Raw genomic sequence first — 57,671 nt, forward strand, 5'->3', positions numbered from 1 at the left:
TCAGGCCGATGCTTGTCTTGTTCGATTCCTGCTGGGACCCTTACCCCAAACTTGGCAAGCAGCATGAGCCAACTCCCGGAATTCATAATTCGGGCTGGGTACAAAGTCCCGGAGCCGATGCCTTGACAGACGTATCGCAATACCCGCGTCTGGAAGCCTACGTAAAGGGCGTGGTAGGTGCCTTCAAGAAGGACAAGCGCATTCTGGCCTGGGACGTCTGGAATGAGCCGGACAACACCAACGACAACAGCTACGGACAAAACCACACCATAAAAACGGAGGTACCCAAGAGCCGAAAGATCGCTATCGTTACCAGCCTGTTACCCCACGTTTTTGACTGGGCGCGGGCAGCCGGTGCTACGCAACCGTTAACCTCAGGCATCTGGGTATACCGAACACCGGAAGACTGGCAAAACCCGGCCAAATGGACGCCTATGGAGAAAGTACAAATGGAGAACTCCGACATCATTACCTTTCACCAGTATTCCAACCCGGAGACGTTCGAAAAAACGATTCCGGCCATGCTTTCCTTCGGTCGGCCGGTGATTTGTACAGAATACATGGCGCGTGGTGTAGCCAGCAAATTTCAGACGCACCTGCCCCTGGCTAAGAAAGCGAAAATCGGCATGATCAACTGGGGCTTTGTAGCCGGAAAAACGCAGACATTCATGCCCTGGGATAGCTGGCAGAAACCTTACGTGAATGGCCGGGAACCATCCGTGTGGTTCCATGAGGTATTTAAGCAGGACGGAACACCTTACGATCCGGACGAAATCAGCGCTATAAAGGCTAATACGGGCAAATAAACTCGGGAAGTAAAAAATATTTAAAAAAATTCCCGCTACAAACCAACTGATTCCCAACGTATAGGCATGGAATGGCTGTTCGGTCACGATTTTTTTTCAGCACACCCCTTGCACTGAATACCATAAACGCCTACTTTTGTGCCACGATAAAGGAAGACGGCAACGTCAACCGAAAGTCGAAAAGTTGGTTCGGTAGTTCAGTTGGTTAGAATACCTGCCTGTCACGCAGGGGGTCGCGGGTTCGAGCCCCGTCCGGACCGCCAACAAACAAAAAAGCACTTATCATTTCTGATAAGTGCTTTTTTGTTTAAAGACGTTACTCGGCTAGGACGGTACAACTTCGCTGTAGGCGATTAATAAGTTATGCTCTAACGGTACTGCCGATACATCGAACAGACTGGTACAGGGTTGGCTCTGTCGTACACCGCTGGTTTTAAAACGAACCGATTTCTTCGTCCCAATTACCTGCCAGTATGCGTCCATAGCCTCTTTGCCGGCCAATTGAGGGAAGCATGCTTGCAGCGATTGGCCAAGCACTTCGTCGGCCGGGCGGGCGAGATCTTCCCGAGCAACTGAATTAACCTCTGTCAAAAACAAATCAAGTTCAGTTCCTCCTACACCGAAAATTGGCTGGAGTACGACAACACCATTAGGCGAGGCCATTAATACACTCTGTACTAATCGGGAAGCCTCAACAATTGAGTTATTCATTCGTGATAACTGATTTTCTCGCCATTTAAAGTGGCTCTTGGGTTCAAATCCTTCTACCGATTGTTGAGTAAGTTGAACCTCATTTGTAAAAAGCAGCTCGATTGACCTGACAGGCCATCGTTTCCACGCACTGTTTTGGTTCAGAACAGTGCAATATGTTGACGTATTAACTTTATGGCAACTTATTACTCCTTATGACAGAGCCATGCAGATAGTTAATGTAAATCAGACAAGAAATAAGGTCGCAAAAGCGAACTATTAGTTAATCTTTTTACAGTAACGAATTTGTAACGCTGAGGAAGTGCCTACTTAAAATGATAACGAATATACGTATTTTAATAAAATTAATAAATTATTTATATTCTTAAAATTTATAATGAACATTAGCCTGCATTGTACAGGCTAACGTTCAACGATATACTCCCCGGTAGCCGGGAGAACAATGATTATATTTTCGGGAAGCTAAGTGAAGTTAGGGATGACTCACTAACGGCGTTTACAAACTGTTTTCCCCAAAAGACACTTCAATCAGGGTACCCTTGGCCGGACTACTATCTACGCGTAGTTTAGCATTTAACAGGTTGCTGAGCTGCTTCACAATGGACAGGCCAATGCCCTCTCCCGACTCCACATCTTTGAAATTCGGTTCTGTTTTGGCCTCTTTAAACAAGCCGGAAGCAGGTAGATCGATGAGTTGTCGAATAGCGTCTTCCGGTAGGCCCGGTCCGGTGTCTTTCACACTAAACTGCCAGCCGGTATTGCCTTCTACCGGCCCCCACGAAATAGTAGCGCCCCCTTCTTTGGTATATTTAAGGGCGTTCAGAACAAGATTCTGGGCAATACGCTGCACTTTTACCATATCGCCGGTAACGGATAGCGTGTCCGGTCCATCCACCTTCAGCCAAAGCCCCCGCTCTTTAGCTAACGTCTGCATCCCTATACTTAACTCGTTGAGCAGATGAGATGCATCGAAAGCCTGGTTGAAGACCCGCTCCTGACCAGATTCCAGCCGGGAGTAGTCCAGAAGCTGGGTAAGCAGTGAGGTTACCTGGCCCAAATTCCGGTTAAGCATACTCAGCATTTGTTCCCGCTCCTCTTTAGTGTCCATCAGGTTGAGGAGGGCGGCTGCCCCCTGAATAACGCCAAAACTTCCCCTCAGGTCGTGCGAGGTAGTCCGCAGAAACTCGCCCCGTTCCCGAACATAGCGACGCATCTGCTCCAAATCCTGCATCGTTTGCTGCGAGCGCTCCAGTTCCTGAATCCAGCGATTCTGTTGCAGTTCGGCCTGTTTTAATGCGGTAATATCGAGCCCCGTCAGTATGACACCATCATCGTATTTGTCGATCGAAATACCCACCCATTGATCCTGCCGGTCATTTTGTTTGTGCTGTTCGCGATAGGCCGACCTGCCAGTGCTATGAACCTGGCGCAGCTGATCCAGCGTTTCCTGCTGCCACAGCACCGGCGCCAGTTCGGTTGCTGATGTACCCGGCAGGTTAGGCAGGGGTACATTCGCCATTTGAGCGAATCTTCGATTACCGACAATTACCTGGAAATCAAAAACCTGCCCATCTTCCGTCTGTATAGGTTTCAGCATAACAATGGCCGCTGGTGATGTATTAATTACGGCCTGTAGATTCTCGGCAGTTTTGGCGAGTTCGTTATTGGATTTTAAAAGCTTCTTGTTGGCATTCGTCAACTCTTTGGTACGAACCTGCACCCGGTTCTCCAATTCCTGATTAAGGCTTTTCTGCACATGCACTTCCGCACAGGTGCCAATGTAGCCGCTAAAATTACCGTCAGTATCGAAGGTTGGGTGCGCATTTTCCATCATCCACCGGTATTCGCCATCGTTCCGTTTCAATCGGTATTCGGTCTGGTAGGGCTGGCGGGCAGTAAAGTGACCACTAAACGTATTTATATACTCGGTACGGTCTTCAGGATGAATATCAATCATCCACCCCTGATCCGCTTCCTGCTCCGATGCCCGACCCGTGTACTCGAGCCAGGCCTTATTGAAAAAGCTGTACCGACCATCTTCATTGGCCACCCAGATCAATACCGGCGCATTATTGATAAGGGCATGAAACCAAGCCTGTCGTTCTTCCAGCAGTTGCTGAACCTGCCGCTGCTCGGTAATGTCTTCGATAGCCAGCAGAATAGCCTCCTGCCGCTGCTGTTCGATAACCCGACGGGCATGAATGAGCATCACCTTTTCGCCCACCCCCGGAAAATGGTGCTTTACTTCAAACGCCTGAATCAGCACGTTTTTCTGGATAACCTCCTCCAGTAGTTCCCGCAGACGGGGAATATCCCAATGCCGGTTGCCGAGTTCATAAATCATCCGCCCAACTGTTGCATCTTGAGGTATTTTGAAGATCTGGCAGAAGGCTTTATTGGCACTTTTCACTCGCAGATGCTTATCGAGTACGATGGTAGCTTCACTAATGGTCGAAAAAATAGCTTCGGCATACATGTACGCTTCGGCCAGCTGGTCGTTGCGAATCTGTAATTCCTGATTGATAGTCTGGAGTTCTTCGTTGGTCGATTCTATCTCTTCCTTACTCGTTTCCAGCTCTTCATTGATGCTCTGCAGTTCTTCATTACTGCTCACGATCTCTTCATTAACAGACTGGAGTTCTTCGCTGGCAATTTCATGCTCTTCGATAATGCTCCGCATGTCTTCCCGCATCGTGGCAAGTTCTTCTTCAAGCTGTTTGACCCGGCTATTCCGGCCGGCCCCCAGGTTAGGATCATGCACCAGAATACCCTGCTCCTCCCGAAACAGGATTAAAAACAACCGTCCTTCAGCCGCATCATTTAACGGGACAACATCAATGGAAACCAGGTACTTTTTACCAGCTACGGTTATTTCGATGCCCGCTTTCTTCTCCGGCTGGCCGGATTTCTGGGCTTTTCGCACCGCATTTCGAATTTCGAAGGCTAAGGCAGGCCGGGCCATTTTGGACAGATTCAGACTGGCCCGCCCCGACACGTGCTCCAGAAAAAGGCTGGTCTCCCCCCGAAACTGAAGAATATCCAGTTCCTGATCAACCACCACGCTGGCAGGTGTAAATTGCCTGAGCAGTACCTGGTCTACAATACTATCTAGTTCATTCACAGCTTGACGCGCTTTAACTGGTTGATTTTTAGGGCTTCCTTTATCGTTCATTCCGAGGCTTAAACGACGGGGTTGTTGCTGCCCATCTTTCCGATCAATAACCACCTGACTTACTACTACCCCGGCAGATCGCTCGTTTTTACGGATAAATATCTTATAATTTTTGTCAATAGGCCTAAATAAAGCTGAGGTAGCCGACACCGTTTCTGATTTCCCCAGCAATAAATACCCATCGTGATTCAAGGCGTAGTGAAACGTAATGAGCGCTTTTCGCTGTAATACGGAATTCAGATAAATGAGCAGGTTCCGGCAGCTGATCAGATCAATTCGGGAAAAAGGCGGATCCTTTAAGACATTATGCGGGGCAAATACGCACATATCCCGAATCGTCTTGTTGATCTGATACATGGACTGGTGCTTCGCAAAAAACTGCTGTAACCGTTTGGGCGATACGTTGGCTACCTCACTAACGGAATAAAGTCCCTGTCGGGCACGACTAATCGCATTTTCACTCAGGTCGGTAGCAAAAATCTGAATGGTCGTTACCGGTGCTTCTTTTTCGAACTTTTCCAGCAGCAGCATAGCCAGCGAGTAAGCCTCCTGCCCTGTAGAGCAACCGGGTATCCAGATACGTAAGGGTACCTGCCCGCTTTTCTGCCGTATAAGTTCGGGAAAAATGCTATCCTTCAGATACTCCATCGTATCCTCGTCCCGAAAAAAGCTGGTTACATTGATCAGCAAATCGTTGTAAAGCAGGCCCGGTTCGGCGGTATGTTCGCGCAGGTACTGTAAATACTCTTTGAGGGAATCGAGTTTATACAATAACATCCGACGGATAATGCGTCGGCGAATGGTCGTCATCTTGTAGTTACTGAAATCGACACCAATGGCTCTCCGCAGAAACTGAATAATGGGTTGCAGGTCTTCGGTCGAGACAGTCGTTAACTCCTCAATTTCATTTTCGATAGTCGTTTCAGAATCGACCGTTTGCTGAAAGATCATAACCTGCTGACTAAGGTGTTCCAGTTCTTTTGCTATTTCGGCCGGTGACAGAACCTTATCGGCAACCCCTTCGGCAATGGCCGATTGGGGCATACTCTGGAATTTTGCAGACGAATCCTGGGCGAATGTGATGCCTCCGGCCACTTTAATGGCTCTTAGGCCCAGTGTTCCATCATGCGCCATTCCGGACAGGACAATGCCAATGCCCCCCCCTTTTTGGCGTTGGGCCAGGGAGATAAAGAACTGGTCGATGGGCATGTCCGGAACCTCATTTTCCAGATAGGTTTCCCCTTTTTCGGCTTTCTTACGACGTGGCATGAGTGTCAGCACCCCATCCACGATTTCCATATTCTTATCAGGCGGAATTATGTAAACCGTATTGGCCTCGATCCTGATCAGGTGCTCCGCTTCTTTAACGGTCATTTTCGTTACCCGGCTCAGAATAGACGACAGTTGGCTTTCTACCAATGCGTTAAGGTGTTGTATATAAACATAAGCCAGACCGGTTGTTGACGAAAGATTTTTTAACAGTTCAGAGAAAGCTTCTAATCCACCCGCCGATGCGCCGATAGCCACCACTGGAATTGAAGATATCGTGAGTGAGTTTTTTTCGTTAGAGGAACGTTGACTAGGCATAGGTTTTTTTGTGTAAACCAACCGGCAGTTCAATTGTTGACATATTGATTTGAGTGGTTAATTATACTGCTTAAACTAATTCATGCGGACCAACGCGAAAAAGTTCTTAGTCTGCCGTCTATCAGATTTACTCATCAAAAATACCACTCCTAAACCTATTAATGTAACCCATGGCGAAACGGGATATTGTCGTAATTGGCGCTTCGGCAGGCGGGGTTGTCGCTCTTAAAGAGTTAGTAGGTTCGTTGCCATCTGATTTTAACGCAACCATTTTTATTGTCCAGCATGTCGCGGCTTACGCAACGAGTATGCTGCCCGAAATACTGAACCATGCTGGTCCGCTCGAAGCGGTTCACCCGGCCGATGGCGATACCATCAGGTCGGGAATGATCTACATTGCCCCACCCGATCATCATCTTCTGGTTGAGCATAACCGGGTGTTAGTCAAGAAGGGCCCTAAGGAAAATCGCTTCCGGCCGTCAATCGACGCCTTATTCCGATCAGCTGCCTATAACTTCGGTGAACGGACCATTGGCATTGTCTTAACCGGTTTACTCGACGATGGTACGTCTGGAATGTGGTCAATAAAACGGCTGGGGGGAATCGGCATTGTCCAGAAGCCGGAAGATGCCGAATACTCCAGCATGCCAGCCAGTGTACTTGAATATGTAGATATAGATTATGCTGTACCATTAGCCAACATAGGTGCGCTGTTGTGTCAGCTCACCACCGAAGAGTACCCCCAGTCTGAACTGAACATTTCTCCTAAAGAAGAGGAGATTTTGAAAAAAGAAGTTCTAATAGCCTCTCAAAAAAACGCGTTCGAGATGGGAATCCTTGACATGGGCGATCTTTCCCCCTTCACCTGTCCGGAGTGTGCCGGTGTACTGGTCCGTTTCCGGGAAGGTAAATTAATTAGGTACCGGTGTCATACCGGACATGCTTACACGGCGGGGGCACTGTTGGCAGAAGTCGATAAATCCATATAAGATAACCTCTGGAAAGCCGTCCGGGTCATGGAGGAAGCCATTATGCTGCTGGAAGAGTCGGGGAAAGCGTCAGCACAGGGGGGCGACGAGCTGGGAGCCGAACGCTTCTTCAGCAAAGCCCGCGAAAACCGGGAACGGACGAACATGCTCCACAAATTCCTTTTTCAGCAGGACCCACTCCTTCAGCAACCTAACGGAACGCCTAAATAAACCCGATAACGGCCACCAAAAACCAATGTTGATCAGGACGGACATTACCCGTCCTGATCAACATTGCTACACGCCAGGTCAGCAATTTACCTCACAACTACAATTAGCAGTGGGCGGGCAATTCCGCAACTTTCAACCAGAACTGGCAGATGCGATCGATTACCTGAGAGAATGACATGTCGCCCTCCTTCATGGTAATGACCGAGTTAGCCTGCCGTTCGTACCCCTCAATAACCGACTTATCAGTCGGTAAGGCGAGCAACACCACCGGAACCCGGCAAAGGCGCGGATCATTTTTTAACCGCTGGAGGGTATGCAGCCGTTCCAGGGTGTCGGAACGGGCATCCAGAAATACCAGCGCCGGCAACTCCGACTCCAGTAGTTCATCGAGCAATTCCGGTAGATGGATACTCTTCGCCAGTGTCTCAACGCGATACTCAGGCCAGTTTTTGCCAATGATTTGCCGGGCCAGGAAGGCATTTTGCTCGTCGCTGGTCACCAGAAACAGCGAAGTTGCCTGATACGGCAAGCGGCCCGATTCATTCGCAGGAAAGGCTTCATCAAGATGTACGGATGCCCGCACCTCCTCAGTACTCGATGTAGCCAGGTGGTCGCCCAGAGACTGAACCACCTGATTCCATCGCCGACGGCTGACGGGAAAGGTTTCTCCGCTCTGAAGCTGTATTTTACCCGCCATTTTCTGACGTAGCGGCCGTTGTAAATTCTGTACGTAATCTGGATTGATCAGGGCTGTTTTGTGCACCCGAATAAAGCCGGGGAGCCGTCCTTCCAGATAACTGATTGGCTTGGACAGCAGCTTTTTTTCTCCATTTCTAAAATGAAGCCAGCTGTAGTTGTTCGCTCCTAAAAAATAGGCGATTAATTCCGGGCGCTCAAGGGCTGGGTTTATGATGCTCATGAAAGTAGAGGAAGTTCAGAAGTGACGTGTTGTATTTTCTATTCGCTGATGAGTAGCCGACCAACAGGCAAAACAACTCTCTCGTAATCAATAGGCTGTCTCGTTGAGGGAAACTGCTTTTGGCGAACCGTTGAGGACTTCCATAAACACGGAGTTCCAGTCATTAATGAAACGCGGCAGCCCAAAATCACGCATGGCCAGTTCCCGGGCATTATCGCCCATGCGCCGGGCTTCGGTTGGGTTATCCAGCAGAAACTGCATACCCGCCAGCAGTTCGACCGGGTCGGCGGATACAAATCCGTGTACGCCGTTTTGAATCACCGTTGGTAACTCGGTAGTAGCCACGGCCACAATGGGCATGCCAATAGTCATGGCTTCAATAACCGCCAGCGGAAGGCTGCTGTACCGCATGGGGCTAAACAGGAACCGATACTGGGCAACGGTCTGGTGCAGGCGAGTGTAATGAATTTCCCCAATACCGCCAATTTCTGCCGATTTCATACCCGCTACCGTAAGCGGCAACTGCTGCCGAAACTGATCAAATAGATCGAAGCCTGCCATGCGGCCCCGGCGCTGAAGCTCATTGACGACCACGAGCCCCTCCCGGCGCTGGCCCGTATACCGTATTGTTGGATCGATAGCTACGCTGTGTTTGACAACGCGGGTGAGCGTCTGGCCGTTGTCCCACATCAGACGGTTATAATTTGTTACATGCACGAGCGTAACGCCCGGATCGTCGGCGGCCGGGTGCTTCGAATCGGTTGGATGCGGTTCGGGGGTATTGTGTTCCAGATAAATGGTAGGCAATTGCCGCTGTTCGGGCGACAGGATTTCGAACCGGTCGGACTGATAATTCTGCGGTGTCTGGCAAATGACCAGGTCAAGGTCCATGTTTCGGATATCCTCTGCCGGTACTTCCCGAACGTAATCGGGCATGGACGAATCCTGCCCACGGCCGCAGTACCCCTCGGGCGCACCGGGTTTAACCGGCAAATACCAGTTGTGTTCTGCCTGCGTGATCGCGGTTAAATAGGCCCCGTGAATGTGCCAAATCAAAATATTCAATCGTCGCATTGGTTCTAAAATCAAGCTGTTGGCGAGCAAAGTCTGCTCCCTGAGATTGAGTTGACTAACGCCCCCGGCTTACCAACTGTTTACCAGCCTTCCCTATTCCGGCTCTTTTTTAGGGGTGGGTTCCGTTACCTCACTATTTGAACATAAACGCTTCGTCATACGGGCACTCACTAACCTTCCCCAACAAGGTGAAGTTAATCCGATGAGTACAGAACCATTTTCTAATTACCTCAACATAAACTGAACGGGCTATGGACAAAAGGCTAGCGCTTATCTCCGAACATGCGTCGCCGATGGCAGCCATTGGTGGTGTCGACGCAGGCGGTCAGAATATTGCCGTCGCTGAGTTGGCAAAGGAGCTGGCAAACCTGGGATTTAGCGTAGACGTATTTACCCGGTGCTGCTCGCCAACGGAGGCCGAAATCGTACAGTGGCAACCTCGCGTCCGCGTCATTCATCTGGTAGCCGGAGCCCGGCAGTACCTTCCCAAAGAAGCCCTGCTGCCTCACATGGACGAGTTTGCGCAGAATATGAGCCGATTTATTCATACGCACGCGCTCAACTACGCCGTTATCCACGCACACTTTTTTATGTCGGGACTGGTTGCTCTAAAAATCAAGCAGTTACACCGAATCCCGTTTGTAGTCACCTTTCATGCACTGGGGCTGGTTCGTCGGCAATGCCAGGGTAGCTCAGACGGTTTTCCGATCGAACGCATCCTGATTGAAAAGCGGATCATGCAGGAAGCCGACGGTATTGTAGCCCTCTGCCCACAGGATAGCGACGACCTGATAAAACTTTACGGCGCCGATGCGTCGAAAATTTCGATCATTCCGAACGGGTATAATCCACAGGACTTCTTCCCCATTCGGCAGGAGCTGGCCCGCCAGACGCTGGGCCTCGATACGCAGGAACCGATGTTGCTGCAACTGGGCCGGATGGTTCCCCGCAAAGGGGTCGACAATGTTATACGGGCTCTGGCCATCCTCCGGCAAACGCATGGCCTTGCCGCAAGACTCCTGATTGTGGGGGGCGACTCCCGGCAGCCCGACCCCGAACTCACGCCCGAAATTGGCCGACTTCAAAAACTGGCGCTGGCGCTGGGTGTAACAGATCTGGTCACGTTTACCGGAAGCCGTACCCGCGATGAACTCCGCCATTATTACAGTGCCGCCGATGTATTCGTGACAACCCCCTGGTACGAGCCCTTTGGCATTACCCCACTGGAGGCTATGGCCTGTGGCACACCCGTTATCGGAGCGGCCGTTGGAGGCATCAAACACACGGTGCTGCTAAACAAAACGGGGTTTCTGGTGCAGCCCAATGACCCCTCGGCTCTGGCCGAGAAGCTGGCGGTACTAATTACTAACAAACCCCTTCGGCAGCGTTACAGCCAGCAGGCTATCCAGCACGTAAAGACCGGGTATACCTGGACGCGGGTAGCCCAGCAAACCGCCGATTTATATGACCTGATCACTAACGGACGCGTTCAGACGGGTTTCTGGCTGCGGGCCACTGGCCATCAGACATCATCTTTACCAATTCCGGACCGATCGTGAACAAGGCTATTTTTTGGGATAAAGACGGAACCCTCATTCCCGACATTCCGTATAACGTCGATCCAGCCAAAATCACACTTTATACCGATGCCGGAAGCAGTTTATGCCGCCTGCGGGCCGCCGGGTTCAAGCTGATCATCGTTTCCAACCAGTCGGGTGTTGCACACGGGTACTTCAACGAAAGCAGACTCCCCGGTGTCTGGAACCGCCTTACGGAACTGCTCAGCCCCTACGATGCTGAACCGGATGGGTTCTATTACTGCCCGCATTTTCCGGGAGCGACCGTAAAGCGGTACGACTGGGTCTGTACCTGTCGGAAGCCAAGACCGGGCCTTTTACTAAGAGCCGCCAGAGAACACCAGATTGACCTGAGTCAGTCGTGGATGGTAGGCGACATCCTTAATGATATAGAAGCCGGAAATCGGGCCGGTTGTCGAACCGTACTGATCGACCGGGGCAACGAAACGGAATGGCTTATCAACAGCCACCGGCTGCCAACCACGCGAGCTAATACACTCAGCGAAGCCACGGACTATATTCTGGCCACTACCCGCCGGTGGGTACGGCCGGACAGCTCCGATGCCTACCCGAGTTAACCACCCGCTGGCTGATCACTCAGCCATAAATTACCGGAACATGTACCTCAACGCACGACACAACGTATGAATTTCTGGAAAGACGAGCTGCGTCTTCTGTGCGTCAGGCTGGATAATATGGGCGATGTCCTGATGACGACACCGGCCTTTCGCGCCCTGAAAACAACCTGGCCGGCCACCCATCTGACGTTGCTGACCTCGTCGGCAGGAGCGGCCATTGGCGAGTTTATCCCGGAAGTTGATCAGGTAATTTCCTTCGATGTGCCGTGGGTAGCGGGACAGCAACAGCAGCCAGACCAGGTCGTTGCCCTCGCCGACCGCTTACGAAGCTGCCATTTCGATGCAGCCATTCTGTTCACGGTTCAGAGTCAGAATCCGCTGCCAACAGCCATGCTCTGCTACCTGGCTGGTATTCCCCGCGTATTGGGCTACTGCCGGGAGAATCCGTACCACCTTATAACCGACTGGGTGCCTGATCCCGAAATCCTGGTGGCTACCCGGCACGAAGTTGTTCGACAGTTGGATCTGGTACGGGAAGTTGGTTGCCACACAGCTAACCATCGCCTTTCCCTGACGCCACCCCTGGCCGATCAGCAACGGATACGCCAACCTTTGATTACCGCCGGGCTCGATTTTCAACGGCCGTGGCTAGTACTGCATCCGGGCGTGAGTGAAGAGAAACGACGGTACCCGGCCGAGAAATTCGTGCTGGCGCTTCTACCACTTATTCAGGATTCCGGCTACCAGGTAGTGCTGACGGGCAGCAAAAGCGAGCAACCGCTGACCAGCCAGATCCAGAAACAATTGGCCGGACAGTCCGTGGATCTAGCCGGTCGGCTTAGCCTGGGTGAGTTGGCGGCTCTTCTGGCCGAGGCCCCATTGCTCATTGCCAATAACACAGGGCCGGTTCATATGGCGGCTGCGCTGGGAACGCCTGTTGTGGTGCTATACGCTAAAACGAATCCGCAGCACACGCCCTGGCAAGTACCCAGCCGGGTGTTGTATTTCGACGTTCCTGACTCTCTGCGTTCAAAAAATAAACTCTTACAACAGTTTCCGGAGCCAGCGGAACCGGTTGCCTCTCCGGAAGCCATTATCCGGGCGGTACACGACCTTATGGCTCAATGGCAACCAATCGCTTAACCAATCAACGTATGTATACTTTAGGAATCAACGCGGCTTTCCATGACCAGGCGGCTGCCCTTGTCAAAGACGGTGTGGTACTGGCCGCTGCCGAAGAAGAACGCTTCACCCACATCAAACACGGCAAGCGCCCAATCCCCTTTTCCACCTACGAGCTGCCGTATAACGCCATTGATTTCTGCTTGAAAACGGCAGGCATTAACCTGACCGACATCGACCATATTGCGTACTCCTTCGACCCGAACCTGGTCATTGGCGACCATCAGGCTAAAAATACCGTTGAAATTCCGCTGCGTCCGGGCGTTAACTCGCTCAATGGCTGGCAAAATCCCTACGACGGACTGTTCCTTTCCTCGATCCTGAACGCGCCCGGCCATCTGGTCGATGGTGTTCCGCTGCACCTCTCCGACCGGTTTCGGGGAGCTACGGCACAGGGTCCTTACCAGTGGCACTTTGTGAATCATCACCTGGCGCACGCAGCGAGTGCCTTCCAGCCGAGCCCCTATGAGCGGGCTGCGGTGCTCGTGATCGATGGTCGCGGGGAAGTGGCAACAACCAGCTATTGGCTGGGCGACGGCAACGACATGACCCTGCTCGACGAGGTCAAACTGCCGCATTCGCTCGGGCTACTGTACGAAGAACTGACAACCTACCTTGGTTTTCTGCACTCGTCGGACGAATACAAAGTGATGGCGGTGGCTTCTTATGGGCAACCTACGTTTGTCGATTATTTCCGGCAGGTCATTCAATTGGGCGAGGGTGGGCAATACACCATTGCCCCGCTGAAGCTGGAAGAAACCTTCGGTCCGGCTCGTCGGCGCGGTGGTCCGCTGGAGCAGTTTCACTTCGATCTGGCGCACTCCGTTCAGGCCGTTCTGGAGGAAACCGTCCTTCACCTGCTCAACTGGCTTCACGAAAAAACCCAGGCCGACTCGCTTTGCATGGCCGGTGGTGTTGCGCTCAACTGCGTGATGAATGCCCGTCTGCGCGATAGAGGTCCGTTCAAGAACATCTGGGTTCAACCGGCTGCCGGTGATGCCGGTACCGCGCTCGGAGCCGCTATGTGGATCGACGCCCAACAACGGCCTTTGTCAGAGCGTGCCGAACGACGTTACGAAATGCACCACGCCTACCTCGGCCCAAGCTTCAACGACGACGACATTGAATCGTTTCTTCGCTGGTCAAAGCTTCATTATCGGCGGCTTACAAATCGTTCGCAGGAAGTTGCGGCCTACCTGGCATCGGGTCATATCATTGGCTGGTTCCAGCAGGGAATGGAATTTGGCCCGCGTGCGCTGGGTGCCCGCTCCATTCTGGCGCCCCCCTTTCCAGCCGAAATGCAGGCGAAACTGAACGATCTGAAAGACCGCGAGGACTTCCGTCCGGTAGCCCCAGCCGTGTTGGAGGAAGCCGCCGACGCGTATTTCCTGAACGCCCGCCAATCACCGTTCATGCTGTTCGTGAACGACGTACGTCCGGAGATGGTCGATGCCATTCCGGCCGTTACCCACACCGATGGAACCGCCCGTATCCAGACGGTAAACGAACAGCAGAATAAGCCCTATTACGATTTGATTAAAGCCTTTGCCGAGCAAACGGGCGTACCGGTGCTGGTCAATACATCGTTCAACACCCGTGGCGAACCGGTTGTTTGTACCCCTCGCGACGCCGTGGAATCGTTCTGGACATCACCCCTCGATGCGCTGGTGATCGGTTCGTTTATGCTGGAAAAAAACCGGGACGGTCTGGGCGATACCTATCAGGAGCTAACCCAAACCGAAACCATCACTGCAGACGCTCAGTAATGCATGGAACAAGCTATGGTTACCGTTATCATCCCCACCTACAAACGACCGGCCCTGCTGCGTAAGTGCCTGATGTCGCTTAGCCAACAGTTGTTGGCTAAGGAGACGTTTGAGGTCATTGTCGTGGACGATGGAAATGAAGCAGCCGTGGCAGAGCTGGTAGAGACCGTTGCGGAACAGACCGGTTTAACGACCCGCTACCTGGGCCAGCAAAAGCGCCAGGGACCGGCAGCCGCCCGTAATGCGGGCTGGCGGTCGGCCCGGACGCCGTTCATCGCCTTCACCGACGATGACTGTTTACCCCAGCCAGTCTGGTTAAGTACGGCGATGGTGCAGTTCCAGCGGGGTGCGCAGGTGATCACCGGCCGGGTCACTATGCCGATGCCCGAACAGCCTTCGCATCACGACAAAACAACGGCACTACTGGAAACCGCCGAGTTTGTGACCGCTAATCTATTCTGTCGGCGATCGGTGCTGGAGCAAGTGGGCGGTTTCGATGAGCGGTTCGACATTGCCTGGCGTGAAGACAGCGATTTACACTTTAAGATCATTAAGGCCGGCATTCCAATAGTGCCCTGTCCCAATGCGGTGATCGTTCATCCGATACGGTCGGCACCGTGGTACGCCCCCCTCCGCGACGAACGAAAGAATCGCTACGATGCCCTTCTCTATAAAGAGCATCCGGCTCTGTTCCGCGAACGGATACCGGCCTATAAATGGCTTGTGATTCGGTATTATGTGAGCGTCTTATCGTTGCTGATTGGAATTATCGGTTTACTTGTAGGTAACAGTCAAGTAGTTGGCTTTGGATTTAGCCTTTGGTTGTTACTCACACTGGTACTTATTAACGAACGGTTAGACAACCAGCCGATCAATAGTACGACGGTAAAAACGGCCCTGCTCACCAGTCTGGCAACGCCGTTTCTATCGGTCTACTGGCGATTGTATGGTGCCTTCTCGTTTCGTGTCTGGTACTGGTAGTCGGTGATTTCCAGAGGTTCCGCCACCCTACACCCTTTCAGTTTATATGGATAAGTTGACACATGCACTGGGGTACGCGCCCCGGAGAATTGCTGTTTTTCGGGCAATCCAGCTCGGCGATCTTTTGTGTGCAGTTCCGGCATTCAGAGCCTTACGAGCTGCGTTTCCAGACGCTCATATCGCGCTGATCGGCTTGCCCTGGGCCAAGGAATTCGTTACCAGTTATCCGCGCTATTTTGATGAGTTTATCGCCTTTCCCGGCTGGCCCGGCCTGCCCGAGCAACCCATCGACCCCATAAAAACGGTTGCTTTTTTGCAGCAGATGCAAACCCGGCAGTGGGATGTAGTGCTGCAGATGCAGGGCAATGGTACACTGGTCAATGCCATGCTGAGCCTCGTTAGCGCCAAAGCGCTGGGCGGATATTATCCGGCTGGCATGAAATCGGAAGAGTGGGTCACCCGTTCGGGCCTGTTTTTCCCCTATCCGGTCAAAAGTCACGAAGTGCATCGGCATACGAGCCTGATGAGCTTTCTGGACATTGCTCTTCAGGGCGACGCTCTTGAATTTGAACCCGACGAAACGGCCCGTCAGCAGGCGTTGGGGTTATTGACCGAAAGCCGACTGGAACCCGGTCAGTATGTATGCATCCATCCCGGTGGCGTATCGGGTCGACGGTGGCCTGCCCATCGTTTCGCCGACGTAGCCGATGCGCTGGCCGACAAAGGGTATACCATTGTATTAACCGGAACGGCCGGAGAAATTCCGATCATCGACGAAGTTCAGAGCCGGATGGATTACCCGGCCGTATCCTTCGCCGGGCGAACGAGCCTGGCTACACTAGGTGCCATTCTGCAATTTGCCGCCCTTCTGGTCAGTAACGATACGGGTGTGGGCCATTTGGGCACTGCCTGTCACACCCCCAGCATCATCCTCTTCACGTCCGCAGACCCCGCCGAATGGGGGCCACTGGACACCAGTCGGCACCGGGTGATTTATGAAGACGATGCCAAAGACACGCACAGGGTTATGGAAGAGGCCATTTCGTTATTAACGACTTACCGTCCGTATTACCTGGAAACGCAGACGAAAGCCGTTACAGGCTAAATGCTCTTTATTCAACGTTGCCCGCAGGTTGAGCCACACAGCCAGATGTTGTCTGACCGAGTGGCTCAACTTGCGTGCAGTTCAGGATTAATTCATCCCGGATAAGGAGACATCGGCCTTTTGAATGTAGTCTACAGGCTCCAGACTGAGTACGGCCAGGGGCAACGCCGTAAATAATTCGGCAACCGAGATCCCATCATTCACCGCGCCCCGGCTGTTCACAAGTTGGTGTTGCCAGACAGAAGGCGCTTCAGCGGGCAGACTGATCCGTGTATCCTGCCAATCCAGTCCAAACACATCCGTCGACTCCGCACTGCACAGGCGAGCCAGACCCAGTGGTACGGCAACCACATACCAGACTTCTCCCTGCCGACGGGCAAACGCCAGCACATGCCGTTTATAACGACCCTCCACCGCTAACGGCAGGTACTCGCCCAAGGCAAACAGGTCGGGATGGCGGTTGCGCTCAGTTAACAAGGTATGCGCCAGCCAGAGTTTGATGCGGGCATCGTACCGACTGGCCCATAAATCAGCCCAATGGGTATCGGATGCGTCTTTCAGCAACTCGCTGAGTGCCTGCTGGCGACTGACAAAGTCAACCGGACGCCGGTTATCGGGATCGACCAGACTCAGGTCCCAGCCCTCGCAGCCCTGGTAGATATCCGGCACCCCGGACGTCATACATTTGAGTACCAACTGCGCCAGCGAGTTGATGATACCGAAATCGGCCACGCGTTGATGAAACTGGCGAAAGCTGGCCCAGAATGGCCGGTTCCTGTCCAATAACTCCACGGCGAAAGTCTGAGTAGCGGTTTCGTAAGCTTCGTTGGGGGCGTCGTAAGTCGAGTTACGCTTGGCTTCCCGTAGGGCTTTTTGCAGATACTCCGTCAAACGATCCGGGAAATCAGCCTCCTCAGACGTAAGCGCAGCAGAATCATTACCCGGCATTGGATACGCGCCCACCAACGTCTGGTAAATAAAGTACTCGTCGTTGGTGTCGGGGGCTTCGGAGGTCGTGTCGCTGCCCGTATCAGCCGACTTCAGAGCTTTGTTAAGCTGCTGCCACTCCTGCACGGCGGCAATCCATTCGTCGGTCAGATCGGTGAGCACATTCAATCGGCTCCGCACATCCTCCCCTCGCTTGGTATCGTGGGTGGAGGTGGCGTTGAGGGCCAGCGGCCACTGCCTCTGCCGGTCCAGCATCTTCTGATGAAAAGCTTCGACCGTCAGGCCGAAGTACGCCGGCGAGTCGCCCACTTCGTCGTGGCCAATGAAGCGGGTGTAGGTGTACATGAGCGTATCTTCCACACCCTTGGCCATCAGCGGACCGGTGAACTGCATACACCGCTGGTAGAACCGCAAGGCCCGCTGCTGATAATCGGCCGGGGCCGAGGGCGGGTTCTGCAGCAGGGCTTCGTCCAGCAGGCCAACGGCGGGGGCCAGTTCGGGTTTGTGCTTACGGATGCGGCTGAAGATGGTCCGAACGGCCGTGGTCTCCTCTTCGCTCAACGGCATCTGGTTGCCATAGTAGCGGTAGACGGGGCACTGAATCAGAAACTCACCGATGGCCGTTTTCAGGCTGTCCTCCGGCACGCTCGCCCGCACCGACGTATCCAACAGATTTGAATCGAGGAAAAGGGCGTACAGATTATCCAGTTCGCCGTTCATGTGCTGGTAGAGGATATAGGCTTTTTTGTCGTGCAGCTCCGCCCGCACGGCCATTTTCTCGCCCAGCAGGGCGTGGTAGAAGCGGGTAAAGCTGGCTTCACTCTCGGTGCGGGTGAAGAGATTATTGACCATCGAGAGGTAAGCATAGCCTGTAGCGCCCTGTACGGGCCAGTCCGCAGGCAATTCTTCATCATTCTGGAGAATCTTCTCGACGACGATGTAAGCCTCCGGCCCGGCCAGTTGGCGCAGTCTTTGGAGGTAGCGTTTGGGGTCCTGAAGCCCGTCGATATGGTCGACCCGCAGGCCGTGGAAAACGCCGGCATCGAGCAGAGCTTTGGGTAGTTGATGTACCGCATCGAAGACGGCCGGGTCCTGAATGTTGAGGCAGATGAGGGCGTTGACCGTGAAGAAACGCCGGTAGTTGATCTGCTGGTCGGTTTCGCCGTGATAACACAGCCGGTAGTCTTGCCAATCAACGATCTGTTTGATGAGCGACGGGTTTTCATTAACGACCCTCAGACAACTCCGGACAAATGCTTCCTTGTCGTTCTTAGCCATCAGTCCGGCGAGCGTCAGTTGACAGGTATCCGATAAATGGGCGTAAGCATCCGTATCACTAAACTGCTCAAGCAGACTTAATTGATCTATCAACGCCTGTACCGCGTCAGGAATAGCAGCACCGCCAGCCTGTAAAATGGGACTATAGACCCGTAAATGCAGCGGATAGCTCGTGTCGAAATAAGTAATGACAAACTTCCCCTCCCGGTAGTCGACGGTGAGTTCGTTGCGGTCGATGACTTCATCCAGCGGTGAACCCAGGAAGGGCACCATGAGTCGGCCCTGATGGACGGGACTTTGCCAGTCGATGTCGAAAAACGTGGCGTAGGGCGACAGCTGGCCTTTTTCCAGCACATCCATCAACCACAAATTATGCGGATCGAAGGCCATGTGGTTGGGCACGATGTCCTGTATCCAGCTCATGCCCCGCTGGCTCAGTTGCTGGCTAATGGCTTGCAGTTCTGCTTCGGTACCGATTTCGGGGTTGATGCGCTGGGGGTTTACCGAATCGTAGCCGTGCAGGCTGCCGGGTACGGCTTCAAAAATGGGTGAGGCATACAGCGTACGGACGCCCAGTTGGTCCAGATACGGGATGATTTGCTCAAAATCACGAAAGGTAAAGTCTTTGTGGAATTGGATCCGGTACGTGGAAACGGGATTTTTCATGGTGTTGAGCGTAAAGAATAAATGATTCGGGTTGTAGCGAAATAGTATCGCCGTTATTGATTAGAGCCGGGCATTCGCTGCGGGCCGATGGCGCATTCGGTTGCCATTGCGCATCGGCAGAATCCAGCAGTTTGTCCCAACATATGTCCTCACCCGATACACAAAGGGTTGTTGACTGGGGTTGTTTAGAGAAATTCATCAGGCACAGTACGTGCTGATCTTCGTGCCAGCGATGTACGGTCAAAAGCTCTTTATCGGTATCAGCATCGACGTCGAGGTGGTTCCGGTCGAGATGGTACAGGGCCGGCAGGTGATGGCGCAGGGCAATCAGCGTCTGGTAATAGTGTAGTAGCGTCCGGTGCGGCTCCTGGGCGGGTAACTGCCATTGCAGTTTTGTCTGTTCGAATGTTTCTTTCGTTTGCGGGTCCGGGCCGTCGTCATCTTCATCCGCAAACTCATCTTTTCGCCCCTGCCGGACAGCTGCGGCCAGATCCGCTTCGGTATGGTTAACGAAGTAGAAAAACGGGTTTGTTTCGCCCCATTCCTCACCCATAAACAACAGCGGAATAAAGGGGCTCACCAGCACCGCACCGGCCATTAGCTTGAGTGTTTCGTAACTATACAACTGACTTGACCGTTCACCCTGCTTCCGATTCCCGATCTGGTCGTGGTTCTGTGAAAAGACGATAAACTGCTCGCCCGGATTGTCATGAACCTTTTGTCCGAACAGCTTCTGGCGAACGTTGGAGAACTGCCCATCATAAACATACCCATCTTTATATGACTTGGCCAGGTGATCCAATCCGTTGAAATCGGCATAGTACCCGGTTTTATCTTCACCAACCGCTACCCGAAGCGAGTGGTGAAATTCATCGATCCACTGAGCGTCCATGCCATAGCCCTGTTCGGATAGCGGTTTCAGGTAACGGGGGTCGTTCAGGTCGCATTCGACCAGCAGGTAATGTTGACGCCCGGTTAAGCGTATGAGTTCGTCGACCCGCTGCCGGAGTTCCTGGAGGATATGGACGGGGCTGAAATCTTTCAAGGCATGAACGGCATCGAGCCGCAGGGCGTCGATATGAAAGTCCCGAAACCACATCAGGGCATTTTCAATGAAGTGACGCCGGACCCCATCGCACCAGACATCATCGAAATTAATGCCTCTCCCCCAGGGCGTTCGGTACTTATCCGTCAGGTAGGGACCAAAGTTCTCCATCGGGTTTCCTTCCGGTCCGAAGTGATTATATACCACATCCAGAATAACAGCCAACCCTTTATAATGACAAAGGTTCACTAGGTGCTGTAGTCCCGGAACACCTCCGTATGAGTTCTGCACGGCAAACGAGTACACACCGTCGTAACCCCAGTTCCGGGAATCGGGAAACTGCGATACGGGCATAATTTCGATGGCCGTCACTCCCAATGCTTTCAGGTAGTCCAGTTTGGCTTCCAGGCCTTTAAACGTACCCGTTTCAGTGAATGAGCCGGTATGAAGTTCATAAATCAGGTAGCTGTCCAGCGAATGGTTTGTCCAGCTGTGGTCTTCCCAATAATAGGCCGCGGTGTCGACCGCCTGCGAAGGGCCATCTACCCCTAGTGGTTGATAGAGCGATGCTGGGTCAGCGTATTCCTGGTTGTCGTTGAGCACGAAGGTGTACTGATCGCCGGGTTTAATTTGATCGGTAGTCAGGTGCCAGTAGCCAAGAGCACCACGGGCCAGTGGTAAAGCCTCCGACTTAGTATGCACTTTAAGCGCTACCTGAGTAGCCTTTGGTGCCCAGACCGTTACCTCGGCATCGGGTTTATTAGGAAAGCTGATGCCAATTGATCGTTTATTTACGTTGAGTTGATCCATAAGAGGAAAAGTAGGAAGTACCGACAGGGCGATACTTCCGCAGAACAAAAATCAGTTGGTTTTCAGTCGATACCAGGTATACCCATATCCTGCTAATGGAATAGTGACAGTACCCTTAGGGCCCGACTGCTTTGTACTGTTATCCAGCAAATTGACCAAAACGCCCGTTGGTTTGGTGAAAGCATTCAGGGTGCATGATTTTGGTTCGGCGCTGAAATTATGCACCATCAGCAGCGAACGTCCCTGCCAGTCATACCGAATGGCCAGCACGTTTTCTGAACCCGTGTCAAGCAGTTTCCAGTTGCCCCATCCTATCTCGGGGTACTGTCTGCGCAAACGGGCGAAGCGGGCCACCCGATTGAGCAGCGACGTTGAGTCGGCCCGTTGGGCAGCTACGTTGACCCGGCTGTAGCTATAGGGCCCTTCATTAATTATGGGGCGCACCAGTTTGGCAGCAGCTGAGAAACCGGCATTGGTACCGGTTGACCATTGCATGGGCGTCCGAATGGAGAGCCGCTCCTTGAGTCGCAGATCATCGCCCATGCCAATTTCCTCGCCATAGCGGATAACGGGCATGCCGGGCAGCGAAAATAACATACTGTAAGCCAGTTCGACCAGACGCGGATCGGCGAGCATAGGCGCCAGCCGCCGACGAATGCCCCGATCGTACAACTGCATCGTCGAATCGGGGCCGAATTTGGCGTACACTTTTTCCCGTTCCTCATCGCTGAGCCGACCCAGATCAATTTCGTCGTGGTTTCGCAGAAAATGCGCCCACTGAGACGTTGGCGGGATATTTTTGGTATCGACCAGTGCCTTTTGCAGAGATTTCGTATCTGACGTTGCCAACGCATAGAACAAATGCTGATTGGCGAAAAAGTTAAACATCGTATGAATTCCCTGTCCTTCCTTGCCAAAATACGGCTCCTGCTCCTTCGGGTCGACGTTTGCTTCGCCCAGTAAAATGGCATCCCGTTTATGCCACTGAACGTACTGATGCAATTGGCTGATGATACCAAACTGATGCTGGGGTTTGTCGGGGTCGAAGCCGGGGTTAGCCACCTCAATCAGGAACGGGACGGCGTCTACCCGAAAACCGGCAATGCCCTTATCCAGCCAATAGCGAACAATCTTCCGCATTTCCTGCATCACCGCCGGATTCTGCATGTTGAGGTCCGGCTGAAAATCGTAGAACCGGTGGTAGTAATATTCACCCGCCTGCTTGTCGAACGTCCAGACGGCCTTCTGTACGCCCGGAAATACCATGCCCGAATCCCATTTTTCAGGCCGCTCCTTCGACCAGACATACCATGACCGATACGGTGAATTTTTCTGTTGCCGGGCCTGCTTGAACCACGGATGCTGATCGGAGGTATGGTTCGTGACTAAATCCATTATGATGCGAATGCCCCGTTGATTGGCCTGTCGCAAGCATTCATCAAAATCCTGAACGGTGCCCAGATGAGTGTCTATGCCGTAAAAGTCTGAGATATCATAGCCATCGTCTTTGTTGGGCGTTGGCTGAAAGGGAGCTAGCCAGATAGTTTGTACGCCTAACCTTTTAAGGTAATCCAGCTCCTGCGTCAGCCCTTTGAAATCGCCGTAACCGTTACCGTCCGAGTCTTTAAAGACCTCCACATCAACGTTGCAAATAAGGCTGTTTTTATACCATAATTCCTCCACAAAATCAGTCGGCACCGGAATGGGTGGCGTTTCATCAGCTTTGGATTCGGTAGAATTCGACTGGCAGGATACGAGGATACTAACGCATAGCAGAACAAAAAGTCGTTTCATAGAAGAACAGGGCTGGCCATCTGGAAGAATAACTCCATAACGGACCATCCTGTTAGGCAAGTTACCGTTTCTCTTCCTGGAGGGTCATTTTGTTGTACTTATTCAATAGGTACCATAAGAAAATTTAGATTCTCAAATGAAAGCTTATCCATTTGATTACCCATAAAGTTAAGTCCATATGAAGAAAGAGGCTATTCATTTAGAAGACTGGCAACGGATTCTGCTCGGCGATGCCCCAGCTGAATTTTTAGTGGAGGTACTCATCCGAACATCGTTGATCTACCTTATTTTGCTGATCGTGATGCGGCTATTGGGAAAGCGAATGAACGGACAGCTTACCAATCTGGAGCTGGCTGTAATGCTGACGATGGGAGCCATCATAGCTCCGGCCATGCAGTTGCCCGACCGGGGTTTACTGTCGGGAGTACTGGCGCTGCTTTGTGCACTTCTTTTTCAACGAGGTACCAACTGGCTCGGAATCAAAAGCAGCAAAACCGAAAAAATCATTCAGGGAACCGCCACGGTACTGGTGAAAGACGGCGTTTTTCAACTGGAACAGATGGTGTCGAACCGGCTGTCGCATCAGCAGGTTTTTGCCGCACTTCGGAGTGAAAACGTGTACAACCTGGGCGATGTGAAAAGACTGTATCTGGAAGCGTACGGTATGTTCAGTATTTATCGGGCTGAGCCCGGAAAGCCGGGTTTATCGGTATTTGAGCCCTCCGACGAAGAGATTCACTCCATTCATGAGCAACCGGAATCCGAGGCTCTCGCCTGCACCAACTGCGGCAATACGGTACCCAGCCCACCTCAACCAGGCCATTGTCCGGTATGCCAGGCCACTAAATGGATACCCGCAGTACGCTGATCATGAAAAAAGAAGACATTTATCTGTACGACTGGCTTCGGATTCTCGTTGGCGAGGTTCCCGGAACGTTTTATATTGAAATCCTGATCCGGGCAGCTGCGGTTTACCTGATTCTGATCGTTTCCATGCGCCTGATGGGCCGACGTATGGCTTCCCGACTTAGCCGGAATGAGATGGCCGCCATGGTTTCGCTGGCAGCTGCAGTCGGCATTCCGATTCTGGACGCACAGCGCGGATTATTCCCCGTTGTGGTTATTGCCCTGGTGGTTGTGTTTACCCAACGACTAATATCCTCCTTGGCAGCTAAAAATGAGAAATTTGAAGGCCTTAGTCAGGGAATTAGCACAACCCTTGTCGAAAATTCAGTTATTCAACTCAGCGGGCTGACCGAGTCACGTGTGACGCGCGAGTTGCTTTTTGCCCAGCTCCGGTCGGGGAGTATTATCCACCTGGGGCAGGTTAAACGCCTGTACATGGAAGCCAATGGTGCCTTTACACTCATTATAGACCCTAAACCTGGACCGGGCCTATCTATAATTCCGGAATGGGATACTGAGTTTGTAGATCAGCAAAAGAAAGCGGGGGATCAATGTGTTTGCTACGTATGCGGTAATTTACAGCCAAAGCCAACTAAGTCCGGTGACAGTTGCGCCAACTGCGGTCATAGCGAGTGGGTTCATGCCTTAGCGTAATTGCACTTAGTAAGTATTGGTATAGAAGCTTAATATAATCTGTTTTGTGCTCCTGAATTCTACTTATAATTTATATGAGTCTTTTTACATTTGTGTAGCTTTCAATTAAAGCACTTCGTGCTATATAATCAATAAACCAATTTAAAGAAAATATGGTCTATTAATAACCGTTCATAGAAAACAGTAAGTAGAAACCACTAGTTAACTATAAATTGGGGTCGGTAGAAAGCGTCAATCAAGCCAAATAAAAAAAAGCAGACCAACATTGTCAGCCTGCTTTCCGCTTCTATCCACACCATAAGGGAATCGTTTAACTCCCTTTGATAAAGCGAATATACCACGAAATAGCTTACATGCTGACTTTTGTTAGCATATCGCCTTAATACAATCTGAAATAATGGTTTTTAGTAGAGAAGTTCACTTTGACAGTTCGCTCCCTTCAATGGAAGAAATACTTCAACGGGTCAGTATCCGTACTGGCATTGAGCCCGTATATCTGGCGGACAAATGGCTATTAACCAACCCGTTAAACCAGGAAGATATTTTTAGTCTTTACCAGGAGGGTAATCATAAGCTCATTTTAATGAACGATGGCCCAATGACAACCCTGCTTAGGGCTACTTTATACACTTTAATTGAGATGGGGGGCTATTATGCCGAATGGGACATCTCTTCGCTCGAGAATTAATAATAGAAATTTATCCACGATATACGACAAAAAATAAGATACAGTTAAGAATAGTTATCCCACAACATCATATTATCTATATATTAATTACTTCTGTATAACCATTAAGGACTTTTTTGCGTTATGTAAAAAGAGTTAACTTTTTCCCGAAAAAATAGCACCTTACAAAGAAAGTTACACTCCTCCGTGTAGATGCAAACGCAAAACGCTAACTATTAATTAATATGGTTACTTACGAAATTTTACGCAAAAGTTTTGTTCGGCAATTGGTTGACCAATTTGTTGAGTTTCATCCGGACATGACCGAACAGCAACGCGAAGACTGTATTCCAGCCTGTCTTAATGTCATAACCGTCTTCATGGGACTAACGATAACTTTTTTTGGGGTATTAACCTGGGCAATTATTTAAGTACGAAAATTGGTGAAAGATTTTACCCCTATACAGCGCTAATCGGTGGAGTAAATCTGCCGGCGGCTTAAAAAATAAAAAAACGCCAGTCCCATTGGAACTGGCGTTTAATTAATACCAGTGATGTCATTTATCTAATTGTCTGCTCAAAGGTAACTCGTTGAGAAAGACACCATATTAAGATGGAGTTATATGACATGCTCTTCAGGATATTTATTCAGGAAGCATGGCTTTATTCAGCATTTCGTCGGCAATAGGCTCAAAGAATGGCCAAAGGGCAAGGGTCGTTAAATAAACGAGTCGAACTTGTATGAAATCATCTGCCCTAGTTGGATGAGGTATCTGCCGATAATAAGGGAGCATTGCGACAACGTATTGACTGGGCTCAGCGTCTAATTCATCGAACAATAGCTCATGCCGGGTGCCATAGTCGTATGTGTTTCCCAAAACGAGTTCCAGATCAACTTCCTGATCCTTTCCAACTCTTGCTGCTCGCCTGCGATTTACGTCCGTATAGAGCATAAAGCGGATAATTGCTTTTGAACCCGTTAAGTTTATATCGCTCATCGTATTTTACTTTTGCTATCTTTATGTTTTAGATGAAACATAAAGATAGCAAAAAAAATGGCCTTACCCCTATTTAGTGAAGCCATTTTTTACATTTCTCATACAATTAAAGACTGTGACTCCGGGCGCTATATACTTTTTTTGTTCGGGTAAAAAGAGGAAGATTATCAGCAATTTACCTTTGGTAAGCCAGTTTATTTATATAAAAGCACATTGGTTTTTACAAGTCACCAGCACTTATTCGGCTACACTTAATTGAAGCAACTCTTCAGGAATCCAGGCTGGGTTCAGTTTTCGATAAACACTCAGTAGGGCATCAGTTTTACCTTTATAGTCAACATGAGGCTGAAATGAATAGTTGGTCACTTCAATGGCGTCAATGTCATCCAGATTGAAAAATTGCCATCTACTCGGCGACGAGGCCGATGGGACTGTATCCCGGCAAAAGCCGTAAACGACCGATGTTAGTGTGTCGCGTTTAAGACCGGTCATATAAGGCTCTATGGTTCGCCAACTCTTCTTGACTTTGATCTGGATCACAAACTGATTCACAATTGCATCATCAATTACGACAAATGCATCTCCTTGTAGCAGTGACTTCATAATTATGAAAACGTTAAGTGTACAATCTATTTAGCCCGACAGATTCCCAAACATCAGCGCGGTCTGGTGAAGTAACTTCAGATAGTGGACCTTAACAGTAAGCCTACCCTCCATCTGTTACCGACTTGCAAAAACAACATGTTACTACCAGATCGCGTAGACTTTACTTTAAGGAATTTGTATAAAACTAGCCTGTTAACCTGGCCAAAAGTATAAAAAATACACTAGCCACTATATCAAGTATACTTTCTAAGGCAAATTATTTATCAGACGGTTTCATTCCCTCTATTTTTTTAAGCTGACGTCAATCCATTTATTGGAACTTGTCGGGAATGTATAGTCTATTTCCTTAATTATAAAGAATAATTCTAAATAAGCTTTGACATCCTGATTTATGCTTCTAGCTTTGATGCTAATTATAATTATTCTAAATAAATGAAGCCAACTTATACTTTCCTCTTTTATATAAGTACCCTGCTTACCTTCTTTGCACTGACTGCAACAGCGCAAAATCAGGGAACCATCAAAGGAGTTGTCATGACCAACGATGGCAATCCAGCGTCCTTTGTTAACATTGGACTTAAAGACACCCGGATCGGTACGGTAACAGCCGAAGACGGCTCTTTTCTGTTGAAGAGCATCCATCAGGGAGCGTATACAGTACGCGTTACCTTTGTTGGTTTACAGACCCAGGAAAAAGCTGTCCGTGTACGAGCCGGTCAGACAGAAACGGTCGACTTTGTACTGGTCGAAAATGCAGCACAGCTTAGTGAAGTTGAGGTGATGGGGACCAATAAGGCGGTTACGCTTGGTAAAGCCAGTATCGCCCCCCTCGACTTACCCCAAATGACGGGTGTTGTGAGCAGCGTCGTCATTGAAAATCAACAGATTTCCCGATTGGGCGATGCTCTGAAAAACGTGAGTGGCGTGTCCCTTACGCAGCAGCGGGGCGGTGTAGCCGAAACCTTTTCGGCCCGCGGGTACAGCATAGGTATTGCCGGCGCGGGAGGAAGTATCTTCAAGAATGGGGTCATCACAAATACCATGGGTTTTCCAGAAGCCAGCACCCTGGAATCGGTAGAAGTGCTGAAAGGAAGTTCGTCCTTATTATACGGCAATGTATCGGGCGGGCTTATTGTGAATATGGTCACCAAGAAACCGAAGTTTGACTTTGGGGGTGAGGTGTCCATGCGCGCGGGTAGTTTTGGGTTATACAAACCAACAGTCGATGTATACGGGCCGTTGGCGAAGAATCTGGCCTTTCGCGTAATTGGCACTTTTGAAAAAGCCCGAAGTTACCGGGATGTGGTAAAAACCGACCGTGTTTATGTCAACCCATCACTACTGTATAAACTCGGCCAGAAAACGTCCATTTTGCTTCAGGGGGATTACCTGAAATCGAACCTAACGCCCGATAATGGTATTGGTTCGCTAAATGCCAATCAGGATGCCATCATCCCTACTGTGCCCCGGTCGCGATTTATCAATACAACCTGGGCCTACAATAATGTAGAACAGACAAGCGGCTCGATCAATGTTGATCATGCTTTCAGTAACAAGTGGAAACTAACCTTGATTGGTGCAGCGCAGCAGACGAATGTATCGGCCTACGGTGCTGGCGTTCCCAACAATAACGTTGCCGCCAACGGCGACTGGAATCGGGCATTGAGTCGCACAAAAACTGCCGAGAACAACTACACAGGCCAGATAAACCTCAACGGTCGCTTCAGTACGGGAGCCATTGGGCACCAGATTCTGGTGGGTTCGGATCTGGTAGGGATTGTTAACCAAAGCAATGCCTTTACTATTACCAGCAATGGTGTTGCCGTGACTACTTATGATAAAATAAATATCCTTGACCCAGCGAAATACGAGACTCGCTCCGACATTCCGGATGCAACCGCCACTGTTCGCACAACCTCCCCATCGGTCCGCCTTGGATTTTACGCCCAGGATTTAATCAGCCTGACGGATAAACTTAAAGTACTGGCCGGCCTGCGCTGGTCGCAGCAGAAAACAGTTCGGACTACACTTCTAGATCTACGAACCCAAACGGAAACGCGGGGCCCGGCCGAAACGAAGACCGATGCTGCTTTTTCACCAAAAGTAGCCTTGATCTACCAGCCAACCCGAGGAACATCGTTCTTCGGAAGTTATGCCAACAACTTCACCATCAATACCGGTGTGGACATCAACGGGCAGCTCTTAAAACCGTCAATTGTTGATCAGTACGAAGCGGGCGTTAAAAATGAATTCCTGGATGGCCGTATCACGGCTAACGTTGGCGTCTATCACATTGTAAACAGCAACCTGGCTCTGATGGCCCCGTTCAGACTCGATGGCTCGCCCAATATAGACGCCAATGTGAAAGAGTTTACGGGGCAAACCACCAGCGATGGGCTGGAAGTTGACCTGACCGGTAATCTCTCCAAAAATTTCTATTTCATCAGCGGTTACGGGTATAACTTCATGCGGTACACAAAAACGACGCAGGTGAAGGGATCTTATATTGACGGAGAACGGCTGACAAACAACCCGGCACATACCGCTAACTTCACCCTGTTCTACACCGTTGACCGGTCGCCATTACGGGGGCTTAAACTGGGTGCTTCGGCCTTTTATACCGGTGCCCGTTTTGGAGGGAACAACAACACCTTTGGCCAAACGCCGGAGTTCAGCCGCCTGATTCCGCTAACCGGCTTTGCCACATTCGACCTGTCGGCCGGGTATACGTATCGGAAGGTATCGCTGCTGGCCAAAGTATCGAACCTCACCAATGAACTGAATTATCTGATCCACGACCGCTACAGCATCATGCCGATCCCGCCCCGGCAAGTCGTCACAACGGTCTCTTACCGTTTCTAAAACCTGAAATCAATATTAAACCAAAACCATACTTGATAATGAATAAGCTGGTAAAAACATTCGTGTGCTTCGGCGCCCTCCTGGCCGTTGGTCTAACCGGTTACGCGACCGATAGTGGTAAATTCAGCGACACGACCCGGGCCTATGCCGTTCCCACGCTGACCAAAACGCCCAAAGGTGCCGTTGCTTTGTCGTGGACGGAGAAAGACGCGGATGGTATCGTTCATTTTTACTGGGCCGAGTCGGCAGATAAAGGCAGAACCTTCGGCGACAAAAAACTCATCTTTTCATCGGCTGGTATTGGAAACTCGCGGCTGATGCGGCCCAAGCTGCTCTTCAAAAAAGACGGTACACCCGTTGCCGTTTTCGCCCTGCGCGGACCTGGTTCGGGTGTTCCCCAGCAGGCAGCCCAGGCGCCACAGGCAGAACCTGCCCACACCAATCACGAAGCCGCTGCGGCCGGGCATGACCACGGTACTGCCCATCAGCAAGTCCCATCCAAAGGCGCTCAACGTGGCGGTGGCCGTCCCAGCGATTTACAGATTGTCTACACTTATTCTAACGACCAGGGCAAGACCTGGAGCCAGCCTTTGCCGGTACATGCCGATAAAACGCCGAACATCGTCCGGGGCTTTTTCGATGCGACCGTACTGCCCAACGGCGAAATTGGCGTGGCTTATTTGAACGATATTGAGGGGAAACAACACCAGCGGGACATGCGGTTTGTTAGTTCGAAAGGCAACCAGTTCAGCCGCGAACGCATCATAGATCCCTTCGTTTGCGATTGCTGTAATATCAGTCTGCTGGTCGACAATTCGGGTACCCTGAACTTATACTATCGGGAGAATCAGGACAATATCCGCGACATCGCCAAAATGAGTTCAACAGATAATGGCGCGACGTTCACCAAATCCGAGATTCTCTTCAAGGACAACTGGCAGATCAACGGCTGCCCCCACTCGGGGCCAACATCCAGTGTTGGCGCGGGCACGAACCTGATTGCGTGGTTTTCGGGTACGCAGGAATCGCCGGGCATTCGAGTGGTGAATCAGCAGGGAAAACGGTTGTTCGTGCTGGACGAACCGACGGCTAAGAATGCATATCTGGTGGCAGCCCCAAAAGCATCTGTATTACTTTGGGAACAAAACCAGACATCGGAGGCAGGAATAAACTCGGTCATCGCCTACAAGAACATCAAAGCAGACCAGAATCCAGCCACGCAACTGGTAAAGAACGCAATTAACGGCACTAACGCCAGCGGCCTCGTTGTCGACAATCAGCTTCTGGTTGCTTACGAAGTGAAACAGCCCAACAACAAAAACTCTGTAGCACTCGCTCAGATTGACCTTTAAGCAGCCGTTCCAGCGTCTGATTTAGTCAACGTCGATTAACTTTTCTTTCTCTTTTTATGCAAAGCCCCGGCCTACATCCATATCCGGGGCTTTTTATCGTTACACCGGCGACGGGAAAACTTACCTTCCCATTCGTAGATTCCGTAATTTGCGTGTCACCATCCACTAAATTAGTCAATATCCATCGTCATCATGCCACAAATCCGTCAGCTTGCTGCTTACATCGAAGCCCTTGCTCCCCTTGCCTATCAGGAATCATACGACAACGTGGGTCTGCTGGTTGGCGATCCCGCTACCGATATTACGGGCGTTCTGGTATCGCTTGACGTTACCGAAGCGGTTATCGATGAAGCCATCGCCAAAGGGTGCAACGTAATTGTAGCGCACCATCCGGTTGTGTTCAAGGGCTTGAAAAAACTGAACGGTAAAACGTATGTAGAGCGTACGGTCATCAAAGCGATCAGGAATGATATTGCCATTTATGCAGCTCATACCAATCTGGACAACGTAGCAGGGGGCGTTAACTATAAAATTGCGGAGAAGTTAAAGCTGACGAACGTACAGATTCTGGCACCTAAAACGCAGGTATTGACCAAACTGGTCACGTTTGTCCCCATAGCCGATACCCAACGGGTACTGGATGCACTCTATGTTGCCGGAGCCGGACAAATTGGAGAGTACAAAAACTGTAGTTTTCGGGTAACCGGTACCGGAACCTTCCAGCCCAGCGAACGGGCTAATCCGGTCATTGGAGAGATTGGAGCGTATCGTGAAGAGCCCGAAAACCGGATCGAGGTTATTATCCCCACCCATCAGCAGGATCAGTTACTGACCGCTCTGCGGCAGGCACACCGTTACGACGAAGTGGCGTATTACCTGACAGCGCTGGACAATCAGCATCAGGAAGTGGGCTCCGGCGCTGTGGGCGATTTAGCGGAACCGCTGGCAGGAACAGCCTGGTTATCTTATTTGAAAGAACACATGGGCCTGAATCTTATTCGCTACACGGCCCTCCCCGACCGGCCCATTCGCCGAATAGCCGTTTGTGGAGGTGTTGGCAGCTTTTTACTACCCGATGCCATCCGGGCGGGGGCCGATGTCTTTGTGACCGCTGATTACAAGTATCATGAATTCTTTGATGCCGAAGGACGCATAACTATCTGCGATATTGGACATTATGAAAGTGAAGTCTATACGAAAGACTTGATTTGCGGACATTTGGCAAAAAAATTCACTACTTTTGCGGTAATTTTATCAGAAACGGATACGAATCCGGTTCGGTACTTCATATAGCACTAACTACATTCCGAATGGAACTGACGATTGCGCAAAAACTAGACGCTCTTCTCAAACTGCAATCCCTGGATTCTCAACTAGACGAACTCATCAAAATTCGCGGTGGTCTGCCCGAAGAAGTCCGTGACCTTGAAGACGATATAGCAGGTTTTGAAACCCGGATTGGGAAATTCCAGGCCGAAATCAAGACGCTGGAGGAAGAAATTGAGCGCAATCGCGTGGCTAAAAAGGACGCGGAGAAGCTGATCACCAAGTATAAGGATCAGCAGATGAACGTTCGCAATAACCGCGAGTTTGACGCCATTTCGAAAGAAATAGAACTACAATCTCTTGAGATTGAACTGGTTGAAAAACGCGCCAACGAAGCGCAATTCCGGGTACGGGGCAAAGAAGAGGAAATTAAAACGACTTCGGCGGCCCTGAACGAACGGAAAGAAGACCTGAAAGCAAAAAAGCAGGAACTCGACCAGATTACGTCGGAAAGTCAGGAAGAAGAGAAAGAAATCATCAAACAGCGCGATGAGCAGGCAACGACCATCGAGCCTCGTTTGCTAAACTCTTACAAAAAAATTCGCGGTAATGCCCTGAACGGTCTGGCCGTTGTGATGGTGAAGCGTGGTGCCTGCGGAGGCTGCTTTAACGTGGTGCCGCCCCAGCGTCAGGCAGACATTAAAGACAAAAAGAAAATCATTGTTTGCGAGCACTGCGGACGGATTTTTGCCGATGTGGAAGGCGTTCCCGAGCCAGCTCCAACGGGCCGTGGCCGGTAGTCAGAATTAACCGCTATAAAAAAAGGTCGTCTTCTGGCGACCTTTTTTTATAGCGGTACCTCTTGACTGACGTTGCTTTGTTATCGTATTTCTATAAGAAGCTGTTTGCGTTACTCATTAAGCTTTTACCCTATCTGTGTCAACGTACCGTTTTAGTATCATGGCAGCTCTCCTGTTCCTGCTCAACTCGTTTGTGGGCAGAGCGCAGGACTTCGTCTGGACCCCAGGCCTGCAACGAACGTACGGCAACTTACAAAAGCTAATCGTACCACCGACTGAGCCGGTATTGACGACAGAGTCGACCCGGAATGGTGTACGTATTTTTGTTGACGACTACACAGATATGCTTCAGCTTGTGACGTCGGATGATGATCGGCTGTTTGCGTCAATCAGCGATCGGGAAGATGAGCGGCTCGACGCCCTTAAAAAACTGGACGACGCATCGCCCTGGCAACGGGTACTTATGGCCGAAGTGCGGCTCCATTGGGCATTCGTCAAATTGAAATTCGGGAAGGAGGTGAGTGCGAGTTGGGATGTTATCCGGGCGTATAAATTATTGGCAGAGAACCAGAAACGGTTTCCAGGCTTTCTGCCGACGTATAAATCGCTGGGAACGCTTCATGTCATGATCGGCTCCGTCCCGGACAGTTACGCCTGGGTAGCGAATCTTTTGGGGCTGCACGGTAACATTCAGCAAGGGCAGCAGGAACTTCTGCGCGTTCAGACTGACCCAACATTCGGACTGGAAGCACAGCTTATCGACCTAATGATACGCGCGTATGTAGTCAGGTTCACTGATGCCGATGAAAAAACGTTACAAAAGCTTGTCAGTGCTCATCCTGATAATCTGCTGCTGCACTTTTTCGGGGCCACTATTGAGCAAAAGAACGGCCATGGTGAACAGGCGCTTTCCTATCTATCCAGCCGACCTGTTGGCAAGAATTACATGCCCCTGCCCGTCATTGAAAATATTCTGGGTGATATTTACCTCCAAAAGGGTGATTACGTAGCGGCAGAAACACATTTGCAGCAATTTCTGGCAACGTACAAAGGCCGTAATTTTTTAAAAGACTCTTATTACAAACTCTTTCTCTGCCATTGGCTAGCCGGAGAGTCAGACGCCACTTCCCGTTCCTTCCTGCAAAAAGTGACCACCGTTGGTCGAACTACAGTCGAGTCGGATAAGGCCGCCCAGAAATTCGCCGAATCCTATTTGACCAAAGGGGCATCAACCAACCAAAAAGTACTCATGCGGGCAAGACTGGCTTCCGACGGTGGTTTCACCGATAGTGCCCTGGCTTATCTGCGCCCTTACACCGAAGCCCGATTCGCTACGATAGCCGAGAAGGCCGAATATACGTACCGCATGGGCCGCATCTTCCAACGCCGGAACAACCCCGATGCGGCCATACCCTGGCTTACACGCGCCCTGGCGCTGAGCGACCCCGACCAGCTTTCTTTCGGTGCCACGGCAGCCCTCCAGTTAGGGTACATCTATCAGCAAAAACACGACCGCACTCGCGCACGGTCGTGTTTTCAGAAAGCCCTCAGCTTTAAACGCCACGAGTACAAAAACAGCGTAGACAATAAAGCAAAGGCCGGTTTAAGTAGCTTATAAATAGGGTAAAATAAGCGCCATATCTTGGAGATATGGCGCTTATTTTACCCTATTTATCTAATGTATATTACGCCAGAGCAGCGACACCGGGCAACACTTTACCTTCCATGTATTCCAGCAAGGCACCGCCCCCCGTCGATACATAGCTCACACGGTCGCCATAACCGGCCTGATTAACAGCCGATGCGGAATCGCCACCACCGATGAGTGAGAAGGCTCCGTTTTCTTCGGTCGCTTGCACCACGGCTTCGGCAATAGCATTGGTGCCATGCGCGAAATTCTCAAATTCAAATACGCCCATTGGACCATTCCAAAGGATCGTTTTCGACTTGAGGACAACCTCTTTGAAGAGTTCAATGGTTTTTGGACCAATGTCGAGCCCTTCCCAGCCATCGGGAATCTGGCCCGTTGGCACAACCTGCCTGTTGGCATCGTTCGAGAAGTCGTCGGCGCATAGGTTGTCGACGGGCATATAAATTTTCACACCTTTGGCTTCCGCCTTTTTCAGCAACTCAAGCGCCAGTTCCTGCTTATCGGCTTCGAGCAGCGATTTACCAATCTGGCCACCCTGTGCTTTGGTAAAGGTATAGGTCATTCCCCCGCCAATGATCAGGTTGTCGACGGTATCGAGCAGTTTCTCGATGATCAGGATTTTGTCGGAGATTTTGGCACCACCCATAATAGCGGTAAACGGCCGTTCTGCTTCTTCCAGAATCTTCTTGGCGTTGGCCAATTCAGCGTTCATTACGTAACCAGCCACGCGGTCTTCGAAAAACTGTCCCATGACAGCCGTCGATGCGTGGGCACGGTGAGCCGTTCCGAAGGCATCGTTTACCCACACGTTGCCAAGTTTCGCTAACTTCTCAGCGAAGGCAACATCGCCTTTTTCTTCCTCTTTATAAAAACGCAGGTTTTCGAGCAGCAGGATTTCGCCGGGTTGCAGGCTGGCGGCTAAATCCGTTGCCGACTGACCAATGCAATCGTCAGCAAACTTCACGTCGCGTCCGAAAGCTTCTTTCAGGGCAGGCAGTAAATGCTTGAGCGAATATTTTTCTTCAGGACCACCCTTGGGGCGGCCGAGGTGTGACATCAGAATGGCCGAACCACCGTCGTTCACGATCTTCAGAACGGTTGGGATGGTTGCCTTGATGCGGGTATCATCTGTAATGTTGTACTCTTTGTCGAGTGGCACGTTGAAGTCTACCCGAACGAGGGCTTTCTTACCGGCAAAATTGTAGGTATCTACGGTTTTCATGCGACTGCGTATGGTCGTTGGTTTGCGAGGCCAAACTTAGCGGTTTTTTAGCAGACGAGAGCGGTAAGTTTATGGTTGTTGCCATTAAACCGCTATGCGGAGAGTGGTATGGCTGGCGATCTGGTCGAAGTCGGCGTCCTTATGCAGAACCGGTATATCGTAGAAAATAGCATAATTCGCAATCAGACAGTTATTCTGTTTGCGAATCGTAACGCCCTTTTTACGCAATGAACGATACAGGTCGGCAGCACCAATGGCGGCTTCGACAGGGTCAAGTCGGAGGATGGAGTTCGCCAGCATCCCTTCTTTTATACGGGCATATTCCTCATCGGCTCGTACACCCTGTAAAACCTCCTGTAAGATTATCGGCGTAATGTAAATCTGCCGATCAGCGGCCAGGTAAGTAGCGACTAACCTGGCTTGCTCACTTCGGGCAGACCGAAAGGCATCGATCCAAACGGATGTATCTACTATCATCGGTCCTGATCATTGGGCGTAGTATCCGTACGCATTTGTTCCAGATCCCCATCCCATTGAACCTTGCCAAACAGGGACAGCAGATTTTGACGGGCCTGCCGTTCAATATACTGTTGGAGAGCTAGTTCAACAACGGCTTTTTTCGTCTTCAGATGACTCATTTCCAACGCTCGCTGAATCAACTCATCATTGATATCAATATTTGTCCGCATAGCTTTTTCATCCGTTTATACACATCAGTACTGGCCTTCGCTTCCGGCACCACCAAAATCACCTTTGCCAAATTGAAGATCAGCTTTCGGCCCGTTGGCTGCAGCACCGGTAGCCTGACCAACGGCAAGACTGGCGGCATTGGTAAACAAATCGTTTGGGGAATCGTCATCGGGTGCATCGGTAAAGCCCTGTTTGGGACTGGACAAATATTGAATACCAGCCACGGCAAGGCCAATTAGGACCAACCCACCAATGGTCAGCGCCACGTTCAGCGGTACGAGCACAGTGTAATGATGCACCGTCATGACAGCCGCAATGAGACCAAGCGTACCAAGGATAATCAACATTCGGTTTCGCTTCGTCAGGCCCTGCCACAAATAGATGATCGGAATGACGAACGTCAGTATCCAGAAAAGGACAGGCAACCCGATTTGTGGAGCTTCTGTTAACACAGGCTGGCCCGGACCCGATTTAAGCAGGAGCCCGTTCAGTTCACGCACCATAAAATAGTTACCGCTGGCCGCCAGAATAATCAGCGACAGCCATTGCACCAGATTGAGCGGATCGGCGTAATACGACTGGTCGGTGTCTTGCTTAACGATTTGCCGGGTTCCGCTATACACCAACAGCGAAACAGCCATCATGACAAAAGGCAGCGCATCCCGCCCCCAGTCAACCTTTAGGAGACTGTCGAAGATAGCCGTGTAAAAAGCAGCGATCGAAAAGAAGGCAATAAGCGTATCGCCAAAGTACCAAAGCACCAGCAGCAGGAGCGGCAACGTAAATACGCAATGCGTAGCCACCGACAGGCCATTGGGCAAAAACTGATTGAAGCCAAACGCCAGAAAGCCCGTTAGCGTAACGACAAAGGCATTGTCGACCCCATTCCGGTACAGCAGTCTGCGGTTAATCAGAAACCACCCAACAATACCCACTCCGATACCAAAGACAATGTTGAACAGGCCATAGGCCGTTTGATTGTCCAGCAGACTGGAGAAAATACTGGCGGGTAGCAGGTAACAGGCCAGTATGGCAACGGTTGTAAAGAGAAACAGACCAATTTCAATGAACCCGTTCGTCCGGCGAAACTCCACCGGGTAAGCCTTCCGAACGGCTTCCATTTGCTCGTCGGACAGCAGTCCCTGCCGATGCCACCGCTCCGACTGCATCAACAGGTCTCGGTTATAAATCCACTGTTCGTTATATGCTTTCATTCGTTCGACTGCCTTTGGGTAACTGGCTCATGAGGTAATAAACAAACGCAATGCCGGTTACAATAAAATACCAGTAATAAACATCGTCGCTGGCGGGGCGCAGGTAATGAAAAAACAGATATGTCGCGCCAATGTACCCATACACACTGCTCATCAGCAGGAAGAGAAACGAGCCTTCCGACGCAGTAGCCACTTGACGCTGCTGGCGGGCGTACCGGTCAAAAGCAAAACAAGCGACGCCCAACCCCAGGGCAAACCAGAGCCGTACGTCGTCGAAATTGAATAGTCCACCCAGCAAGGCCACCATCAGCAGATTACCTGCTATGGTTAGGTAGGTATACGTAAAATGAGGTTTTATACGCCGTCGCTCCAGCAAAAAAGCGATACCGATGAGCACCAGGCCCAGCGCAATGGCCGACAGGACTGTACCCTGATTGAAGAAGTTCGTTTTAAAATATAACGTAAGCGGTCGGACAGTTACGCCCACCCACGAGATGAGTGCCGTGAGCGCCATGCTTAACACCCCTCTGTGGTCGAACCGATAGGCCAGCGGAAGAAACAGGGCAGCCGGCAGTAAAGTGACCAATCCGTAGCGCGAACCAAAGACGTTGTAAGCGTATTGCGCATATCCCTCCAGCGTCAGGAAGAGCAGGCAGGCCAGAATCAGGGCATAATCGCCAAAGGTCGACCGGCTCTTCGTTTGGGCAAATGTCCAGGCTGGCCGATTTCGCCAGGCGAAATAAAAGCTGCCGGCGCAGGCAGCCGCAATAGCCGTCAGCAAAGCTCCCTGACCGATCTGATCGAAGTTATCGTAAACCAGGAGCCCCAACCCCAGACTGACCAGCAGAATACCAATATAGAGCATTGAGCGTAACTCCCAATGCAGCGAAAAAGGCTTTCTACGCTCAATCTCAGCAATTTTCGTCTGCTGTTCAGGTGGCAAAATACCCTGCTTTCCTAGTCTGTTCAGAACATCGTCCGGGGACATAAACGCGTGTTTTTTTGTTATGTAACTGTGGGCTCCCTCCCACTTTACAGTATGGTTGGACGACAAAAGATTATCCTCACTCCCCACTACTACCTCGACAATTTCCGCTACGTGCTGGATTTTGTTAAGCGACTGTACGGCAACCTATTAAATGATGCCGAATGGGATTTCATCCATCGATTCGAAACTTTACCGCTCGATGCTCAGTGTCTGTATGTACGGTTTAGTAACCGTAAAGGACTCTTTTTTCGCACTACCAAACTACAGTATAACGAAATTACTGACCTTCCGGCCGCTGTTGACGCGTTAATTTCTTCCGGATTTGTTGAACGGCTATCAGCTCATCATGAGCTTATGGGCGAAGCTGCCCTGGGTATTTTCACTAAACCTGAGCTACTGAACCTTCTTCCGCTTGAACCGGAAGAGAGTCGGCCGTTGGCAAAAGAGAAAAAGGAAGGCGTTGTGCGATACGCGCTCCATGAGCTTGATTTCGCCGAAATCGTGACCAGCCTGACCACCCACGAAACGGTGGTAAGAATGAATTTTGAAGCCGAAGGCATGATGGTTAAGTACCTCTTTTTTGGCAACCGGGGCAGCAACATGACCGAGTTTGTGGTGCGCGACCTCGGCATGGTCAACTTCGAGCGGTACGACGAAAGCAAGTTAACGGCCCGCTTCCGCACCCGAAAAGAGGTGGAAGATAAGCTGCTGATTTCGCTCACGAACGAGGAGTTTTACGACCTCAAAGAAGCCGAAACATCCGCCGATGATATTTACAACTGGTTCCTGAACTGGAACGAAACCCGCCCCGAGCTAACGGAAATAGCCATTCCGGGCTATCAGAAACTGGTGTGCCGCGTTGGGGCTTTTCTGGAACGGCAGAAACTTCCCGATCAGGCGCTGGCCGTCTATGAGCTCTCCGACCGGGTTCCGGCACGGGAACGACGCGTTCGGTTGCTTTTCAAAAACGGTTCCGTCGATGAAGCCCTGGCCCTCTGCGATGAAATCGCGGTTAATCCCCTGAATGCCGAAGAGCGGTATTTTGCTACTGATTTCCGGGAGAAGATCCTGGGCTTGAGTGAGAAAAAACGCACCCGTAAAGCGACCACTCGCTTTTTATCTGATGCCGAGAGTGTAAACATACCAGCTGCTTATCGGCACCATGTCGAAGCGGGGGTAATGAATTGTTACCTGGAACAGGATTTCGACGCAGCCTTCACCGAGAACTACCCCTGGCGCGGCTTGTTCGGTCTGGTCTTCTGGGATATTATTTATGATGCCAACGTGTCGGCCATTCACCACCCGTTGCAACGCGCTCCATCCGACTTTTACCTGCCCGATTTTTATGTAAAACGGGAAGACCTGTTGAAAAAGCGGCTGATAGAACTCGATACCAAGGATGACTGGCGACGCCATACGGGCCGGATGTTCAACGCCAAATACGGCATCACCAACGTGCTGGTCGACTGGTCGGATGAGCTATTGAGGCTTGTTCAGCAGATGATCGAGTTGCTGGATGTTGAGCAACTGCGTTTAATTCTGCTCGAAATGGCCCGTAACGTCCGTGAACACACGCGAGGCTTCCCTGATCTGCTCGTCTGGAACGAACGGGGAGACTATGACTTCGTCGAAGTCAAATCGCCTACCGATCACCTTGGTCCGCAGCAACTGCACTGGCTGGAATTTTTTCAGACTATTGGCGTGCGCGGCAAAGTAGTACGGGTGGTTTGGGAGTTATGAAACCACCCCAAGCCGCAGAAAGACGGGAAACGATACTTCGCGTTCGCCATCACCCCAAATCGGTTTTAGCGCCTGTCCCAATCCGATGACGGGGTCTTCTTCATTTTCGTGGATATACTGTCGCACCGCCGACCAGGTACGCAGGTAGTTCATGAACCGATCCAGCGACCAGGTACGCCGGGCCGTAAACGTAGCGTGTTGCACGTTTGAGAAAGGAAACGGTAAGGCCGCATACCGGTTGTCGATGTGCGTTCGTTGCGGGTCCCAGTAGGGCCCGATTCGATTCCGGTAGAAATCGAGCATGATCGGGTCGAGTTCAGAACCGAGCTGTACTAGACCATAGCCCCATTCGGCAAGGGTGGCATTGGGTTTAGCCACTCGCCGTACTTCCTGATGAAAGGCATTTACATCGAACCAATGGATAGCCTGACCTACGGTAATCAGATCGAAGGATTGATCGGCAAAGGGCGTTTGCTCAGCCAGACTGGCCTGATAATGAATATTTGGCTTTTTAACGGCCAGAATAAGTTGTGTTTCGCTGATATCAGTGGCGTCGACCTGCTCAAACACGTCGGCCAATGCGCCGGCAACCTGACCATTTCCGGTGGCACAATCCCAGGCCCTTTGCCGATTGGAGCAGTATGCCAGAATAAAATCATATAAATCGGCGGGGTAGTCGATCCGGTATTGGGCGTAGAGATCGGCATGACCCGAGAAGCGGTCGAGAGGTTGCATAAATTTTCTTTTCGGCAATTTTAAACGTTTTTTAAGAACAACTGTCTAAACATTGGTTTAATAGGAAAAACCGTTGTCAAAATTGGGTTATGCCCCCAAACCATCTATTTTTGCGCGGTTGGCTTATTGCTCTCACTCAATCTGTTTTGTTTTTTTATCGTTTACCCGATTCTCATGAAAAAATTATTTGGTATTCTCATCGCTTCGGCTTCGCTGGCCGTAGCTTCTATCGACGCTAAGGCTCAGGCGCCATCCGATATTCCAGAAGAAATGAATACCCTGATGACGAAATACACCTGCATAGCCTGCCACCGTCCAAACCAGCGGCTAGTAGGTCCGGCTTATGCCGACGTGGCTAAAAAGAATTACACGAACGAGGAGATTATTAACCTCATCTATAATCCAATTCCATCCCACTGGCCGGGTTATCCGCCAATGGCAGCCATGAAGCAGGTACCAAAGGAAGATGCCATGAAACTGGCGGTCTGGATTAACTCGCTCGATGGAAGCCCAGCCAAAAAAGGCGGCACCACCAAAGCGAAGCCTAAAGGCAAGAAATCATAAAACAAAAACACCGGACTTAAGTCCGGTGTTTTTGTTTTAACGCTACCCTGATAAATACCATCTGGTATTAATACTCTGTAACGACTATTTCTTTTCGGGACGGTGTATCAGAACGGGGGGTTATCAATATAACCTGGTTTTGAGGGCGGACCGGTGGATCAATAACAAATGCCTGTACGTAGCGGCTGTTGTGCGTACTAAGCACAATTGTATAACTGCCTTCAGGTAACGTAGCCAAGTCGAACCGCCGACGGTATTGCGTGACGGTTTCGTAGGCATTATAAAAAATCTGGCCTTCCGTATTTTCGATTAACACCCGCACAGACCCGCCGGTGGGGTTATTGAAAACGACCCTAACGGTTGTTGGCTGAGTAGTTGACGGGTAAACCATAGCATCGAAACTAGCAGGTAATGGTGTCAGCTTGGATTGACCGGTGAAAGTCTGCGCCTGAATGAATGGCACGTAGACCAACAATAGTATTGAAAGTATGCGTATCCTATAAGCTGGCAGTAAACAATTCACATTCATCGGTTCAGGACAATCCAGGTGGAGCTAAACGGATTAGCCAACGACTTGACGGTTGGACAGCACACGACTCCTAACTCAACCCCTGCCTGTCATCCTCACAGTAGACACAAAAAGCTTTTCATGGTTACATTAAAGAGCAAAAAAAGCACCCGACATAGCCGGGTGCTTTATGAAAAAAGTACGATGCGCTTGTATAGCGCCTTTTATGGATAGTACTAAGATGCGTTCACGGCTAAACTCCGCTGGCGTACGGCTTCGTACAGAATCACGCCGGTCGCTACCGAGACATTCAATGAACCAACGGCTCCCAAAAGAGGAATTTTAACGTGCGTATCCACCATACGGAGCAGTTCGGGTGAAATACCATCCTCTTCTGACCCCATGATGATCGCCATCGGTCCCGTCAAATCGGTGGTACGTTCGTAGAGGTCACGTGCCGATTTTTCGGTACAGGCGACTACGGAAATGCCTGACTCCTGTAAATATTTTACGGTTTCGGTAAGATCAGGCTCCCGGCAAACCGAAATGTGGTTGAGCGCTCCCGACGATGTTTTCATCGCATCGGAATTAATGGCGGCTGCTCCCCTACCCGGAATGACAATACACTGAATGCCTGTACACTCGGCGGTGCGGGCAATGGCTCCAAAGTTGCGAACATCGGTAATCCGATCCAGCAGCAGGAAAAACGGCGTCTCCCCCCGCTCAAACACATCGGCAATGACATTCGAGAGTTTAACGTACTGCACCTGGGCAATGAGACAAACAACACCCTGGTGGTTCTTCCGGGTAAACCGGTCGAGCCGTTCAGAAGGAACGCGCTGGATGGTAACCCGTTTTTGAAAAGCCAGATTCTGGATGTCAGGGTTGCTAAGCTCCTTTTCCATGTAGAGCTTGTCAATCTGCTGATCGGACTTCAACGTCTCAATAACGGATTGAATACCAAAAACCATCTCGTCGGGCTGAGGACGATACGGTGGTTTTGCCCCTGCGGGACGTGGCTTATAACTGGGGCGATTTACTCGCGGATTGCGCCGGTTCTCCATGCTTCGACAATCGGGTACCAAACCGGCTGATACTCAATGAAGCGCACCAGTTCGTAATGATCCTCGACAAATTGATTCGGTTTTTTTGTAAAGGTAAAGTTAACCTCCGAGACATTGGCCCGGCGATTATAAACCCACACTTCGCGCTCGCGGTTCCTTTGCACCCGGTCCGGAGCACCCAGTACGATGTAAATCATACCTTTATCGGTCTTCCAGCCTTCCTTGTAGGTTGTAAATAAACGGTTCGCTTCTTCAACCCGGTTAAAGTAGGCTTTCAGTGTTTTACGGGCGACCTCTTCATTTCCCGACATTAAACTTAGCCAGTAGCGATCGAATGCTTTTTTAGTATCCTGCGCCTGGTTCAGTTCACTGATTTCGGAACTGGTGCTCATGTACAGCACCGGCTTGATCAGTTTTTCGGGACGGGTTAACTTCGGAAACCGCTTGTCTGCCGCGACCAGGCCAATACCTGCCACATCGGCGGTATCTTCCAGAAAATAATATAGCCCTTCACGTGGAATAATGAACGGTTTATTCGTCGTTATCGTCAAGGTCGAATCTTCGGACAGCGATTTGGCTGCGGGCCGGGCCGACGTATTCATGGGCGACGAGGCTGCATCGAAATCATGCCGGTAGCGATAGCCAGCGAGTTGTTTGACCGTTCCGGTTACATCACCAATAATAACCGTATCGCCAATATTCACATAGTTACGCAGTTGAGGTCGTTTGCCGGTCTTGTCAAACAAGGTGTACCGATCGCTCATCTTTGTACCCTTAAACCGTAATGTCAGATCATTACGTGCCTTGGTCCCTGAGCTATTTTCGGTGAATTCAGACAACAGAACAGCAGTAGCCGCGTCTTTGGGGCGCTTTACATCGAACATCAGCGTCAAATGGTCACCCTCCTGTCCTACATTATCAGTAGTTAGGGGTACTGTTCCATAGCCCAGCCGTTCCCGGTTATTGTAATCCGGATACATGACGTAGGCCAGGAGGAAATGGGCAACAAAATCGGCGGGTTTAAGTACGACCTCACCCATTGGCGATTTAGCCGTAATGTCCATGTATACCCGGACGCTGCTGCTGTCGATGGTCAAAAATTTTCCTTTAATCGACGTAACCATCCACTCGCCGGATGTTTTGGCAGACACCGATGGCGTTGTACCCAGGGCAGGCCCATCCGTCATCACTTTAACGGGAGCAGGATTCTGGGCGGTTGACGTGCGGGAGTCGGTACGTGGTGCATCCGGCCGCTGGGTATCGGCACGGGGCCCTTCGGCGGGGCGGGCCGCTGGCCGGTTCTGGTTTCGCTGCGCTTCAGTTCGGGCATCGTAGGCCGCATTGGCCCGGTCCTGCTGTGTTTTTTTATTGGTCGAACAGGCCGTCAGGAAAAAAATGAAGAGGATGGCAGATAAAATGCGCATAAGTAACGATGCTGGCTAATGCCTATAGAGTTAAAAAGCTGTATAGGATGGGTTGTTTGGTACTGTTCATTAATAACGAAAAAAAGACATCTTTTGGGTTACCGTGAGCATCCATTTTTCTTTACTTATACAAAAGAGTAATTTTGCCAATTGAATTGCAAACGCATGTATAAGACGACCGAAATTACTTCCGCCGAAATCGCATCGGATAACCCTGTTCACCAACGACTATTGTTCCCCTATGTCGAAGCGGCTGCTAGGGTAAGCGGACGGGTACTTGAAATTGGTTGCGGCTGGGGCCGAGGGTTGGAACTGCTCACAAAAGCCGCCGATCATTACACAGGAATCGATAAAAATGAGGAGTTGATTTCGTCGCTGAGTGCCGGGTATCCCAACTCGACATTCATTGCCGCCAATATTCCACCACTTAGCGGCTTACCCGATAACACCTTCGATTTTATCGTGACCTTTCAGGTAATTGAGCATATCCAGAACGACGACCTGTTCATTAAAGAAGCGCACCGTGTATTGAAACCCGGAGGCAAACTGCTTTTGACAACCGTAAATAAAACGTTTTCGCTGACACGTAATCCCTGGCACGTTCGGGAATATTATGCCGATGGACTGAAAGCGCTGATGGGAAAGTATTTTCCTACTGTAGAAACGCAGGGTATCCACGGTAACGAAAAGGTAATGACGTATTACGAGCAGAATAAAGAATCGGTCAAAAAACTGACCCGCTTCGATATTTTCAACCTGCAATACAGACTCCCCCGCCGACTGCTCCAGGTGCCCTACGATCTGATGAACCGGCTTAACCGCAACCGGCTTCTGCAAGCGGACGGAATTGCTGCCGAAATAAACTATACCGACTATCTCGTGAGCAACGATCCGGCCGGCAGTCTGGATTTCTTCTACGTAGCAACGAAATAAACACAACTGATTTAGTTATCGAGCAACTGTTATTAAACAGGAAGAGCACAGCCATTAACGGCTGTGCTCTTCCTGTTTAATAATATGTCGGACACTTTTGGAGCCGGTAACGAATTATACTTCTACAATCATTTTACCCGTATTCTGTCCGGAAAACAGACCCAGCATAGCTTCGGGCAGTTTATCGAATCCTTTGACCGTTGTTTCTGTATACTGAAGTTTACCTTCGTTTACCCAGGCTGCCAGTTGTTTGATCCCTTCGCCGAAACGTGCCTGGTAAATACCAATGGTAAAGCCTTTCATCAAGACACTGCGGGTTAGCAGCATGGGCTGAATGCGTGGACCCATGGGTACCTCGGTCGTATTGTACAGGGCGATCTGACCACAAAGGGGAATGCGGGCGTGGAAGTTAATATGTTTGATAACGGCATCAGAGACATCCCCTCCTACGTTATCAAAATAGACGTCGACGCCTTTTGGGCAGGCTTCAGCAATAGCATCGGTCAGGTTCGACGCGGTTTTGTAGTTCACGACTTCATCAAACCCAAACTGCTCTTTTAGCAAAGCCACTTTATCATCAGATCCAGCAATGCCAACGACCCGGCACCCCTTTATTTTAGCAATCTGCCCGACAATAATGCCAACAGCACCGGCCGCACCAGATACGACTACCGTTTCGCCGGGCTGGGGATTACCAATGTCCAGCAGACCGAAATAGGCTGTCAGACCCGGCATGCCCAAAATACCCAGGTAATAACTGGCCGGAGCCAGGCTGGCATCTATTCTTTTGAGGCCCTTAGCCGGAACAACCGCCTGAGTGGCCCAGGGCAGACTTCCCGTTACAAGATCACCGGCCGAAATACCATCGGCTTTGCTTTCCAGTACCTTAGCCACTGCTCCGCCATTCAAGGGTTGCCCAACCTCAAACGGAGGTATGTAGGATTTAGCGTCGTTCATACGGCCCCGCATGTACGGATCGACCGAAAAATAAACAGGCTCAACTAATACATCCCCCTCCTGCAAGGCAGGTAAGGTTGACTCATCAAAGCGAAATGTGTTGGTATCGGGCATCCCCTTAGGACGCGCAGCCAATACGATCTGACGTACACTCATGCCTGTACGCCCGTTTCGTGGTTAGTCACCGTTAACGTTACATCAATGTTACCCCGGGTTGCATTTGAGTACGGACATACCTGATGTGCCTTCCCGACAAGCTCTTCGGCAAGCGCCTGCTCTACGCCCGGAACGTTAACGTCGAGTGTAACGGCCAGACCAAAACCACCCGCTTCCAGCTTGCCGATGCTTACATCGGCGGTTACGGACGTAGTGCCGGTTTTTACTTTACCCATCCGAATGACCAGATTCAGAGCACTATCGAAACAAGCGGCATAGCCAGCCGCAAAAAGCTGCTCGGGATTGGTATAAGCGCCCCCGGCGCCCCCCATCTCACGGGGAACCCGCACATCCAGGTCCAGAACATTATCGGAAGAAGTCACATGGCCGTCACGTCCGCCGGTGGCGGTAGCGTGGGCTGTATACAATGGCTGAATCATAACTAATTAATGGTTTCTGTTTTTGTCAATTGATTTAATAACGTCATTAGCTGAACTCTCAAACTAATTGTCTGTTCATTGTCAAGGCTCATTCGCTCCTGCAATTGAGCAGGAATATCACCAGCCCTATTCTGTAGAGCCCGACCGGCTTCGGTCAGTTGAATCGTCACCTGGCGCTCATCGGCCGGGTTGCGGGTTCGGGTAATCAGCTGTTTCTGCTCAAGCCGTTTTAATAACGGGGTAAGCGTTCCCGAATCGAGCAGCAACCGCTCCCCTATTTCGCCCACAGATCGATTATCGGTTTCCCAGAGCAGGAGCATAACCAAGTATTGCGGATACGTCAAGTCCAGGCTTTCAAGTAAAGGACGGTATAGGGCCGTTACCTGACGCGAAAGTGCGTATAATGGAAAGCAGAGTTGATTGTCGAGCAGTAGCTTATTCATTATGGACAATTAAATTGTGCACAATATATTAACTGCATGAATGACCATAAAGTTTAAAGGCGGTCAACTTTTTTAGAAGTTGACCGCCTTTAGGTGGTTAATCAGGAATAATTTATCTCCTATTTACTCTCGATACCGTAGGTTGCCTGCATGTGTTCGGTTACCAGGTGAATCGTCTTTTCGAAATCATTGACCAGGAGTTCGAGCTCATTGGATGCCGCTCCATTACTGGCCAGACTTTCTATTTGGCGGATCGACTCTATCTGCGATGTGATATCCATTGTCTCTACGGTCGGTTTTATCCGATGCGCCAGGTATTTCACTTTATTAAAATCGCCGGCTTCGTAAGCTACCTTTATCTGGGTTGCCACATCGGGTGCTTCCGCACAAAAAAGATGGATCATCTTTTGAATAAACTCCTGACTACCCCGGCTGATTGTTTCCAGTCTGGACAAGTTGTAGAGCGATTCATGCGCTTCTTTCACTTCGGGCTCTACGACCTCATCGACGCCATGAAGCCACTTCATTAGCATACCAATCAGTTCTTTACCTTCAAATGGCTTTGCCAGAAAGTCATTCATACCAACGTTAAAACACTCCTCTTTTTCAGTCCGTATCACACTGGCCGTCAAGGCTACAATGGGAATCGACTTACTGATTTCCTGCCGCGTAATACGGGTGGCTTCCAATCCATCCATAATGGGCATCTGGACATCCATCAGCACAATATCGAATGTCTCTTTCCTGAGTCTCTCCACGGCGTTGAAGCCATTTGTTTCTTCCACGAGAATAACCCCATACGGTTTGAGTATGGTGGTTACCACCAGCCGGTTCATTGCATTATCCTCTACCAGCAAAACTCGTTTCGACAGCAGGACATCTTCATTTGGAATTGTTTGTTTTTGATTCACTTCGGTATCGTTCTTGCCAATGGGCAGTGATAGCTTTACAGTTACTGTAGTTCCTTTGTTTTTCTCGCTCTGAACATCAATGGTACCACCCATTAGTTCAACTAATTGCTTGGTGATGCTCATGCCAAGCCCCGACCCACCATACCGACGCCCAATACTGCCATCCTCCTGTGTGAACTTCGCGAATAAACTGCGCAGAAATTCAGGGGCAATGCCTATTCCCGTATCCGTTACAGACAGGGTAACCAGTTGATTTCTGGCCACTTTTTTACAATCGCACTGGATATGAACGCTTCCGGAATTTGTGAACTTAACCGAATTCCCGATCAGGTTCAATAAAATCTGATTTATCCGAAAAGGGTCGCCCATCAGTGCAGGAGCCAGGCTGGGGTCAATTTTTCGGGTAATCTCCAGCCCTTTCTTTTCAGCATCCTGTGCCATTACCTGCACAGCCTGCTCAATAAGGGCAGCCATGTTGAAATTGATGTGTTCCAGCGCAAGCTCCCCGGCTTCAATTTTCGAAAAATCAAGTATATCATTAATAATGACCAACAGGTTGCTGGCAGCCGTGTTGATCATACTGATAAAGAACTGCTGATGTTCGGTGAGGCTCGTCTTCTTAATCTGCTGCCCAAGGTTTAGAATAGCATTCATGGGCGTACGAATTTCATGGCTCATATTGGCCAGGAACAACTCTTTAGCCCGCGCCGAATGTTCCGCTTCCTGTTTGGCCACCCGAAGTTCCGACTCAAGCTGCTTTTGCTTGGTAATATCCAGATGAATACCGGTAGAGCCAATAACCTGTCCCGACTCCGCGAATAGGGGGGCTCCACTCACCAGCCACCACATGGCTTCACCGCGCTTATTTTTAATGGATACTTCGTAGGCGTCGATGTTTCCTTTCAACCGACTTTCATTCTTCTCCTTCATGAACTGGATATTCTGTCCTTTTAGCAGAATATCCGTGGCGACCTGCCCAATCAACTCATCGGGCTCATAGCCACTCATGGCACAAAAACTCTGATTCGTATAGACGATACGCTCATCTAAATCGACCTCAATGAGCCCCAGGTTCATGTTCTCTATGATACGCTGGTACTTTTCATTGAGATGGAATGCGGCATCTTCAGCGTGCTTACGCTTTGTAATATCCGTGTATTTCCACAGGTGCCCGGCATACGTACCGTCTATAACGATGGGGACATAGTCCCGTTCGAAGATACGCCCGTCGGCCAGAGCGATCTCCTCGCCAATAACTAGTTTCTGATCCTTTAATAACTGATCAACACGCTCCACAAACGCTTCCTGCTCCTTAAAGTACCCTTTGCTTTGCTCGGCCATACCCGAGCAATCGGCACCTTTTAATTCATCGGGCGTTAATGGTACCGAGAACATATTGCAAAACTGCTGATTAACCAGTACAATAGTCCGGTTTTCGTCTTCCAGTAGTATACCTTCCTGAAAATCTGCAATCAGGTTTGATAATCGGTGTGCGTTGGTCCGAAGGGCCTCCTCTATATTTTTTTGATGCGTAATATCGGTGCTGGTGCCAATCATGAGCAGGGGCTTGCCATCTTCCGAATAGTTAAATACCCGCCCCCGATCCAAAAAGTGTTTGTAGGTACCATCTTTAGCCAGAAGCCGATACTCGGTTACGTGGCTTTCCCGAGCACCGGATTGATACAAGCTCATTTCCGGATCCGTTAACTGCTCCCGGTCCTGAGGGTGCAGTTTATTCATCCATACCTCTATAACATCCGGAAACTCCTCCAGCGTATAGCCCAGAATATCGCGGTATCGGGCAGACCGTACGATCTCTCTCGTTTGCAGATTCAGCTCCCAGACAGCATCTCCAAAGCCTTCCAGCGCAAATTTCCACCGTTGTTCAATACGGGTCAACTCTGCCTGTTGCTGGCGTATAATATCCCTCAATTGCTTCGCTTCCGCCCGGAGCTGCTCGTTTTCCTGATGCAGCATATCGGTTGATAACGGCTCATTCGAGGGTAGACTAGTTGTCTCTTTTTCCATATTGGGTCTTCCGGTTCACACAAACGATTGCTCAGGATAGAGAAAGCTCGTCGTTCTGGATCATCTTATAAATGGTTGATTTTCCTATATCCAGCTTATCGGCTACCAGGAGTACGTTGTTGTCGTATTTTTTCAAGTAAGACTTGATAATTTGAATAGTATAACCGCGAAGTGTCATTTCTTCGGTTACGCCTTCATTACTTCCCGAAAGAGACGCAAACAAAAGGTCATCGGGTCTTATTTCGACACCATCACTCATGACCGCTGCCAGTTGAATAATTGACTTTAATTCGCGCACATTTCCGGGGAAATTATAACGCATCAACTTTTCGGTAGTAGCGGGCAGGATAGTCATTGTGCCCAGGCGATTATCTTTACAAAATTCATCCAGAAAGTGCCTCGCCAGTAACATTATATCAGTTGAGCGCTCACGAAGCGGGGGTAGTTCAATGGGTAGCCCCATGATCCGATAGTATAGATCCTCACGAAAGCGCCCCTGCCTGACCTCATCGAGGAGGTTTTTATGTGAGGCAGTTACTAAACGGATATCGAGCATAATTTTTTCACTTCCGCCCACTCGGGTAAGCTCGCGCTCCTGCAAAACCCGCAACAGTTTACTCTGTAAGGTTAAATCCATCTCGGCAATCTCATCCAGAAACAAGGTGCCTTTATTAGCTTCCTCGAAGCGGCCTATTTTTTTGTTCAATGCCCCGGTGAATGCTCCTTTTTCGTGTCCAAACAGTTCGCTTTCCGCTAGCTCTTTAGGAATAGCGGCCATGTTGACGGCAACGAAAGGCTTTTTCCGGCGATCAGAATGGTAGTGAATAGCCTTCGCAACGAGTTCTTTTCCGGTACCGGTTTCGCCGGTTATCGACACATTTATGTTTGTTCGAACTGCTTTTTCTACGAGTGTAAAAACCTTGCTTATTGCCTGGCTGCTTCCTTTTATGATTGAGTTAAAGTCATATTTCTGGCCTAACTCTTCACGTAGCTGGTCAACTTCCTGTTTGAGGCTTTGATTTTCCCGGAGTTTAAGAATTGCGTTCCACAGCAGATCTTTTGTTCGATCATCCTTCACGAAATAGCTATACACCCCCGCCTGAAGCAGCCCAACAGCTGTTTCTACGTCTTTCTGTCCGCTAATTACAATAACCGGCGTATCGGGCAACCGCTCCTGAAGACGACGAAACAACTCGGCCCCATTGGTATCGGGCAAGGAGTAGTCCAGTGTGATCAGATGGGGCTGACAAACAGTAAGGTAATTCATACAATCTTCACCGGTGGCAAACCGGTGAAGCTCGTAATTCGGATTCATCGACAGGTGGTACTTTAGTACTTCACCATACCATGGATCATCTTCGACAATAAAAATACGGTAGATGCTGGACTCATTCATAGTACAAGTTGCCACGCCCTATTCGGCATGATCAAAACAATTTATTCACTAATTTATTCAAAAGTTAAATTAGCAAACAAAAGCCTACCTTGATTAATGAATTTGATCCGCAATTCTTCTGTATCAGGTCCAAAGAATTTGAGTTATGGGACAAACTTTGTTTCAAGTGCTTTTACCAATCTAACATTTTTAAGGAACGCGTGGCTGAACTGAATTATCCAGGTATACAGAATTACCGCAAAAACCTGAAGGAAAATTATTGTGGTAACGCTAAAAACAAAGGAAGCCAGGATAGACAAAACGGTCAGGGCAGCATGTGTTTTTACGATACGCAGCGTTATCTCTGAGTGAACAAAGCGGTGTTTCAAGAACCAGTGGTGCATATGGTTTTTGTCGGCGGCAAACGGAGACTTCCCCTTCCGCATCCGGTTTATAGCTACGCGGAGCGCGTCAATTAATGGGATCATGCAACTGGCCGTCGTTAGAATGATGGCATAAGGTCCGTAAGTGACAGCTTGCTGGTACGACCCCTCGATGAATATAATTCCCAGGGCCGCCATAAGAAAGCCAAGCACTACAGAGCCCCCATCGCCCATGAATAATTTGGCAGGGCGCCAGTTGTATCTCAGAAAAGCCAGCAGGGCCCCGGCCACCGGCAACAGCAGTGCCAGCCATTCCAGTTGGCCCACCACAATGGCCAATCCACTGAACACGACACTGTTGCTAAACGCCAGGCTGCCCGCAAGACCATCAACACCATCAATCAAATTGAAGGCGTTGGCCATAACCGTCAGGACAAACATGGAAATGGCGTACTGAAAAAATACGGACAGTTCCATAATGCCGAACACACCATGAAGCGACGTCAGGCGGATACCGGAATTGGCGATCAGGTAGGCACAGCCCAGCTGAATGCCAAGGCGCAGGATGGCAGGCAGGTTCAGCCGGTCATCCAGGACACCGGTTACCGTGAGGGTTGCCAAGGCAATGGTCAGTGAAAGGTTCTGGCTTAACAGCTCCCGCAGCGGAGCATACACCAGTGCCGTAAACGTCACGGCCAGCGCAATGGTCAACCCGCCAATGGCAGGGATCAGCTTCTGGTGTACCTTCCGAAAGTTCGGCTTATCGACCAGCCCGATTTTAGGGCTCAACTTGATGAGGAAGGGTAAAAGCACCCAGCAGCTCACCAGCGCAATCAGGAAGCCCAGTATTAGGCTATTTGTCGTAAAAAGATCTTGTATCATGATGTTATTGAATATATACTGACTTGTATCTGTACGTATAGCTTATTCGTAAAAGTAAGAAGGCCTCTCTAAGTGAGCCAGTTCTGACTCCAGCAGCCAATCAGACGACAGGCGTGTACCTGCCAGAGAGTTAAGTTCTTTTTTGGTAGATACCTGCTGTACAAGACGGATGAGGTAGGCATATTTCTGCGCAATGACAGTCCAGGTATACCGGCGATAGGCAATGGTCTTCATGATTTCGGCCCGTTCCTTGAGTTCGCTGATCGACGTATTCTCAATCCGTTTGATCAGTTCGGCCGAGGTTCTAAAAAACAGCGCTTTGTTTTCCGTTGTCGACCGGTTGTAAGCAACATCGAACGCAATAACCGGTAAACCAAGGTACATGGCTTCTACCAGCGATGGATTCGTTCCGCCGGCACTGTGGCCATGAACATAAATCAGGCAATTGCTGCGCAGCAGGTCAAGTTGCCGCTGGTCATAAATCGGGTCGAGCAGGTGGATGTTTGCGTCTTTCTTATGTTGTTCACGCAGGTTGGCTCCGTACTCACTGTTTGTCCAGTTTCCGACCATAACCAGCGTGTGCCTGGGCAATTGAGCAAAAGCCTCCAGCACGAGGTGGATGTTGTTTTCCGGTTCGATTCGGCAAACAGTGAACGCATAGGGCGCGGACAGAAAAGGATACATTTCCCGATCGGCCGGCGTTGGACTGACGGCAATGGTGTGATCGGCGCCATATTCAATAATGTGGCTCAGCGTCTTGTACCGGATTGCCGTATAGTTCTGGATCGACTCATTGTCCGAAATATCAGCGTGTGAGTAACGTACGGCCACCCACTCGGCCGCCCACAGGTACCATCTGGCCGCTTTGCTCCACTTATTTCGTTTCCACTCAATACCATCAATGGAAATGATGATTTTTTTCTTGGTAAACCACCGAACAAAAGGCAGCATGAATCCGCCACTTACGCCCAGAATAAGCATTACGTCGGCGTAAAACAAGGCGTGTAGGATACTGAAGCAGTCATAGATAATACTTTGGATACCATTGGCATCAAAGGGCAGGTATACCAAACGCGCCCCTTTATACGTTGCCGGCCGCTCAGCCTGGCCGTACTTTTTGGTGGTGCAGTAGACCGTTATATTCGTTTCGGTCCCCAGGTGATCAACCAGGTGCTCGGCCAGGGTTTCGAAACCGCCGTATTTAGCCGGGATACCTACAGTGCCAATAATTGCTACGTTGGTCTTATTCATGCTATTCTTAATTAATAAATTTCTATTATCCTATGTCGTGCCAAACTTTCAACAGCCTGACAATGAGTTGATTTAATTGATACTATTTCTTATTCATTCCCGATTCTGGACAGTTTTTCCACGGAATACAAGGACTGGTCGCGGCACTGTTCCGGCACAAAAACATCGGTTATCTGCTGCCGAAACCGGCGTGCGGAGAAAAAGGCAGCACGCTCACGAGCGGCATGGGCCATTTCCAGATAAAGGTTCATGTCTGACGACAGCAGCTGAAGTCGCTGAACAACCACTGCTGTCTTGCGGGCATCGACGGTGAAGCCTTCTTTCGAATCTTCGATCAGCTCACAGATTCCTCCAACCGGCGGAACGATGATCGGGCGACCGCAGGCCATGGCTTCGAGCGCCGTCATGCCGAAGGTTTCAACCCAGGCGTCAGGATTGGACAGGTTCAGGACTACGTGCGCCTGCTCGTAAAAAGGAATTGTATCGGCCTGTGCCGGGTAGATCAAGCAGTTGTCCGGAGGGCTCACCTGCTTTCTGAACACCTCCACCTCTTCACCTTTGGCATTTAGTACGAGCATAAACCGGATATGGGGCAACTGCCGGGCGCAGGCCACAAACTCATGAATACCCTTGTAAGCCTTGTTGGAACACAGCATGAGCGCCGTGAACGGGAAAGCGGTATTGGCTTCGGCGAGTCGACTGGCCTGTTCGGTAAATGAGTCCCGTAAGGCGTTGTAAATTTGCCGACAAAGGGGACGCGTGAGTCCGGTCTGCTGCTGGGTATATTTTGATACGAATAATACTTCCTGAGCCGTAGTATTGGCAACGAACCGCAGCCATGCTTTCAAAAGCCAGGGTTTCAGGCTTACTTCATGTACATGATACACCACCCGGCAACCGCGCAGCCAACCGGCCAGAGCCGCGCCAAAGGGCAATAAGGTATTGATATATAGTTCATCAGTCGACTTTAGAAAAAACAAAAGTTTAAAAAAAAGCCGGAGTTGAATAGTCAGGTAATAATAGAGAGTGATTAGCTTGGCCGGATGCCATTTGTACGCGATGCTTTGGGTTGTCACACCCGGCAGATTACTCAAAAAACCACTCCCGCCGGGTGTAGCCGTAAATAAAACAAGATTAAGTTTTGCCTCTTCAAGGGCTTCCAGTGCCTGCCGAAAAACAAGAGGGCTTCCACTAAAGTCATTGAGTAAATGAACGGCAATTATTCGCTTCGATTTCATAGCTTTTGTGGGTTACCCCTACATGGCCTCTTTACCTGTTTGGTGTTCTGTTTTGTTGATCTGTTGCCCATCCCGCTGAACCTAAAGTTGAGCCTATGCCGGGCGAGTAAATGTCGTGCCAATGGACATTCGGCAAGCCAAACAACTCGTAAGCGACAAAAGGAAGGATATGGTACTTATGGCTGGCAGAGGCAATACATCAGCAACGGCCTGATCCATGTAATGTATAGGTACAGCCTATGTTTAGCTGAGTTACACAAATGAGTCATGCCGCCTTTGAGGCTGTTTAAGTCAATGCACAGGTACTATAATTGATGACAGTAATAAATTAATCGCTAACCTGGCTCCAGTGCTTCAGGCGATAAAATAAGTGAACGTACGTTTTACCGATTTAGGCGTCGAGTACCTTAAGCCCACGAGTGAAGCACCTAGCCTGCTTCCCGATAGCCTCCACACACTCAGTTTGCCGGGTTTAACTTGCCAGTTCAAATCGATGCGAAGGCTGGAATTATCCAGACAACGGATATACAGTTGATTCATCCCCTCCCCCGGTTTACTGATCAGGTCATGCGTAAGCGAATGATGCCGAAGGTAATACATCAACTGAAGGGCAGTTGACTGAGGGACACACAAGGCTACTGCATCGGAGGCCAGGCCACTCTGGCTTGTTGCCGTCGGGGCTCCGTCTGGCTGTTGATGTAGCCAGAATGCTACATCCTGACTCACTAGCTGGTGATCAGACATAATCTCCTGCCGGTTCAACCAATGTGTCAGGGCATCGCTCCAGGTCGTCAATTGCCGGCTAAACTGCTCCGGCCAATCCGTTTGTTGGTTATAGTCTTGTAAAGCAGCCGTAATGGCGTTCGTCAGGTATAAAATTTCGGCCAGGCGCGTGTCCAGCTGATATGTTTCCCGAAACAGCTTCCACTCCGGCCGATTCAGCGTAGCGTCGATCAGCTGCCGGGTGGCGCTATAGTTCTGATTATCAGCACGTATTGCCGACTGATACAGAAAATGAAACAAATCATAAAGCCCCGGCAGCTCATCTGCATAATGTTCCCAATCCACAACGCCAACCTGTCTGCCTTTCAGCAAGATCGTCCAGGGCGTAAAATTACCATGGGCCGAAGCGATTGGCACAGTCATCTGATCATTCAGGGACCGCATCAGCAGGTCTAGTTTATTGAGCAGACCAACTGGTATACGCGGGTCGTTAGCCGTCTTTAGTGCTGACAGACGTTGATGTGCCTGACCCCAAAAAGTGGTTTGATTCAACGGTTGTGTATGCCAGTTCCGGCTAAATAGCTCCTGTAAAATACATTCCGGCATTTGGGCCAACTGATTGGTTTGCGGCATGCAGGTTACTCCCATATCCTCCTGAATGAGAAAGCCGGTTGTAACAAATCGCAGCGAATACGCGGTTAGCGCTGGGGTATTGACCTGTAAAAATGGTGTCTGCTGAAGCTGTCGAAGTGCCCTCGCTTCCTGTCGTAAGCCGGATAGTGCAGCGGAGCCAACGGCAATTTTCGTTAGGTACCGTTTTCCCGAACGCATGCAGTGCCAGA

At 50.2% G+C, this 57,671-nt stretch carries 47 protein-coding genes and 1 tRNA gene (2 of these 48 running past the window's edge); 21 read left to right on the top strand and 27 right to left on the bottom strand.

Features of this window, described 5'->3' with window-relative positions; translation table 11 throughout:
- Both ACYVJM_RS06775 and ACYVJM_RS06780 read left to right on the top strand, forming a co-directional pair.
- Positions 1-806: the 3' portion of a glycoside hydrolase 5 family protein gene (locus ACYVJM_RS06775; protein WP_461147430.1), read on the top strand. Its footprint begins 343 nt before the window's first position; only the last 806 of its 1,149 coding nucleotides appear in the window; its start codon lies beyond the left edge, outside the window; the stop codon is at positions 804-806.
- A 186-nt stretch (positions 807-992) separates the two neighbouring features.
- A tRNA-Asp gene (locus ACYVJM_RS06780) sits at positions 993-1,069 on the top strand.
- Positions 1,070-1,130: 61 nt separating this feature from the next.
- Here ACYVJM_RS06780 and ACYVJM_RS06785 read toward each other — a convergent pair.
- Both ACYVJM_RS06785 and ACYVJM_RS06790 read right to left on the bottom strand, forming a co-directional pair.
- Positions 1,131-1,517: a hypothetical protein gene (locus ACYVJM_RS06785; protein WP_461147431.1), complete on the bottom strand. Its 387-nt coding sequence runs from the start codon at positions 1,515-1,517 to the stop codon at positions 1,131-1,133.
- A gap of 496 nt (positions 1,518-2,013) precedes the next feature.
- Entirely contained in the window at positions 2,014-6,276 is a 4,263-nt protein-coding gene (locus ACYVJM_RS06790) for a CheR family methyltransferase (protein WP_461147432.1), read from the bottom strand.
- A 170-nt stretch (positions 6,277-6,446) separates the two neighbouring features.
- Between ACYVJM_RS06790 and ACYVJM_RS06795 the strand changes: the two genes are divergently transcribed.
- Both ACYVJM_RS06795 and ACYVJM_RS06800 read left to right on the top strand, forming a co-directional pair.
- Positions 6,447-7,265, top strand: a complete 819-nt coding sequence (locus tag ACYVJM_RS06795; RefSeq protein WP_461147433.1) for a chemotaxis protein CheB — start codon at positions 6,447-6,449, stop codon at positions 7,263-7,265.
- 27 nt (positions 7,266-7,292) lie between these two features.
- Positions 7,293-7,475: a hypothetical protein gene (locus ACYVJM_RS06800; protein ID WP_461147434.1), complete on the top strand. Its 183-nt coding sequence runs from the start codon at positions 7,293-7,295 to the stop codon at positions 7,473-7,475.
- Between the two features lie 103 nt (positions 7,476-7,578).
- On the opposite strand, the gene ACYVJM_RS06805 is transcribed toward ACYVJM_RS06800, so the two are convergent.
- On the bottom strand, positions 7,579-8,394 hold the full coding sequence (locus tag ACYVJM_RS06805; RefSeq protein WP_461147435.1) for a response regulator transcription factor: 816 nt from the start codon (positions 8,392-8,394) through the stop codon (positions 7,579-7,581).
- Between the two features lie 87 nt (positions 8,395-8,481).
- Positions 8,482-9,468, bottom strand: a complete 987-nt coding sequence (locus ACYVJM_RS06810) for a glycosyltransferase (protein WP_461147436.1) — start codon at positions 9,466-9,468, stop codon at positions 8,482-8,484.
- Positions 9,469-9,719: 251 nt separating this feature from the next.
- On the opposite strand from ACYVJM_RS06810, the gene ACYVJM_RS06815 reads away from it, so the two are divergent.
- The 6 genes from ACYVJM_RS06815 (at position 9,720) to ACYVJM_RS06840 (ending at position 16,657) form a co-directional block, all read left to right on the top strand.
- On the top strand, positions 9,720-11,027 hold the full coding sequence (locus tag ACYVJM_RS06815) for a glycosyltransferase family 4 protein (RefSeq protein ID WP_461147437.1): 1,308 nt from the start codon (positions 9,720-9,722) through the stop codon (positions 11,025-11,027).
- Positions 11,024-11,623 (top strand): D-glycero-alpha-D-manno-heptose-1,7-bisphosphate 7-phosphatase, encoded by a 600-nt coding sequence (locus ACYVJM_RS06820; RefSeq protein ID WP_461147438.1) that lies wholly within the window; start codon positions 11,024-11,026, stop codon positions 11,621-11,623. Before ACYVJM_RS06815 ends, ACYVJM_RS06820 begins: the two co-directional genes overlap by 4 nt.
- A gap of 66 nt (positions 11,624-11,689) precedes the next feature.
- Complete coding sequence (locus tag ACYVJM_RS06825; RefSeq protein ID WP_461147439.1) at positions 11,690-12,766, top strand: glycosyltransferase family 9 protein; 1,077 nt, start codon at positions 11,690-11,692, stop codon at positions 12,764-12,766.
- An 11-nt stretch (positions 12,767-12,777) separates the two neighbouring features.
- Positions 12,778-14,571, top strand: coding sequence for a carbamoyltransferase family protein (locus ACYVJM_RS06830; protein WP_461147440.1), 1,794 nt, complete (start codon positions 12,778-12,780; stop codon positions 14,569-14,571).
- Positions 14,572-14,574: 3 nt separating this feature from the next.
- On the top strand, positions 14,575-15,552 hold the full coding sequence (locus ACYVJM_RS06835; protein WP_461147441.1) for a glycosyltransferase family 2 protein: 978 nt from the start codon (positions 14,575-14,577) through the stop codon (positions 15,550-15,552).
- A gap of 46 nt (positions 15,553-15,598) precedes the next feature.
- The gene (locus ACYVJM_RS06840) at positions 15,599-16,657 is read left to right on the top strand and encodes a glycosyltransferase family 9 protein (RefSeq protein ID WP_461147442.1); all 1,059 of its coding nucleotides are present in this window, start codon (positions 15,599-15,601) and stop codon (positions 16,655-16,657) included.
- An 87-nt stretch (positions 16,658-16,744) separates the two neighbouring features.
- Here the strand turns inward: ACYVJM_RS06840 and treY are convergent, their stop codons facing one another.
- From treY to ACYVJM_RS06855, 3 genes are read right to left on the bottom strand one after another with little or no spacing between them, the layout of a single operon-like run.
- Positions 16,745-19,549 (bottom strand): malto-oligosyltrehalose synthase, encoded by a 2,805-nt coding sequence (gene treY, locus ACYVJM_RS06845; protein ID WP_461147443.1) that lies wholly within the window; start codon positions 19,547-19,549, stop codon positions 16,745-16,747.
- A complete protein-coding gene (gene treZ / locus ACYVJM_RS06850; RefSeq protein WP_461147444.1) occupies positions 19,491-21,404 on the bottom strand; it encodes a malto-oligosyltrehalose trehalohydrolase in 1,914 nt (637 codons plus the stop codon). Before treZ ends, treY begins: the two co-directional genes overlap by 59 nt.
- Positions 21,405-21,455: 51 nt before the next feature.
- On the bottom strand, positions 21,456-23,198 hold the full coding sequence (locus ACYVJM_RS06855; RefSeq protein ID WP_461147445.1) for an alpha-amylase family protein: 1,743 nt from the start codon (positions 23,196-23,198) through the stop codon (positions 21,456-21,458).
- Between the two features lie 178 nt (positions 23,199-23,376).
- Here ACYVJM_RS06855 and ACYVJM_RS06860 point away from each other — a divergent pair, with 178 nt between their 5' ends.
- The 3 genes from ACYVJM_RS06860 (at position 23,377) to ACYVJM_RS06870 (ending at position 25,446) form a co-directional block, all read left to right on the top strand.
- Positions 23,377-24,066 (top strand): YetF domain-containing protein, encoded by a 690-nt coding sequence (locus ACYVJM_RS06860; RefSeq protein ID WP_461147446.1) that lies wholly within the window; start codon positions 23,377-23,379, stop codon positions 24,064-24,066.
- A 2-nt stretch (positions 24,067-24,068) separates the two neighbouring features.
- A complete protein-coding gene (locus ACYVJM_RS06865; RefSeq protein ID WP_461147447.1) occupies positions 24,069-24,758 on the top strand; it encodes a DUF421 domain-containing protein in 690 nt (229 codons plus the stop codon).
- Between the two features lie 442 nt (positions 24,759-25,200).
- A complete protein-coding gene (locus ACYVJM_RS06870) occupies positions 25,201-25,446 on the top strand; it encodes a hypothetical protein (protein WP_461147448.1) in 246 nt (81 codons plus the stop codon).
- Between the two features lie 623 nt (positions 25,447-26,069).
- Here the strand turns inward: ACYVJM_RS06870 and ACYVJM_RS06875 are convergent.
- Both ACYVJM_RS06875 and ACYVJM_RS06880 read right to left on the bottom strand, forming a co-directional pair.
- Positions 26,070-26,423 (bottom strand): hypothetical protein, encoded by a 354-nt coding sequence (locus ACYVJM_RS06875; protein WP_461147449.1) that lies wholly within the window; start codon positions 26,421-26,423, stop codon positions 26,070-26,072.
- 237 nt (positions 26,424-26,660) lie between these two features.
- Positions 26,661-27,026 carry a hypothetical protein gene (locus tag ACYVJM_RS06880; RefSeq protein WP_461147450.1) on the bottom strand — a complete coding sequence of 122 codons (366 nt, stop codon included), beginning with the start codon at positions 27,024-27,026 and terminating at the stop codon, positions 26,661-26,663.
- A 435-nt stretch (positions 27,027-27,461) separates the two neighbouring features.
- Here ACYVJM_RS06880 and ACYVJM_RS06885 point away from each other — a divergent pair, with 435 nt between their 5' ends.
- The 5 genes from ACYVJM_RS06885 to ACYVJM_RS06905 all read left to right on the top strand — a co-directional run bounded on the left by ACYVJM_RS06885 (position 27,462) and on the right by ACYVJM_RS06905 (position 34,927).
- Positions 27,462-29,891 carry a TonB-dependent siderophore receptor gene (locus ACYVJM_RS06885; RefSeq protein ID WP_461147451.1) on the top strand — a complete coding sequence of 810 codons (2,430 nt, stop codon included), beginning with the start codon at positions 27,462-27,464 and terminating at the stop codon, positions 29,889-29,891.
- A 38-nt stretch (positions 29,892-29,929) separates the two neighbouring features.
- On the top strand, positions 29,930-31,243 hold the full coding sequence (locus ACYVJM_RS06890) for a sialidase family protein (RefSeq protein ID WP_461147452.1): 1,314 nt from the start codon (positions 29,930-29,932) through the stop codon (positions 31,241-31,243).
- 192 nt (positions 31,244-31,435) lie between these two features.
- Positions 31,436-32,536 carry a Nif3-like dinuclear metal center hexameric protein gene (locus tag ACYVJM_RS06895; RefSeq protein ID WP_461147453.1) on the top strand — a complete coding sequence of 367 codons (1,101 nt, stop codon included), beginning with the start codon at positions 31,436-31,438 and terminating at the stop codon, positions 32,534-32,536.
- Between the two features lie 17 nt (positions 32,537-32,553).
- Positions 32,554-33,309 carry a zinc ribbon domain-containing protein gene (locus ACYVJM_RS06900; RefSeq protein ID WP_097124584.1) on the top strand — a complete coding sequence of 252 codons (756 nt, stop codon included), beginning with the start codon at positions 32,554-32,556 and terminating at the stop codon, positions 33,307-33,309.
- Positions 33,310-33,469: 160 nt separating this feature from the next.
- Positions 33,470-34,927 carry a tetratricopeptide repeat protein gene (locus ACYVJM_RS06905; protein ID WP_461147454.1) on the top strand — a complete coding sequence of 486 codons (1,458 nt, stop codon included), beginning with the start codon at positions 33,470-33,472 and terminating at the stop codon, positions 34,925-34,927.
- A gap of 67 nt (positions 34,928-34,994) precedes the next feature.
- Here ACYVJM_RS06905 and ACYVJM_RS06910 read toward each other — a convergent pair whose 3' ends face one another.
- The 5 genes from ACYVJM_RS06910 to ACYVJM_RS06930 form a co-directional block, all read right to left on the bottom strand.
- Positions 34,995-36,182, bottom strand: coding sequence for a phosphoglycerate kinase (locus tag ACYVJM_RS06910; protein WP_461147455.1), 1,188 nt, complete (start codon positions 36,180-36,182; stop codon positions 34,995-34,997).
- A gap of 84 nt (positions 36,183-36,266) precedes the next feature.
- Positions 36,267-36,659, bottom strand: coding sequence for a type II toxin-antitoxin system VapC family toxin (gene vapC / locus ACYVJM_RS06915; protein WP_461147456.1), 393 nt, complete (start codon positions 36,657-36,659; stop codon positions 36,267-36,269).
- Positions 36,656-36,871: a type II toxin-antitoxin system VapB family antitoxin gene (locus tag ACYVJM_RS06920; RefSeq protein WP_461147457.1), complete on the bottom strand. Its 216-nt coding sequence runs from the start codon at positions 36,869-36,871 to the stop codon at positions 36,656-36,658. The genes vapC and ACYVJM_RS06920 overlap by 4 nt, the downstream gene beginning before the upstream one ends.
- Positions 36,872-36,895: 24 nt before the next feature.
- On the bottom strand, positions 36,896-38,086 hold the full coding sequence (locus ACYVJM_RS06925; protein WP_461147458.1) for a hypothetical protein: 1,191 nt from the start codon (positions 38,084-38,086) through the stop codon (positions 36,896-36,898).
- On the bottom strand, positions 38,073-39,074 hold the full coding sequence (locus ACYVJM_RS06930) for a DUF2157 domain-containing protein (protein WP_461147459.1): 1,002 nt from the start codon (positions 39,072-39,074) through the stop codon (positions 38,073-38,075). The genes ACYVJM_RS06925 and ACYVJM_RS06930 overlap by 14 nt, the downstream gene beginning before the upstream one ends.
- Before the next feature lie 51 nt (positions 39,075-39,125).
- Here ACYVJM_RS06930 and ACYVJM_RS06935 point away from each other — a divergent pair, with 51 nt between their 5' ends.
- Complete coding sequence (locus ACYVJM_RS06935; RefSeq protein WP_461147460.1) at positions 39,126-40,814, top strand: VRR-NUC domain-containing protein; 1,689 nt, start codon at positions 39,126-39,128, stop codon at positions 40,812-40,814.
- Here the strand turns inward: ACYVJM_RS06935 and ACYVJM_RS06940 are convergent.
- Positions 40,809-41,549: a class I SAM-dependent methyltransferase gene (locus tag ACYVJM_RS06940; RefSeq protein ID WP_461147461.1), complete on the bottom strand. Its 741-nt coding sequence runs from the start codon at positions 41,547-41,549 to the stop codon at positions 40,809-40,811. The genes ACYVJM_RS06935 and ACYVJM_RS06940 overlap by 6 nt on opposite strands.
- Before the next feature lie 174 nt (positions 41,550-41,723).
- Between ACYVJM_RS06940 and ACYVJM_RS06945 the strand changes: the two genes are divergently transcribed.
- A complete protein-coding gene (locus tag ACYVJM_RS06945; protein WP_461147462.1) occupies positions 41,724-42,113 on the top strand; it encodes a c-type cytochrome in 390 nt (129 codons plus the stop codon).
- 67 nt (positions 42,114-42,180) lie between these two features.
- Here ACYVJM_RS06945 and ACYVJM_RS06950 read toward each other — a convergent pair whose 3' ends face one another.
- The 3 genes from ACYVJM_RS06950 to ACYVJM_RS06960 form a co-directional block, all read right to left on the bottom strand.
- Positions 42,181-42,585, bottom strand: coding sequence for a hypothetical protein (locus tag ACYVJM_RS06950; protein ID WP_461147463.1), 405 nt, complete (start codon positions 42,583-42,585; stop codon positions 42,181-42,183).
- Between the two features lie 272 nt (positions 42,586-42,857).
- Positions 42,858-43,685 (bottom strand): 23S rRNA (guanosine(2251)-2'-O)-methyltransferase RlmB, encoded by an 828-nt coding sequence (rlmB, locus tag ACYVJM_RS06955; protein WP_461147464.1) that lies wholly within the window; start codon positions 43,683-43,685, stop codon positions 42,858-42,860.
- Positions 43,658-45,109: a GWxTD domain-containing protein gene (locus ACYVJM_RS06960; protein WP_461147465.1), complete on the bottom strand. Its 1,452-nt coding sequence runs from the start codon at positions 45,107-45,109 to the stop codon at positions 43,658-43,660. Before ACYVJM_RS06960 ends, rlmB begins: the two co-directional genes overlap by 28 nt.
- Before the next feature lie 165 nt (positions 45,110-45,274).
- Here ACYVJM_RS06960 and ACYVJM_RS06965 point away from each other — a divergent pair, with 165 nt between their 5' ends.
- Entirely contained in the window at positions 45,275-46,042 is a 768-nt protein-coding gene (locus ACYVJM_RS06965; protein ID WP_461147466.1) for a class I SAM-dependent methyltransferase, read from the top strand.
- Positions 46,043-46,156: 114 nt separating this feature from the next.
- On the opposite strand, the gene ACYVJM_RS06970 is transcribed toward ACYVJM_RS06965, so the two are convergent.
- From ACYVJM_RS06970 to ACYVJM_RS07010, 9 genes are all read right to left on the bottom strand, one after another.
- On the bottom strand, positions 46,157-47,155 hold the full coding sequence (locus ACYVJM_RS06970; protein ID WP_461147467.1) for an NADP-dependent oxidoreductase: 999 nt from the start codon (positions 47,153-47,155) through the stop codon (positions 46,157-46,159).
- Positions 47,152-47,595: an organic hydroperoxide resistance protein gene (locus ACYVJM_RS06975; RefSeq protein ID WP_461147468.1), complete on the bottom strand. Its 444-nt coding sequence runs from the start codon at positions 47,593-47,595 to the stop codon at positions 47,152-47,154. The genes ACYVJM_RS06970 and ACYVJM_RS06975 overlap by 4 nt, the downstream gene beginning before the upstream one ends.
- A 2-nt stretch (positions 47,596-47,597) precedes the next feature.
- Positions 47,598-48,038, bottom strand: coding sequence for a MarR family winged helix-turn-helix transcriptional regulator (locus ACYVJM_RS06980; protein WP_461147469.1), 441 nt, complete (start codon positions 48,036-48,038; stop codon positions 47,598-47,600).
- Positions 48,039-48,157: 119 nt separating this feature from the next.
- The gene (locus ACYVJM_RS06985) at positions 48,158-50,977 is read right to left on the bottom strand and encodes a PAS domain S-box protein (protein WP_461147470.1); all 2,820 of its coding nucleotides are present in this window, start codon (positions 50,975-50,977) and stop codon (positions 48,158-48,160) included.
- A gap of 31 nt (positions 50,978-51,008) precedes the next feature.
- A complete protein-coding gene (locus ACYVJM_RS06990; protein WP_461147471.1) occupies positions 51,009-52,373 on the bottom strand; it encodes a sigma-54-dependent transcriptional regulator in 1,365 nt (454 codons plus the stop codon).
- Positions 52,374-52,516: 143 nt separating this feature from the next.
- On the bottom strand, positions 52,517-53,617 hold the full coding sequence (locus tag ACYVJM_RS06995; protein WP_461147472.1) for a glycosyltransferase family 4 protein: 1,101 nt from the start codon (positions 53,615-53,617) through the stop codon (positions 52,517-52,519).
- Positions 53,618-53,659: 42 nt separating this feature from the next.
- Positions 53,660-54,868, bottom strand: a complete 1,209-nt coding sequence (locus ACYVJM_RS07000) for a DUF1972 domain-containing protein (protein ID WP_461147473.1) — start codon at positions 54,866-54,868, stop codon at positions 53,660-53,662.
- A gap of 89 nt (positions 54,869-54,957) precedes the next feature.
- Entirely contained in the window at positions 54,958-56,106 is a 1,149-nt protein-coding gene (locus ACYVJM_RS07005; protein ID WP_461147474.1) for a glycosyltransferase family 4 protein, read from the bottom strand.
- A 354-nt stretch (positions 56,107-56,460) separates the two neighbouring features.
- Positions 56,461-57,671, bottom strand: the 3' portion of a protein-coding gene (locus ACYVJM_RS07010; protein WP_461147475.1) for a hypothetical protein. It continues 394 nt past the right edge of the window; only the last 1,211 of its 1,605 coding nucleotides appear in the window; its start codon lies off the right edge, out of view — the gene reads right to left on this strand; it ends in the stop codon at positions 56,461-56,463.

Source organism: Spirosoma pulveris (genome assembly GCF_054781875.1).

Bases quoted from the DNA above. Each gene is read 5' to 3' on its own strand.
- ACYVJM_RS06785 (WP_461147431.1), bottom strand. From the start codon at position 1,517: ATGAATAACTCAATTGTTGAGGCTTCCCGATTAGTACAGAGTGTATTA.
- ACYVJM_RS06790 (WP_461147432.1), bottom strand. From the start codon at position 6,276: ATGCCTAGTCAACGTTCCTCTAACGAAAAAAACTCACTCACGATATCT.
- ACYVJM_RS06795 (WP_461147433.1), top strand. From the start codon at position 6,447: ATGGCGAAACGGGATATTGTCGTAATTGGCGCTTCGGCAGGCGGGGTT.
- ACYVJM_RS06800 (WP_461147434.1), top strand. From the start codon at position 7,293: ATGGAGGAAGCCATTATGCTGCTGGAAGAGTCGGGGAAAGCGTCAGCA.
- ACYVJM_RS06805 (WP_461147435.1), bottom strand. From the start codon at position 8,394: ATGAGCATCATAAACCCAGCCCTTGAGCGCCCGGAATTAATCGCCTAT.
- ACYVJM_RS06810 (WP_461147436.1), bottom strand. From the start codon at position 9,468: ATGCGACGATTGAATATTTTGATTTGGCACATTCACGGGGCCTATTTA.
- ACYVJM_RS06815 (WP_461147437.1), top strand. From the start codon at position 9,720: ATGGACAAAAGGCTAGCGCTTATCTCCGAACATGCGTCGCCGATGGCA.
- ACYVJM_RS06825 (WP_461147439.1), top strand. From the start codon at position 11,690: ATGAATTTCTGGAAAGACGAGCTGCGTCTTCTGTGCGTCAGGCTGGAT.
- ACYVJM_RS06830 (WP_461147440.1), top strand. From the start codon at position 12,778: ATGTATACTTTAGGAATCAACGCGGCTTTCCATGACCAGGCGGCTGCC.
- ACYVJM_RS06835 (WP_461147441.1), top strand. From the start codon at position 14,575: ATGGAACAAGCTATGGTTACCGTTATCATCCCCACCTACAAACGACCG.
- ACYVJM_RS06840 (WP_461147442.1), top strand. From the start codon at position 15,599: ATGGATAAGTTGACACATGCACTGGGGTACGCGCCCCGGAGAATTGCT.
- treY (WP_461147443.1), bottom strand. From the start codon at position 19,549: ATGAAAAATCCCGTTTCCACGTACCGGATCCAATTCCACAAAGACTTT.
- treZ (WP_461147444.1), bottom strand. From the start codon at position 21,404: ATGGATCAACTCAACGTAAATAAACGATCAATTGGCATCAGCTTTCCT.
- ACYVJM_RS06855 (WP_461147445.1), bottom strand. From the start codon at position 23,198: ATGAAACGACTTTTTGTTCTGCTATGCGTTAGTATCCTCGTATCCTGC.
- ACYVJM_RS06860 (WP_461147446.1), top strand. From the start codon at position 23,377: ATGAAGAAAGAGGCTATTCATTTAGAAGACTGGCAACGGATTCTGCTC.
- ACYVJM_RS06865 (WP_461147447.1), top strand. From the start codon at position 24,069: ATGAAAAAAGAAGACATTTATCTGTACGACTGGCTTCGGATTCTCGTT.
- ACYVJM_RS06870 (WP_461147448.1), top strand. From the start codon at position 25,201: ATGGAAGAAATACTTCAACGGGTCAGTATCCGTACTGGCATTGAGCCC.
- ACYVJM_RS06875 (WP_461147449.1), bottom strand. From the start codon at position 26,423: ATGAGCGATATAAACTTAACGGGTTCAAAAGCAATTATCCGCTTTATG.
- ACYVJM_RS06880 (WP_461147450.1), bottom strand. From the start codon at position 27,026: ATGAAGTCACTGCTACAAGGAGATGCATTTGTCGTAATTGATGATGCA.
- ACYVJM_RS06885 (WP_461147451.1), top strand. From the start codon at position 27,462: ATGAAGCCAACTTATACTTTCCTCTTTTATATAAGTACCCTGCTTACC.
- ACYVJM_RS06890 (WP_461147452.1), top strand. From the start codon at position 29,930: ATGAATAAGCTGGTAAAAACATTCGTGTGCTTCGGCGCCCTCCTGGCC.
- ACYVJM_RS06895 (WP_461147453.1), top strand. From the start codon at position 31,436: ATGCCACAAATCCGTCAGCTTGCTGCTTACATCGAAGCCCTTGCTCCC.
- ACYVJM_RS06900 (WP_097124584.1), top strand. From the start codon at position 32,554: ATGGAACTGACGATTGCGCAAAAACTAGACGCTCTTCTCAAACTGCAA.
- ACYVJM_RS06905 (WP_461147454.1), top strand. From the start codon at position 33,470: ATGGCAGCTCTCCTGTTCCTGCTCAACTCGTTTGTGGGCAGAGCGCAG.
- ACYVJM_RS06910 (WP_461147455.1), bottom strand. From the start codon at position 36,182: ATGAAAACCGTAGATACCTACAATTTTGCCGGTAAGAAAGCCCTCGTT.
- vapC (WP_461147456.1), bottom strand. From the start codon at position 36,659: ATGATAGTAGATACATCCGTTTGGATCGATGCCTTTCGGTCTGCCCGA.
- ACYVJM_RS06920 (WP_461147457.1), bottom strand. From the start codon at position 36,871: ATGCGGACAAATATTGATATCAATGATGAGTTGATTCAGCGAGCGTTG.
- ACYVJM_RS06925 (WP_461147458.1), bottom strand. From the start codon at position 38,086: ATGAAAGCATATAACGAACAGTGGATTTATAACCGAGACCTGTTGATG.
- ACYVJM_RS06930 (WP_461147459.1), bottom strand. From the start codon at position 39,074: ATGTCCCCGGACGATGTTCTGAACAGACTAGGAAAGCAGGGTATTTTG.
- ACYVJM_RS06935 (WP_461147460.1), top strand. From the start codon at position 39,126: ATGGTTGGACGACAAAAGATTATCCTCACTCCCCACTACTACCTCGAC.
- ACYVJM_RS06940 (WP_461147461.1), bottom strand. From the start codon at position 41,549: ATGCAACCTCTCGACCGCTTCTCGGGTCATGCCGATCTCTACGCCCAA.
- ACYVJM_RS06945 (WP_461147462.1), top strand. From the start codon at position 41,724: ATGAAAAAATTATTTGGTATTCTCATCGCTTCGGCTTCGCTGGCCGTA.
- rlmB (WP_461147464.1), bottom strand. From the start codon at position 43,685: ATGGAGAACCGGCGCAATCCGCGAGTAAATCGCCCCAGTTATAAGCCA.
- ACYVJM_RS06960 (WP_461147465.1), bottom strand. From the start codon at position 45,109: ATGCGCATTTTATCTGCCATCCTCTTCATTTTTTTCCTGACGGCCTGT.
- ACYVJM_RS06965 (WP_461147466.1), top strand. From the start codon at position 45,275: ATGTATAAGACGACCGAAATTACTTCCGCCGAAATCGCATCGGATAAC.
- ACYVJM_RS06970 (WP_461147467.1), bottom strand. From the start codon at position 47,155: ATGAGTGTACGTCAGATCGTATTGGCTGCGCGTCCTAAGGGGATGCCC.
- ACYVJM_RS06975 (WP_461147468.1), bottom strand. From the start codon at position 47,595: ATGATTCAGCCATTGTATACAGCCCACGCTACCGCCACCGGCGGACGT.
- ACYVJM_RS06980 (WP_461147469.1), bottom strand. From the start codon at position 48,038: ATGAATAAGCTACTGCTCGACAATCAACTCTGCTTTCCATTATACGCA.
- ACYVJM_RS06985 (WP_461147470.1), bottom strand. From the start codon at position 50,977: ATGGAAAAAGAGACAACTAGTCTACCCTCGAATGAGCCGTTATCAACC.
- ACYVJM_RS06990 (WP_461147471.1), bottom strand. From the start codon at position 52,373: ATGAATGAGTCCAGCATCTACCGTATTTTTATTGTCGAAGATGATCCA.
- ACYVJM_RS06995 (WP_461147472.1), bottom strand. From the start codon at position 53,617: ATGATACAAGATCTTTTTACGACAAATAGCCTAATACTGGGCTTCCTG.
- ACYVJM_RS07000 (WP_461147473.1), bottom strand. From the start codon at position 54,868: ATGAATAAGACCAACGTAGCAATTATTGGCACTGTAGGTATCCCGGCT.
- ACYVJM_RS07005 (WP_461147474.1), bottom strand. From the start codon at position 56,106: ATGAAATCGAAGCGAATAATTGCCGTTCATTTACTCAATGACTTTAGT.